Origin of the sequence: Pseudomonas carassii, from assembly GCF_036324045.1 — a bacterium.
GTDB lineage: Bacteria > Pseudomonadota > Gammaproteobacteria > Pseudomonadales > Pseudomonadaceae > Aquipseudomonas > Aquipseudomonas peradeniyensis.
Genome location: NZ_JAZDCT010000017.1, coordinates 53,613 through 105,844 on the forward strand (window position 1 = coordinate 53,613; position 52,232 = coordinate 105,844).

The window sequence follows — 52,232 nt, forward strand, 5'->3', positions numbered from 1 at the left end:
CCCAGCACCCCTATGAACAGCAAGGAGCTGACCGAGTACCTGTTCGAAGGGCAGGGCATCAGCGTCAGCCCGGCTTCGGCCATGCGTCTGACGGCGGTGTATGCATGCATCTACGTGCTGTCCAGCTCCATGGCCCAGTTGCCGCTGAGCGTGTTGCGCAAGGTCAACGGGCGGATCGAGGTGGCCACCGACCACCCGGCCCATTACCTGCTGCACGATGAGCCGAATACCTGGCAGACCTCTTACCGCTGGCGGGAAACCAAGCAGGCCCATGTGCTCGGCTGGGGCAACGGCTACACCCGAGCGGTGCGCAGTCGTCGCGGTGAATTGCTGTCGCTGGAAATGCACGAACCGCAACACACCGAGCTGGTGAAGAACGGCAATCGCTGGGTGTACTCGACCCAAGACGAAGACGGCGCGCCGCTGGCGGTGTCGCCTGAGGACATGATTCACCTGCGCGCCATCGGCTCGCACCGGCGCATGGGGATCAGCCCCATCCGGCAGAACGCCGACACCATTGGCCTGGGTATGGCTACGGTGCGCTACGGCAAGGAGTTTTTCGAGGGTGGCGGCCGGCCTACGGGCCTGGTCACCGTCAAGGACGGGAAGCTGGACAACACCAGCTGGGAGCGCCTGAAAACGGTCTGGCGTGCCGCCGTGGAACGGCTCAAGCGTTCGGACAACAAGACCCTGCTATTGCCTGCCGACCTCGATTACAAGGCGCTGACCATCGCGCCCGAGGATGCGCAATTTCTCGAGACTCGCAAGCTGACCCGCAGCGAGATTGCCAGCATCTTCAACGTGCCGGCGCACATGATCAACGACCTGGAAAAGGCCACGTTTTCCAACATCAGCGAACAGGCCATCCAGTTCGTGCGCCACACAGTCATGCCGTGGGTGAAGAATTGGGAGGAAGAAGTTAACCGCCGCGTCTTCACCCGCGCCGAGCGCATGGCCGGCTACTACGTCAAGTTCAACCTGGCTGGCCTGTTGCGCGGCACCCCAAAAGAGCGCGCCGAGTTCTACCGCATCGCCATTCAAGACGGTTGGATGAGCCGCAACGAAGTGCGCGTGCTGGAAGACCTCAACCAGCTGGAAGGCCTCGACTCGATGCTGCTCAACGTCAACACGCAGCTGCTCGGCGCCGACGGCAAGCCGTTACCCGTAACGAAGCAGGAATAACCCATGAGTGAATTCGAACAACGCATGCTGCAGGCGCAGCATTGCGAGCTTCGTGCTGTCCAGCCGGATGAGCAGGGCAGCGCGCCGAAGATCGCCGGCTATGCCGCTGTCTTCAACCAGCGTAGCGACCTGCTGGGCGGCACCTTCGTGGAGATCATCGCCCCGGGCGCGTTCGATGACGTGCTGAATCAGGACACCCGGGCGCTGTTCAACCACGACCCTACCTACCTGCTGGGCCGCACGGCCAGCGGCACGTTGCGCCTGACCGTGGATGAGCGCGGCCTGGCCTACGAAATCGATACGCCCAATACGCAGACCATCCGCGACCTGGTGGTCGAGCCGCTGCGCCGTGGCGACATGAGCGGCAGCAGCTTCGCCATGCGCGTGGCCAAGGGCGGCGATACCTGGCACGAGGAGAAAGACGGCCTGATCGTGCGCACGATCTTCAAGATCGCCGAGCTGCGCGACGTAGGGCCGGTGGCGTTCCCGGCTTACCCCGACTCCAGCGCTGCCCAGCGCTCCCTGACTGCCTGGAAGCAGGCGCAAACCGAAGGCGACGAAGCCCGCGCACATTTCGAGCGCGAGGCCCGCGAGCGCCTGCTTGACCTAACTGAACTGTGATCCCAAGGGGGAGCTATGACCCTGCAACAAATGAAAGAAGCCTATAACAAGCTGTCGGCCGAAATGCGCTCGCTGCATGACACCACCCCGGACGACGGTTGGACTGGCGAAGTCCGCAGCAAGTGGGAAGGCATGAAAGCCGACCTCAAGGGGCTGCGCGAGAAGATCGAGCGCGAGGAAGAACTGCGCGCCCAGGATCAGAGCTTTGTCGAAGGTCTGGACCGTGATCGTCCGGCCGGCGCGCCGAAGAACGAGGCGGAGGCCGAGCAGCGCAGCGCCTGGGATAACTGGGTGCGTCGCGGCCTGGAGTACCTGACCCCCGAGCAGCGTTCCGTGGTTCTGGAAATGCGTGCTCAAGGTACCAATCCGAACGAGGCGGGTGGTTTCACCGTGCCGACCACCCTGCAGGCCAAGGTGATCGAATCGCTGGTGACCTACGGCGGTATTGCTTCGGTGTGCCAACTGCTGCAGACCGACAACGGCGCGCCCATCGCCTGGGCCACCAGCAACGGCGGCGAGGAAGAAGGCGAGCTGATCGGCGAGAACAAGCCCGCCGGCGAAAAGGATGTCGAGTTCGGGATGGGCACCATGGGGTCGCACACCATCAGCTCTAAGATCATCCGCGTCTCTGAACAGCTGCTGCAGGACTCGGGCATTGACATGGAAGGCTACCTGGCCGGCCGCATCGGTAAGCGCGTGTCGCGTACCCGTAACCGCCTGATCGTCCAGGGCACCGGTAACGGCGAAACCGCCGATGCGCCGGCGCAGCCGAAGGGCCTGGAATACTCGACCCCTCAAGGTGCCATGACCGCCAAGGCCACCGCCTTTACCTGGCAGGAGGTCAACAGCCTGATTCACTCCGTTGACCCGGCGTATCGTGCGGCTGCCAAGTTCCGCTTGGCGTTCAACGACAAGACGCTTCAGGCGATGGAAGAAATGGTGGACGCCAACAATCGCCCGCTGTGGCTGCCTGGCATCGACAGCGACCGTCCGGCCACCATCCTCAAGCATCAGTACGTGATCGATCAGGCCGTCGCCGATATCGGCGCCGGCAAGAAATTCATGTACGCCGGCGACTTCAACGAACTGGTGCTGCGCGCGGTCCGTAGCCTGACCCTCAAGCGCCTGGTGGAGCGTTACGCCGAGTACGGCCAGGTCGGTTTCCTGGCGTTCGTGCGCTTCGGCCTGGTGCTGCAGGACACGGCCGCCATCAAGCACCTGGTGGGCAAGACCGCCTGACGGGAGGGTGGCCCATGCTGACGCTTGAGCAGATCAAGAGCCATTGCAAGCTGGAGCTGGACGAAACCGAGGAAGACACGCTGCTGCAGGCCTACGCCCGCGCAGCGCGTCGCCAGGTCGAGAAGGACAGCGGCCGGCGGTTGTACTGGGTCACGCTGCCGGCCGACGCGCCGGCAGATGCGACCGGCGATGAAGCCTACCTGCGTGGGCTGCTGCCGATCGATGCGCCAGAAAACGCGTTACCCGTAACGGATGACGTGGCACTGGCCATGCTGCTGTTGGTTGCCCACTGGCACCGCAACCGCGAGCCGGTCACCGAGTCGACCAGCAACGGCACCAAGGCGATGCCGCTGGCCTATGACGCCCTGGTGCAACCTTACCGCTGGTTCACGCTGTGAGGGAGCCGGAAGCGGGCGAACTGCGCACCCGGGCGGTGGTGCGCATCCGCAACGACACGCCCAGCGGTCCCGGCCTGGACTCGCATTTTGAAGAAGTGGCCAAGCGGTGGTGCAAGATCGAGCCGTTAGGCACGGCCACCTACACCGGTTCGGTGCAGACCGGTACGACCATCACGCATCGCATCTATTGCCGGTTCGTGCGTGACCTGGACACGCGGCATGAACTGGTCGCCGGTGGCCGGGTATTCCGCGTCAAGCGGGCTACCGGCATGCGTGGGCGACAGGTGTGGTCGGTGATCGAGGTCGAGGAACTGCAGGCGGTGAATGCGCCGGCGGGAGGTGGTCGTGGCCAACTCCGTTTCGATTGACGGCTATTTGCATGTCGAGGGTTTCGACAAGTTCGACCAAGAGGCCTTCAACAAGCGAAAGATCCGCGCCGGCATGCGCAAGGTTGGCCAGCTGATAGCCGGCCGAGCGCAGATGAATTTGGCGCTCGGCGGTGGCCAGGAGGGTTACCCCGTCAACCGGACCGGGGCCACCACCGAGTCGATCAACTTCAAGCTGTCCAGGTCGGGCTTTTTGGTGCGGATTGCGCCCAACAAGACCGCGAGCATGAAGGAGTATTACCCGGCTTACCTGCACTACGGCGTTCGCCGCAAGACGGGGGGCGGGTGGCGGATCAGGCCCCGCGACAACTACATGACCGACGCCCTGGTCGACAGCCGCGACGAGGTGCGGCGCATCCTGCAGCAGGCCTTTGCCGCCGCGCTGCTCAACTGAGTACCTGACATGAAAATCACGCCTGTGATCGAGCAGCTGCGCGCCTATGCGTCTGGCTTCGAAGGGCGCGTGGCCGGCGGACTGGATTGGGACCCGACCGCCGACAGCGCCAAGATGCCCCCGCCGGCGGCCTATGTGATCGCCGTTGGCGACTCGGCCGACGAGCCGCAAGCGCAGAACGTTTACACCCAGGCCGTGCGCGACGTCATCGACGTGTGTGTCGTGCTGCCGACCGATGATGAGCGCGGCCAGTCGGTAGCCGACGTGCTGCACGACGTGCGCGCCCAGCTGTGGCGTGCCCTGGTGGGCTTCGAGCCGGACGACGAATCGGGGCCGCTGCTGTACGACGGCGGTCAACTGTTGCTGCTCGACCGCGACCGCATGGTCTACCGCTATCGCTTCTATGCCGATTTCCAGCTCGGCCGCTGGGAGCAAACCGGCGAGGGCAAGCCGCAGACCTGGCAGGAATGGCAGCTGGCCGGCCTGCCGGCCCTGGAAGGCATCGACACCCGTTTGGACTTCCTCAACCCCTTAAAAGACCCCAACGTCGACGCCCCCGGGCCAGACGGGCGGGTCGAGTTCATTACCCGTGAGGACTTGAACCCATGACCACCATTCACTTGAAACCGGCCCCGGGGCGCGATTGCCCGCTGCCGGATCAGCCGGGCAAGTACCTGCCCTCCGAGGGCGCCGTAGTGCCCCGTGATGCCTATTGGGAGCGCCGTATCATCGACGGCGACGCCCTGGAACAGAAGACCACCACCCGGGGGAGCAAAGCGCGATGAGCGTCAGTTTCAGCAACATCCCCAGCGACATTCGTGTGCCGCTGTTCTATGCCGAAGTCGACAACTCCATGGCCAACAGCGGCGGGTCCAGCCTGCGTCGGCTGATCGTCGGCCAGGTCAACGACGACGCCGACAGCGAGGAAATCGGCCGCTTGGTGCTGGTGTCGAAGACCAGCGACGCCAAGGACATTGGCGGCACCGGCTCGATGCTGGCCGCCATGCATGCGCGTTGGCGGGCCATCGACGTGGCCGGCGAGGTCTGGTGCCTGCCACTCAAGGTGGCCACCGGCGCGGCTGCTACGGCCACCGTTACCGTAACGGGCAGCGTCGCTACGGCCGGCCTGGTCAATCTGTACGTGGCTGGCCAGCGTGTGCGCGCCGATGCCGTCGTCGGGGCCTCGGCCGAGGCCGTGGCGGCCAGCTTGGCGGCGGCCATCAATGCCGCCATCGACCTGCCGGTGACGGCCACGGCTGCCACCGGCGTGGTCACCCTGCAGGCCAAGTTCAAGGGCGAGCTGGGCAACGATATCCAGGTGCAGCTGAACCGCCTGGGGCGGGCCAATGGTGAGACTACGCCGGCCGGCCTGACGCTGGTGGCCACGGCCATGACCAACGGTGCCGGCACCCCGGCTGTATCGGCGGCGTTGGCCGCGCTGGGCGACGAAGAATTCGAGTTCATCGCCCAGCCCTGGACCGATGCCGACACGCTGGGCGCCTGGAAAACCGCCATGGACGACAGCGCCGGCCGCTGGTCCTGGGCGAAGCAGCTCTATGGCCATGTGTACAGCGCGCAGCGCGGCACGTTGGGCCAGCTGGTTGCTGCCGGTCGCCTGCGCAATGACCCGCACGTCTCCGTGCATGGCTTCGAGCGCGGTGTGCCGCAGCCGGCGTGGGAAGTCGCGGCGGCCTGGGCGGCGCGCACTGCCGTGTTCATCAGCGCCGACCCGGCGCGGCCGACGCAGACCGGCGCGCTGACCGGTATCGACCCGGCGCAGGCCAGCGACCGCTTCACCCTGACCGAGCGGCAATCGCTGCTGACCAGTGGGGTGGCCACTGCCGTCTACAACGGCGGCAGCTACCGCATCGAGCGGGCCGTTACGACCTACCAGCGTAACGCCTATGGCCAGCCGGATGACTCCTATCTGGACAGCGAGACACTGCACCAGTCGGCCTATGTGATCCGCTACCTGCGCAGCATCATCACCAGCAAGTACGGCCGCCACAAGCTGGCCAACGACGGCACGCGCTTTGGCCCCGGCCAGGCCGTCGTCACGCCGAAGGTGATTCGCGGCGAGCTGATCGCCGCTTATGGCGCGCTTGAGCGTGAGGGCATTGTCGAGAACGCCGAGGCGTTCAATCAGTACCTGATCGTCGAGCGCGATCCGAAGAACCCGAACCGCCTGAGTGTGCTGTTCCCGCCGGACCTGGTGAACCAGCTGCGCGTGTTTGCGCTGCTGTACCAGTTCCGCCTGCAGTACCCGGATGCGGCGTAACCCTCATCGTTCAACCCCAGCCCGCCCAGTGCGGGCTTTTTTATGGGAGTGCCCTTCATGGGTCAGAAAGTCGCGGGCACCTGTTTTATCAAGGTCGACGGCGATCAGCTGGTGATCACTGGCGGCGTGGAATGTCCGCTGTCGGATAAAAAACGCGAAACCATCGTACTGGGCCATTTCAAGGAAGAGGACTTGATCCCCTATGTGGTGGTCGACGCGGTGAAAACCGCCAACTTCCCCCGGGCCAAGCTGGCCAATGGGATCAGCATGACCATCACCGCCGAGCTGGCCGACGGCTCGGTGTACGTGCTGAGCGGCGCGTACCTGGTGGACGAAACCAAAGTGACCGGCGATGACGCCAAGGTCTCGCTCAAATTCGAAGGCATCCAAGGAGACTGGCAGTAATGAGCACCACAACCCACGAACTCGCAACCCCGATCCAGGCCCACGGTGAAGAGGTCAAGGAACTGAATCTGCGCCGCCCGACCGTGCAGGAATGTCGGGCCATCAAGGTGCTGCCGTACAACATCGGCGGCGATGGTTACCCGGTGGTCGACCTCGAAGCAGCGGCCAAGTACATCGCCGTATGCGCCGCGATCCCGGCCAGCTCGGTCAACCAGCTGGACCTGCCGGACCTGAACACCCTGGCCTGGATCATCGTCGGTTTTTTCATGCCCCAAGATTCGAAGCAGTCGGCGGCCTGACCGAGCTGGCCTACGACCTCGCCTGGTGGTGGAAAGCCACCCCGGGCGAGGTGCTGGGCTGGACCCTCGACACGCTGTTCGAGAGTGAGGAAAACGCGTGGCGCATCAACGCGCTGAAAGGGGGAGGCGGTGGCGGATAAATTCCAACTCAAGGCGCTGATTACCGGCGTCGACAAGCTGTCCCCGGTGCTGAGCGGGGTACGCAAGAACGCCGCGGTACTGCGCAAGCAGCTGAACAGCTCGGGCTTGGGCAAGATCACCTTCGGCGAGGCCCTGCAGGGCGGGGCGATTGCTGCCCCGTTCGTCATGGGCGTGAAGGCGGCCATCGGCTTTGAAAGCGCCATGGCCGACGTCAAGAAGGTGGTCAACTTCGAGTCGCCGGCGCAGTTCAAGGCGATGAGCGATGACGTGCTGAACTTGTCCGAGCGGCTGCCCATGGCGGCCGAGGGGATTGCCAAAATCGTCGCCGCCGGCGGCCAATCGGGCATTGCCCGGGAGGAGTTGGCCAGGTTCGCCGAAGACGCTGTGAAAATGGGCGTCGCCTTCGACCAGACCGCTGAGGAGTCCGGCAGCATGATGGCGACATGGCGGACAGCTTTCCGCATGACCCAAGATGGCGTGGTGGAGCTCGCAGATCAAATCAACTACTTGGGGAACACGGGGCCAGTCAACACCAAGCAGCTCTCCTCGATCGTGACCGAAGTGGGTGCATTGGGCGAGGTGGCGGGCTTTTCGTCGGCGCAGATCGCGGCAATCGGCGCCACTATGGTCGGTGTGAAGCAGGATGTTGCTGCTACGGGCATCAAGAATTTCATGCTTGCCATGACCAAGGGCACGGCGGCGACCAAGTCGCAGGCCGAGGCCTTTAAGTCGCTGCGCCTGGACTCCAAGAAAGTCGCAGAGGGGATGCAGAAGGATTCGCAAGGCACCATGCTGGACTTGCTCAAGCGGATCTCTGAGGTGGACGCGGCCAAGCGTCCGGCGCTGCTGACTAATCTGTTTGGCAGTGAGTCGGTGGCGGCTATCACCCCGCTCTTAACCAACTTGAAGCTGCTGAAAAGCAACCTGGCCAGTGTCGGGGATTCGACAAAGTATGCCGGCTCCATGGAAGGGGAGTACACGTCGCGGGCGGCGACGACGGCTAACGCTTTGCAGCAGTTGCAGAACCGGGTCACGCGCCTGGGCATCACGGTCGGCAGCATGTTGCTACCACCGCTCAATGACTTCATGGCGACGGTGGGACCGATCATCAGCAGCGTGACCAGCTTGGCCGGGGCGCATCCCTGGCTGATCAAGGGCCTGCTGGGTGCGGCCGTGGGCTTCACCGTGCTGCGTTTGGCCACGGCCGGGGCCACGGCGGCCCTGGCCATGATGAACGGTGTCGCGAGCATGAGCCCGGTGGGCATGATCGTGCGCGGCATCGCCATTGCCGCCGGCATCCTGATCGCCAATTGGTCGACCGTGGCGCCGTACTTCCAAGCGGTGTGGGCCAAGATCAAGGCCCCGGCGCTGGCTGTGTGGGAGTGGATGAAAGCCGCTTTCGCCTGGTCGCCGCTGGGCCAAATCGTGGCCAACTGGGGACCGCTGACGCAGTTCTTCAGCGCGTTATGGGGGCTGGTGAAAGCGCTGTCGGTGCCGTTCTTGGGCTTCCTCAAGACAGTGTTTGCCTGGTCGCCACTGGGCCTGATCGTGGCGAACTGGGGGCCGCTGACGGCATTCTTCGGCGCGCTGTGGGAGGGGGTCAAGGCGCTGTCGGTGCCGTTTCTCGACTTCCTCAAGACGGTTTTCGAGTGGTCGCCACTGGGTCTGATCGTCAAGCACTGGGAGCCCATCACGGGCTTTTTCAAGGGGCTGTGGGACAAGCTTCGGCCCATCGTTGAGCCGATGATGAAGTTCCTGGGCTTTGACGGCGAGTCGAGCGGCGACGGCGTGATCAGCGCGGCGACGGCCAAGGTCAACGACTGGACTGAACAGCAGAAGGCGCGCAACGCCGCCGGCGAGCCGGTGCCGGGCGCATTGGTCAAGCCGATGGTGCAGCCGGTGCAGTTGATGCCGGAGGCCACCAGCGTGGCCAGCTTGATGCGTGCGCCGGATCAGCCGGGACCGTGGGCGTCGATGCCGCTGTCGGCCTCGCAGATGGCCGAGCATGCGCAGGAAAGCCTAGCCAAAGGGCTGACCCCGCAGGAGGCGGCGAAACGCGCTGAAATGGGCCTCCTGTCGCGTCCTGGGCAAACCAGTCTGTCGGCGCCGGCACCCGGTGCCCTGGCCGCGTCGCGGGGTTCCCTGGTGCAGCAGGCGACCCAGGCCAGCAAAGCCCAGCTGGAAGGGCAAATGGTCGTGCGCTTCGACAATGCCCCGCCCGGCATGCGGGTGGAGCAGGCCGACACCAACCAACCCGGGCTGCAGGTCAGCCCACAAGTGGGCTACCGATCCTTGGGGAGGGCGTCATGAGTACCTGGCGTGATCAGCTGCACCCGGCCTCATTCCGGGGCGTGCCGTTCCACGTCGACAGCGACAGCATGCCGGCGGGACGGCGTACACAGACGCATGAATACCCGCAGCGGGACAAGCCCCTGGTGGAAGACCTGGGCCGCGTCACGCGGGAAATCAAGCTGGCGGCGTTTGTGATCGGGGAGGACTGCTATTTTCAGCGTGACAACCTGCTCAACGCCCTGGACAAGCCCGGGGCGGGGGAACTGGTCCACCCCTGGTATGGCCGGCTGACAGCCACCGCGACAGTCTGCAGTGTCAGCCATGAGCGCCGCGAGGGCGGCATGGTCCGCTTTGACCTGGTGTTCGTGGAGGACGGCGAGAAGGGTTTTCCTGCCGGCGTGCCGAACACGGCGCGGCAGCTGGAGGACTCATCGGAAAGCCTGCTTGAGTCGGCGATTGCCCGGTACAAGGCCGCGATGGCGGTGGTCAACCGGGCGCGCCTGGCGGTGGTCGCGCTGCAGAATGGCATTGCCGGGGTGCAGATGGCCATTGCCTCGGAGCTTCGCCAACTGACTGGCCTGGTCAGCTCGGTCGAGGCGCTAGCCGACATGCTGATCAACGCCCCGGGCAACTTCGCGGCGATGATCCGGGGGCAGTTCGCCAGTGTCGGCGGCAGTTCGCGGTCGTCCGGCTATCGCTGGGGGGCGTCGAGCGGCGGCGAGTCAGCCAGTCTGGAGGCCGACCCGGAGTTTGCCCGTACCGTCGCGGCGCTGCCCGAGGCTACGCCGGAATTTTCAACCTTCGCCGAGTCCAGCCGGGCCATCACCGGCCAGGTGGAGCAAGCCCGCCAGTTGGCCAACGCTCCGCCGCCGGCCGGTGGAACAGACACCGTCGCCGTGGTCACCGCTGCCCGCGAGCTGATGCGCGATGCGCTGATCGTACTGGCCGTGCGCGAAGCGGTGGCCATGCCGGTGGTACAGGCGCCCGAGCCGTTGACCGGATTCGCCACCCTGGAGCAGCAGGTGGTGACCCCGATCCAGCGCCCTGAGGTGCCGGTGACGGCCGACGTGGTTGCGCTGCGTGACGCCATCAGTGACGCGCTGTGGATGGCCGCCCTGGCGTCGCCGGTCGAGCACGTCGAGCGGCTGGAGGTGGTGCGCAACCAGGTACGGGCACATCTGACCGAGGTGGCCCGCGCCGGCGTGCGGCTGAGCGAGGTCACCACACGGGAAAGCCTGCCGGCGGTGGTGCTGGCGTACCAGCGCTACGGCGATGCGACCCGCGCCGAGGAAATCGTTACGCGTAACAAGGTGCAGCACCCGGGGTTCCTACCCGTAGGGGCGTTGACCATCGCTCGAGAGTGAAACCATGGACCATCAAAACGCTGTCACGCTGAGCGTGAACGGCCTGGATTATCGAGGCTGGAAGAAAGTCAGCATCAGTGCCGGCATCGAACGCCAGGCTCGGGATTTTCGCCTGGGTGTGACGTGGAGCTGGCCGGGCCAGGTGCAGGAAATCCCGGTGCGCCAGGGCGACCACTGCGAAGTGCGGATCGGCGCCGACCTGGTGCTGACGGGCTGGGTGTTCGGCACGCCGATCAGCTACGACGCCCGCAGCGTCGAACGGTCGGTCGCCGGCCGCTCGCTGACTGCCGACCTGGTGGACTGCTCGGCGGTGAACAAGCCCGGCCAGTGGCGCGGGCAGAGTGTGCAGAAGATCGTGCAGGCGCTGGCCGAGCCCTACGGGGTGCGGGTGCTGAGCGAGGTGGCGGAAACCACCAAGCTGGCCGACCACCAGATAGAGCCCGGCGAAACCGCCTTCGAGTCCATCGACCGCCTGCTGACGCTGTCGCGGCTGCTGTCGACCGATGACGCCCGGGGGCGGGTGGTGATCATCAAGCCGGGCAGCGCCGGCCGCGCCGTCGACCGCCTGGAACTGGGGCAGAACCTGTTGACCGGCAGCGCCGAGCTGGATTTCTCGGGGGTGTTTTCCGAGTACCGCGTCACTGGCCAGCGCTCGGGCACCGACACTGACTACGGCGCGGCGGCTAGCGAAGTGAAGGCCGGCGTCACCGATCCGCGTGCCTCACGGCGCCGGGTGCTGCTGATCCACGAAAGCGGCCAGATGACCCCGGAGCTGGCCCAGGCGCGGGCCAACTGGGAGCGCGGCAGCCGGATGGGTAAGGCGCTGACCCTGCGTTACAAGATCCAGGGCTGGCGGCAGTCCACCGGCGCCCTGTGGGTGCCGAACATGATCGTGCGCGTGGTCGATCCGCTGATCGGTATCGACCGCGACATGCTCATCAGCGAAATCGAGTACGTGCTCGATGACGCCGGCACCGTGGCCAACATCGTGGTAGGCCCGCCGGATGGCTTCGACCCCGAGCCGAAAGACCCGCACAAGTCGCGCAAGCTCAAGAAGGGCGGCAAGGCCGACAACTTCGAATACCTCATCCCCGCCGACTGGAAGCCTGGCCAATGAAACCCATGAGAAATTTTCTCGCCCGGGGTGTGGTCGCCCTGGTCGATGCCAGCCGCAAGCTGCAGGGCCTGCAGATGCGCCTGACCGCCGACGAAGTGAAAGACGGTATGGAGCACTTCGAGCCCTACGGCTTTACGTCCAACCCGCTGCCCGGCGCCGAGGCCCTGGCAGCGTTCCTGGGCGGCGACCGCTCCCATGGGGTGGTCGTCTGCGTCGCCGATCGGCGCTTTCGCCTGCAGGCGCTCAAGAGCGGTGAGGTGGCTATTTACACCGACGAGGGCGACTGCCTGCACTTCAAGCGTGGCCGCTTGATCGAGATCCAGACGCTGACGCTCAAGGTCAAGGCCGATACGGCCGTGGAGTTCGACACGCCAGTGATTCGCACCACGGGCCAGATCGTGTCGCAGGGCGACCAAGTCGCCGCCGGCGTTAGCCAGGTCAACCACCCGCATGAGGGCGTGGCGAAGGGCAACCAGCAGAGCGGTAAGCCGGTGGTGACGGTATGACGCTGCTCGCTGCCGAGTCCGAACGCGCCTGGCAGCGCGCCGTGGTGATCAGCCTGTTGACCTGGCGCCGCGCCGACGACGGCGACCTGCTGGACGACGACCAGCGTTACGGCTGGTGGGGCGACACGTTCCCGACCCTGGCCAATGACCGCATCGGGTCACGCCTGTGGCAGCTACGCCGGCGCACGCTGACCTACGACACGGTGCGCACGGCCGAGGCGTTCGCCCGCGAGGCGCTGCAGTGGGCGGTGGATGACGACCGGGTGAGCGCCGTTACGGTAACGGCGTCGCGCAAGGTCGACCGCCTCGACATGCAGGTGCGGGTCGGCCTGCGCGATGGCCCGGTGATCGATGTTCAACTAGACAACCTGTGGCAGGTGATCAATGCCGTTTGAAATCCCAACATTGCCCGCCCTGGTGGCCAGGGCACAGGCCGATTTGGCCGGTGGCAGCGCCCTGGTCCGTTCTGACGCCGAAGTGCTGGCCCGCGTGCTGGGCGCGGCGTCGTCCGGCCGCTACGGTCACCAGCGCTACATTGCCGACCAGATCCTGCCGGACACTGCCGACGACGAAACCCTGCTGCGCATGGCCCAGGCGCGGCTTAAACGCGGCCGCCTGGAGGCCGTGAAGGCGAGCGGGGCGGCAACCTTCACCGGCGCCGCCTCGGCGCTGCTCGATGCCGGCACGCTGCTGCAGCGCGATGACCAGGTGCTGTTCAGGGTGCGGGCTTCGGTCAAGTTGACCAGCACCGAAGGCGTCGCCCAGGTTGAGGCCCTGGAGCCGGGCGAGCTGGGCAACACGCCCGCCGGCACGCAGCTGCGCCTAGTGTCGCCGGTACTGGGCGTCAATGACACGTTCACTGTGACGGCGCCGGGCCTGACCGGCGGCACCGAGCAGGAGAGTATCGAGGCCCTGCGCGCTCGGGTGATCCGTTCGCACCGGGTCATTGCCCACGGCGGCAGCAAGAGCGATTACGAGACCTGGGCGCTGGAGGTCGCCGGGGTGACCCGGGCCTGGGTGGTGCGGCGCTGGGTAGGACCGGGCACGGTGGGGGTGTTCTTCGTGCGCGATGGCGATATCGACATCATCCCGAACGCCGAAGCTATCGCCGCAGTGGCCGCCTACATCGAGCAGGAGCGGCCCGTCACGGCCGAGGTGTACGTGCTACCGCCGGCAGAGAAACCGGTGCAATACCAGCTGTCAGTCACCCCGGACAGCAGTGCGGTACGCCGCGCCGTGGAAGCCGCCCTGGTAGACCTGCACAACCGTGAATCGGAGTTGGGCGCCACGTTGCTGGCCACCCACATCGCCGAGGCTATCAGCGGCGCGGCGGGTGAGCGCGATCACAAGGTCATCAGCCCTGCCGGCGACGTGCAGGCCGCCGCTAATGAGCTGCTGACCTATGGGGGTGTGCTGTGGTCGTGAGGACGGTGGAGGACTACTACGCCCAGTTGTGCGCGCTGCTGCCGCCGGGGCCAGCCTGGGATCGCGAGCTCAACCCCGGCGTCGACCAGGTGCTGCAGGCCGCGGCCCAGGAGCTGGCCACCGAGGACCGCCGCGCTGCCGACCTGCTGGCCGAGAGCGAGCCCGCCACGGTGCGCGAACTGGTACCCGATTGGGAGCGGGTCATGCAGCTACCCGACCCTTGCATGGGCGATTCGCCGGCGTTTGCTGATCGGCAATTGGCCGTGCGCCGTCGGCTGCTGGAGGTCGGTGGGCAGACGCCGGCCTACTTCGTGGAGCTGGCCTTTTCGCTGGGCTACCGCAATGCCCGCGTGATCGAGCACCGGGCGCCGCGCTTCGGCCGGTCGCGCTTCGGCTCGGCCCGCTTCGGTACCTGGGGCGCACAGTTCATGTGGACCCTGGAGACGGGGCCACGTCTGGCTCAGGGCAGCCGCTTCGGATTCAGTAATTGGGGCCAAACCTTCGGCGGTGCTGCCAACGGCGCGCTGGAATGCCTGGTTAGCCGCGCCGCCCCCGCGCACACCCTTGAAACCATTACCTACGGATAACGCGATATGGACTACCCGAAACGCATTCCCAACGTCGGCCTGGTCGGCGGCAAATTCGTTGACGAAAACGTCAGCACGGGCCTGCCTGGCTCGCTGATCCCGTCCGCATGGGGTAACGCGGTCACTGACGAGCTGTTGGCCGTGATCAAGGCCGCCGGCCTTGCGCCAAGCGAAGACAACAACGCCCAGCTGCTGCAGGCGATCCAAGGCCTTGCCGCAAGTGACATTAAACGCGCCGTGCGCGTGGCTACCACGGGACCTATTGCTCTGTCTGGCCTGCAGACGATTGACGGCGTGGCCTTGGCCGATGGTGACCGGGTGTTGGTGAAAAATCAGGCCAATGCCGCGCAGAACTGGATTTACACGGCATCTGCTAACGCATGGGCGCGGTCGCTGGATGCGAACGAGAACGCGGAATGCACCCCGGGTCACCTGATCATCGTGCAGGCTGGCACGGCCTACGCCGGTACCATGTGGCAACTGACCAACACGCTGCCGCCGCAGGTCGGTACCACGCCGCTGACCTTTGCCATCCTGTATGGCAAAACGGGCGTAGCGGCGGGCGACTACCGGAAGGTTAGCGTCGATGCACTGGGCCGTGTGACGGCGGGAGCCAATCCGACCACGCTGGCCGGGTACGGCATCGTTGATGCTGCGCCCCTTGATAGCCCGGTCTTGACCGGTACGCCCACGGCGCCGACGCCAGCCCCGCTGGATGTCAGTCAGAAGCACGCAACGACGGCATTTGTTTATGCGGCTCTGCACGGCTTGGCCGGTGTTGATGTGGCGGGTGCCGGTGAGTTTGTGCTGACTGATGACCAAGCGGGCAAGGGGATGATTTACCTGACGGGCGCCCTGACCGGCGACCGTACGATCATCCTGCCGCGAGGGGTGAGGCGCTACACGATCCGCAATGCCACGTCGTACCCCTTCAAACTCACGGTGAAGATGAGCATCGGGGCGGGCGTAGTGATTACCCAAGGCAGGATCTCGAGTGTCTTTACAGACAACGCGAACACCTTCCTCGCGCAGACCGATTTTGCCGGGGCGGCACTGACCGATACGCCGACCGCTCCCACAGCGGCTGTGGGCACGAATACCGACCAAATCGCGACGACGAAGCACCTTCGCGACACGCTGGGCGCGCATGGCCTGGGCGTCTCCAAGGTTCTAAAAGGGGATATCGATGCGCTAGGGGCGCCCAGTGGTTTCTACTCGTTCAGTGCCGGAACAACGGGGTTTGCCGAGTATTCGTCGCTGATCAAGCTGCCATATGTCGACGACCGCTTCAGCGCTCAGATCGGCCTTGTGCTCAGTGGCGCAGAGCCGAAACTGGCGTTTCGTACTTGTTATCAGCCCAACGAGTGGGGGCCGACTCGGTACGCCTGGCATGACGGCAACTTTAACCCGGCAACCAAGTCAGACCGGGCCACCACGTACAGCAAGCTGGAAGCCGACGCCGCAGTGCGGAACACGTTAAACGCCTATGGCCTTGGCGCTACTAACACTGGCTCTGTGAGCGCTGCTAACCAGTTGCCGACCCTGTCGTCGGGGCATTACTACTACCCTGCCGAACTCTCGCCTTACGGTGCATATGCGTTCGTGCAGCGCACAACATACGCTGGCAATCGTGGTTTCGAGGTCGCGAACATTCCCTACACGGACCGTTTCATGGGGCGTAGCAGCAATGCCGATGGTTCATGGCGTGCGCCTGTTGAGCTCGCGACAGTACCGGCTTTGCAAGCCGGGGTTGAAGGTATTTTGGCTGGCTTGTCGATCAACAAAGCGCCTAATGGATACATCAAATTTCCGGCCTCTATGGGCGGGCTGATCTTGCAATGGGGCAACGTAGCGCCAGTCCCTGCCGCTGGCACTACGATTACATTCCCGATGGCGTTCCCTAACACCGTGTTTGGGGTCTACCCCAGCATCATTACCCCGACGACGGACGACTACGAAATCATGGTCTCGAATGTGGGCCTGCAGAACTTCGTGCTTCGCTCCCATGCGGTGCAAATCCCCAATGCCTATTGGTTTGCAATCGGCTGCTGATCAGGAGTTGAAATGAAAAAGTTTTACAGTGCCGGCACCGGCGGCTTTTACGGTGAAGATGTGCACGGTCCGCGTCTGGTTGAGGGAGAGGGTGGCGAGCTGATCGCAAACCCTGATTGCGGAATCCCGGTGGATGCTGTCGAGATCAGCAGCGAGGAGCACGCCGAGCTATTGGCTGGGCAGAGCAGTGGCAAGCGGATCACGGCAGACAAGACCGGTTTTCCTGTACTGACTGACCCGCTCCCGCCCACGCAGGAAGAGGCGGCTGCAATGGAGCGGCAATGGCGCGACGGCGAGCTGCAGGCCGCTATCTGGCTGCGTGAGCGTCACCGGGATCAGCAGGAGATTGGCGCCGGTACATCGCTGGCGGCGGATCAGTTCAAGGCGTTGCTGGTGTACATGCAGGCCCTGCGTGACTGGCCCCAGTCGGAACAATTCCCCGAGATCGAGCACCGGCCTGTCGCGCCGCCCTGGATCGCCGAACAAACCCAATGAAGCCCCGCACAGTCGGGGCTTTTTCTTGCCTGGAGAAAACCATGACTCACTTGCTTCCTCGCGGCGTGCGCAATCGCAACCCGGGAAACATCGATTTCAACCCCGCCAACGACTGGGTTGGCCAGATCGGTAAAGAGCCCGGCGGCCGATTCTGCATCTTCGACACGCCGGAGAATGGCATTCGTGCGCTCGGCAAGCTGTTGCAGACCTACTACAACAAGCACGGCCTGCGCACTGTGGCGGCGATCATCAAACGCTGGGCGCCGGAGATAGAGAACGACACCGATGCCTATATCCGCACCGTAGCGCAGCGCTGTGGCCTTGCCCCGAGCGATCCGATCAAGGACATCAAGAACCAGCAGGTCCTGGGCGGCCTGGTGCACGCGATCATCAAGCACGAAAACGCGAATTACGAGTACCCACCGGACGTATTCGCGGCAGGCCTGCGGAGGGCGTTAGCGTGAAGATCTGGGGCGTGCGGGTGGTCGCACTGCTAGGGGTAGTCGGGTCGTATTGGCTCGTCTACCAGCACGGTCGATCTGTGGAGCGTGCCGAGGCTACAGCGGCATCAGCGCAGCGGGACAGTGGCGACCGCCTGGCTGAAGTGCGGGGCGAGCGCGGGGAGCGGATAAAGGAGCAACAGCGCGTCGACGCGCAAGAGGAGGTGAGGGCACATGCTCAGAAACAACGAACGATCGCTGAAGGCGCTGCTGCTGGGGCTAATGCTGCTGGCCAGCGGCTGCGCGACGAAGCCGGCAAGCTTGCTGCCAACGTCGGTTGCCCCAGCACGGATCCCGCCATTGCCGTTCGAGGCGAAGCAGCCCGCCGCGCCGCTATGGTGCTCTCCGACTTGCTCGCACGGGCTGATGCGCGAGCGGGAGAGCTGGCGGCAGCGCTTGACCGCGCCCGAGTAGCGGGCCTGGCGTGTGAGCAGGCCTATGACAGCCTCAAATGAGGGGGTGTGTAGGCTTTAAAGCGAAGTTGCGATCGCAAGAGCCAACTGCTCATCAGTCATGTACGGTTGGTTAAAAGCCGAGTGATAGTAACGAACGGCTTGTTCGAACTGGGCACCTCGGATCTCTCCGCCTGATCCGATGTAAGCCAGCGCGTCGAGCTTTGCCGACTTCAAAGTTGAGGGCCCCCAGACCGTTAGCGCTGTGGTTCCGCCAATGATAATGAAGGGGAAAATTGTCGTGCCAAAGGTTGCACTTTCGAAAGGATTATTCGTTTCGTGGGCCATTGCAGGAGCGCAAGCATAGGCCAGAAAAAGCATGCCTAGAGTTCTCAAGAGTTCCATTCCTAACTTGCTTCCTGCTGCCCTGTCGAAGGAGGCCACCATAGCAGAGAAACAAGTTTCAGGTGTTAGGTACTGAGCGAGATAAGGCATCAGCGACCGGTGGTGGCAACGCTCTACCGCGCTCGAGTAGCTGGCCTGGCGTGCGAGGCGTCCTATAATGCCCTGACCAAGCCAGTAGAGTTGTGCCGTGAAGCGAACCATCGAAGGAATGATAGAGGCGGGCGAACCGCTTATTCGCGAGGCTATTGAGGCTCTGCGCACCTACCACAATGCTCAGGACACAGGAGCCCCGGCTGAAGAGGTTGAGCGCCTGCGTCAGATTGCAGAGTCGAGCTTTCAAGCGGTGACTGATTATCAGCTTTATGCTTTGGGTCATCAGCCGCTATCCCGCCATTGAGCTTTGTTTCGATCAACAGGGAATTGGGCTGTTATGGCCCGCAGGTCATTCACACGCAGCGATGGGTTGGACTGCTCGCTTGAGCCTGCCGAAGGCTTTAGGCAGCTCAAGCAGTAATGCTGCGAATCGTTCCGATTTGGGTCGTTTTCTGTGCTTGAAATGATTTCTTACAACTAGACCTTGGTATTATTTCTTTTTGCAGGAAGATCCGGATGAGCGGTAGTAAGCCCCAATTTCTTGCTCGGCGGACATTATGTAATCTCGCCGACATTTAGCGCTAGGCTTCGCGGGGGCTTTGGGGTGGTAGAGCAAGAGCAAAATCTGGTCATTGCTGACTGGACGGGTAGGTACCTTGGTGCGGGTGTGCTAAGAGAGTCAGAATATGATCAAGCCCTAGCAGTAGCCCAGCGTCTTCAGCATTCCGGCTTGGTAAGCTCAACAGAGTGGATTGCAATGGTTCGCCAGGCCAATGCAGCGCTGCTGATGTGCGCTGAAGGCGACTGGACTTAGCCGGTTTTGTCTTATCCAGAAAAGAAAAGCCCGCAGGGGAGCGCGGGCGAACGTAGGTGATCGGATGAGCCTTCACTGTGCAGGATTTGACGTGAAAAAAGCGTGAAGGCAAAAAGGCCAGAATCTCCCCTGGTTTCCTAGAGCTTCTAAAATCGGTTCCAAAACTGAAATTACGACCCTTGGGCTATGCGGCCTGTAGCCGAGCCACCTCGGGTTAGTTTTGGAATCGATTTTTGCGTTGACGCCTTGATAAATGGATGCTTATGGTACGGTCTTGAAAACCGTCGATGGGCAACTATCCTAGAGTTCGAATCTCTACGCTTCCGCCATATTCAAAGCCCTGACATTGTCAGGGCTTTTTGCGTTTTTGGGGTTGGAAAATGCCCGGGAGGGCGTTCTGGGAGGGGCGGGTGAGTGGGTTTTGATCGCATGTGGGCGGGCAGGGGCCTGGCGATAGCCTTACAGTGTTCCTGAGATCGAGCGCCGCCCGCGCGGCGCTCGATCTCTTAGGCGCTGCATCCCTTTCGGTGAGCACCTCGAAAGGCAGGCTTTTGGCGAGGTCTACGGTCACTTTCCTTGGAGTACCAGCGTCAGCTCGCTTCGAATTTTTCCATGTCTCTCCTCTGCGTAGAGGGGCGCCGATGTCCAGTCGTAAAACCATGCGGGCATTCTACGTTTTTCGTCCGGCTCGTTGGCATAGCGAGGAAATAGGTGGCAATGCAGTTCGGGCTCGGAGTTCCCAAGGATTTCATAGTTGATCCGCAGGGCTCCAGTAACCTGTAGCAGCGCATCTCCAAGTCGAGCCATGTCGAGGAGGTAAGCCGCCCTGGATTCTGAGTCCAGATCGTTCAGGCTGGGTACCACAGGGTCAGGCAGCAAGAGGCAATAGCCTTCAAGAAATTGCACATCGCCCATCACCGCCCAGCCTGATTGCATTCTGCAGATTACTTTGTCGTTAGCGCCGTTACGCGCCAGTTCCACACGCTGTGTAATCAGAGACATTTGGTCAGTCCACAATAAAGAGTTTGGCTCCAGTAGGCGTCGACGACCGGTGCGCCTGCGCATTGTCCCCCACTTGATAGCTCATGCCCGGCTGCAGTGTGAACGTCCGACCGTCCTCCAGTTCGGTGTCCAGTCGACCTTCCAGGCAGAACAGGATATGACCCTTCCGGCACCAAGGATCGGCCACATATCCTGGGGTGTACTCAACCCATCGAACCCGAACTTCCCCAAGCAGACAGGTACGCCAATACGCAGTACCGTTTTCGCCCGGATAAGCGACCGGATCGATCTTTGACCAGTTCGTTGTGCCAAACGGGATTGCTGTCAGCTCCATGACAACCTCGCAGAAACAGAGAGGCCTGAACCGTACCGATGAAATCGCTCTGCCGATAGGGACAGACCGCTGGGAATTTGGACATACAGACTGGTCAGCGAACCTGCCTCAGGGGCCAAGCTGCTTCAACACCGCCGCCACAATCGCTTCCGGCCTGTCTTCCTGCATCAGGTGGCCTGAATTCTCTACTCGGACGCAGGGCTGTCGGGAGATAAGCCCAGCAAGACGCTCCCCTTGGGGATAGGGAATCCAGGCGTCCTCCGAGCCCCAAAGTACCGATACGGGGCAGTCCAGCTTCCCGTAAAGCGGCTCGATTTCGTCGGTGTAGCGCTGATTCATCTGTGCGATCTGCCTGTAGAAGGCCGCCTGGCCAATCGGCCCCAGCCATGGAGCGCTGTACGCTTGCAGGGCTTCGTCACTGAGGGGGTTGGCCGCAGCGGTTTGCAGATAGGCTGCCAGCAGCGCTCGGTGCATGTAGTCGGGCATCCCGGAAAAGGCGGCCTCATATTGACGGACATGCTGAACGAAAGGAGAGCCCCAGGGTGCCAGGGCGACCGCATCAAAAATGGTGAGTGACGCATAGCGCAGGCCGTTAAGGTAGTACGCGCGCAGCGCTGTCGCGCCTCCAAAGTCATGGGCCAGGACATCAGGGCGCTCGATGCCCCATTCCTCGAAAAGCGAAGCCAAGACGTTGTTCTGGATCGCCAATGAAACGTCCTGGCCCTCTCTCATTTCAGACAGGCCATAGCCAACCAGGTCGAAGTAATACACGGTTCTGCGGTCAGCGAGATGAGGTATGACGCGCCTCCATACCTGCGAAGAGAAGGGGGTGCCATGGATGGCAACCAGCGGCGCGCCGGTCCCCATTTTCCCCCATCTGACGGTGTTGCCTTCGATGCTCGATGCGTAGGGTAGATCCAACATGGGCTCACCTCACATTGTCATTTAGCTAAATGACTATATGATGCAGGCATGGACAGATCAATACAGATGAAAGCGATGAGCAGTGAGGTCCGCATGGCGATACTTCGCTTGCTCGCAGCACCTCGTGACCACTTCGCTGAACAATGGTCGGCAGACCCCGTCGAGTTCGGCGTCTGCATGACTCTTATCGCGAGTGCGCTGGGTATTGCCCAGCCAACAGCGAGCCGTCACCTTGAGATTCTCAAGCAGGCGAGGTTCATCTCGGTTTCAAAGCAGCAAAAATGGTCGTACTGCAAGCGTAATGATGCCGAGATTCTCGAGTACCTAGAGTGGCTCAGGCTTGAGTTGTCGCCAGGTAGCAGTGTCTAGCCATTTGGATTCGCTGGTGTCTCGCAGTACAGCAGGCGATCCGCTTCACCGCAGGCCAACAAGGAGAGTGAGTGCCAATGGGCAAAAGGTTGGAAAGGGTCCGAGAGTGGCTCACGCCACCTCGACGTATCTGGGCAGGCGTAGGTCTGTTAGTCGCGTATTTTTTGATTCCAGCAGTCAGTCCAGGGGCGACGGTGGATTGGCTGATAGGGCCAGCAGCCGTTTTTCTCATGGGCGGCATCATGCCCGAGTCGACCAGAAAACAATAAGGCACTGATGTGCATCACGCAGGATCGGTGAACAAGCTCAGTTGATCTGCAGACTTCCTTTGGTGATGGCATGTTGCTACATTGCGCGCCGCCCATTTCCAAGGATTGAAGCTCAACATGAAACCAATGCTTTTTCTGGCAATTATTGCGACTAGCGCTGCTTTGAGCGGCTGCGTTGTCCAAAGCTCCTACAGTAAGACCATTGCTGTCACGAAGGATGCCGAGGGAAAAGTCGTGCAGACCGTTGAAACCGAGACTGTCGTTCAGCCTGGCCAGGGCTATCCAATGCGCCTTCAGTTGATCAAAGGCATTCAACCAAACTGATCAGTGTCTGTGGGTAGAACCCATCATCCGGCGGTTTCTTGTCCGGGTTGATCAGGGGCAGTTGTCCACAACTGCCCCTGGGCTCAAGCCGGTGGCTGATTCAGCAGGCTTGCTGGCTGGGACTGGTTGGACGTAGGTGCCTGTTTAAGTACAGGCCCGCCTGAAAGCTCAGCAAGGTGCGGTAGCCGGCGTACGCGACCAGAACGCATGACATGATGACCAGCAGGCGCGCATTGAAGATGCCCCCTCTGGCCACCAGCATGAATCCAAGGCCACAGAACAGCATGGTGAAGCCGACAAGGCCAGGCGCGCGGGTCCGCCTGGCGATACCGAAGATCATGAGTGTCTGGACGAGCGCCACAACGATCCAGTCTGCATAGAACGCCCATTCCCCCAAATGCATAAGCACATTTGCCTTGAGCGGGAAGGTGATGTTCGTGCCCCGTTTAGCAACGTGGGGATAGACTTCCCGGGTTTCAGCCGTGGATACAGGCTTGCCCGGCATCAGTTGGCGAGGGACGAAAAGCGTCATCGCATCTTCGAGGGCATACGCCCTGGGTTTGACTTCGTGATTCCTGATAACCCTGAGGACGTCCTCCGAGATGAAGGCGGCGTTATAGTTCAGGTCTTCGAAGCTTTCCGTGGGCGCAACTTTTTCGCGGGAAAGCTTAGGTTCGTTTGCAGGCTTCCCTGCATGGGTTACCGACTCGGTGGGGGTGTCCGGTGCACGCATCTCGGTAACGGCGAGGAAGGATGCCCCCATGGAGGCGACGGCGAGTGTGGCTGCGATCAGGAATTTCCAGAAGCCCACCCGCTGAAACATCAGCATGACAATGAACATGAGCGCGAACAGGATCAGGATCCCGCGCCCACCGCTGAATGACACGATCAGCAGGCCCAACAAGAGGAAGGTGCCGTTTTTCTTGGCCACACCGCCAAAGTACATATCCATCAACTGAAGAAACAAGGCCGAATACATGGCGAGGACCATCCAGGCTCCACCGTCAGTGGCTTTGTAACTGTACAGCGGGTAGTTCTCGACTACGTAGTGGAGGGAGAGTGTTCCCAATGAGCTGTAGATGTTCAGTGCCAAGAGGCCAAGGGTGCCAGTTGTAATAAGCAAGAGCACCAGCGTTGACAAGCGTTCACGGGTGGGTTGGAAATCGTCGAGCAGGCCGGCGCGTCGAGATACCCGATAGCCCAGGAAGGCGACGACGAGTGCGCAAACGATGTCGATGAATGCACCACCATTCAAATAGGTGGAAGTCAGGAGCGGATATTTTTCGGCGTCAAGATAACGACCGATGAACAAAATCTGGTAAGCCGTATAGCATCCAAGCGGTCCAACCAAGATCAGTGCTGCTTTCTTGGTATTGTTATTGAAAATTTTCATCCGTTAGGTTGTCCCATTTTTGAACACTCCATCATCAGTTGGCCCCTTTGATTGTAGTTGAGGATTGAGGGGGTAACGGCGGCTAGTTCGAGGGCTGCTGCGGTAGCAGCACCATCGGGGCAGAACAGAGAATCAGGAACAGAGCTTACGTAATCCAGCACGGGCTCGGAATGATGTCACATTCATTACGTCAGCATGCAGCCGTTCGTCATGGGCCATGGTGCTGGAGTCGTCAGGGTCTCTGGCGGAGCTCGTCGGGCGGTCATCTGGCAGGGCGCGGGGAGCGGACTCACTGCGGTGCTCGCGGTCTAAGCGTCGTCGACGCCCCTTCAGCCCTTCCCTGCACCCCGTTCAGGTAAGCCAGCATTGTTGTTCCTCCGTTGATGTTGCTCCCCGGTACTATTCTGCTCATGTAGCAATTCGTGCATGTGCGGAAGTTCCCGCGGCAATAAAAGAATGATCTTGCCTATTTGCTAATGAGAATACTTTCTCCTGACGTTTACTGACGCAGCTCAAAGTCTTGAATGTAAATGATGTGGCGAGCGGCTCAAGAGCAAGTTCGGAGTCACGGCTGATAAGCCAGTATGAGGTGCAAATGTTTCAATTGTTTGGTTTGCGTTAGCCGCTGCTGATTGGATATCGAGTGGGGCATGCGCTCAATCTTCCGGGACCCCTTTTTCCCAAGTCGCCCAGTTCTTCAGGATCTCCTGTACCAGTGGATTGGCGGTCCGATAGAGATTCTCCAGCGCCGGAACAAAACCGCCCTGGTCGGCATACTTGAGCAGATTCTCAACTTCGCTGCCCCCAGGCTCAGGCCGGTCGAAGTCAGAGCCCGCCCGCACCACCGCCACCCGCTGCACATCCACCAACCCTTCACGACTGGCCCGCAGCAACGCTTCATAGGTGGAGTTATCCTCCTGCTGGGTAGTGCAGTACGCCCCCTTGTTATCCGTCAGCAGCCGAGTCCAGACCTCGGCCCGCTCGCTCAAGCGCGTCCCGGAAAACCAGGTGTTGCCTGCCACGGTGTCACACCGCGTCACGACCGGCGGCTGGTTGGCCGGCGCCATCGGATATTTGAGACGCCAGGCCGCCGATTCCTTGCTTTCGCTCAGGCTCGCTCCGCGCGACAGGGCATAGGCCTTGGCCTGAAGCTTCGGATTGAGCTCGAAGACCTCGGTCTTGTAATCCAGCGGCGGTTTCTCGTTCGGCCCCTTGGTGTTGATCCCCAGGTAGCCCGTCGGCCAGTCCTTGGGCGCATCTCGCGAGTCCAGCTCCCACTGGGTGCCGAACTCCACCAGGTAATGGGCCCAGGCGGTGGTGCCGAGGGTTCCGTATTTCGGATTGATCCCGGCAATCCCCGCGACCAGGAAGTAGCTCTTGCGCAGGTCGAACTTCGGCGACAGCGTCAGTGCCAGGGTCGAGGCCGCAGCGTTGGTTTGGCCCATGCCGGTGACCAGCAGGCAGACGTCCTGGCTGTTGCAACGGATCAGCGGATACTCCGCCGACAGGCCCGGCACACGCACCTCCTGCTTCAGCTCCAGGCGCTCGATCCAGTGCTGGGCCTCGGGGGCGAACATGGTGATCAACATCACCTTGGGCTTGATCGGCGGCGCAGCCGTCTCGCCGGCCTGGGCCAGCGAGGTGAGCAGGATGCCGCAGGTCAGGCCCACGGCGAGGGAAAGACGGTGCATCGGGTGCATGCGAGCCTCCATGGCGCAAGTGATCAGAACTGGTAGCCGACCCCGGCGTAATACCCCCAACCATTGGACCGACCGCGGAAATCGCCGTCGCCGAAATTCAGCTGGCTGCCGTCCTGCCAGTTGCCGCCATTGTGGAAATGGCGGCCCACCAGGGTGAAGCGCAGGTGGGTGAAGGCGTACAGCAACACGTTGGTGGATACCGTGGCATTGGCCGTGCGGTTGGGGTTGTCCTTGTGCAGGTCTGAGCCGAAATCGAAGTTGGTGAAGCCGATATAGGTCAGCGAGGCGCCGTTGTCGAACTTGCCGAGGGGCACGATGTACTTGAGCTGGGCCCGGTAGCCGTCCCAGGAGTACTCGTTACTGGCACCATAGTTTTCCCACTGGTAGCGGCCGTAGAAGTTGGCCGACAGGTTGACCCGCGAATGGGTGTCGATGTCGGTGCCCAGGCCGCTGTACAGGGTGTTGGCGCGGTTGGCGCTGTTGCTGCCGTGGTCGTAGATCCAGTCGAAGGCTACGTACCACTCCTTGAACGGGCCGACCGCCAGGCTGCGTCCGGCCAGGTAGTCGATGGAGATCCGCGGCTCGTGTTCCATGAACAGCGGTGAGCCGTGATCCCACGCGCCTTTGTCATGGCTGTTGCCGATGTCGAGGATCTTCGGGATGTCGATGTAGCCGTACAGCTCGAACGGCCCCTTGCGGCCGAAGTACTCGTATTCGAGGTAGATATCGTCGACAGGGCGGGGGCCGAAACTGATGTCCTTGGTGCCGATCAGGGTGAAGTTCTGGTTGTACCAGTCCGACAGGTAGGGGCCGGATTTGGCGGGCGCGGCGGCGGGGCTCAGGGCCTCGCCCTGGGCCGACTCGTTGGGGGCGGTGTCCTGGGCGTGGGTGGTGACGCTGAGTAGTCCCGTAACAGCGCCCAGTAGCAGGGAGACAGCCAGGGGGGAGCGAGCCGCTGTGCGGAGGGAAGCAGGTTGACGCATTGAAAGTCCTTGTTCATGCGGTGTTAGCCCCAAGAGGCTGGGGTGAGCGACAGATGTGGCGATTGTTCGCTTAATTGTTTTGAGCAAACGTTTGCATACTCTGTACCAACCTGCCAGAGGTCTTGGAAATTAAAGCTGAATTCGGGGTTTTAGTTGACCTTACGGTTAGAAAATTGCCCTGAAATCGGGCGCGGGATGGGGGCAGGGTCGAGCATGAGGCGGTCATGCTGAGGGTGAGGATGAAAGAGTCGTGGGCTCATCACGGGTGGGCTGGGCGATGGGCCTGCGGCGGCTCATGAGGACGAGCCACAAATCCATCGCCATCTACTTGGCATCACTTCACTGCAGGGTCTTGGGCTTCCTCCCTTGGGAAGCTTCCTTCAATCCCTGCTCCATCCGCCCGATCACTTGCGCCAGTATCGCCGCTCTTTCCAGCTCTCCCGACGCCTTCATCCGTGCATGATCCCGGCGCAGGTTCAGCAGGCATTTCTGCAGTCCAAGCGCCGAGCTGTCGTAGTTGTCCATGTTGTTCTCACTGGCCGTGGGCATCCCTGCCGTTGTAGGAAAGCCTCGACGGTATCAGGTCAATTCCCCCGCCAATACTGATTATTCATACACCGGCTCACAAACCCGTAGAAACGTCCTACAGCGATAAAAGAGGCGTCTTACAGGATGGCTGGGATGAATGTTTCGGCATGCTTCGGCTCATTTTGCGGCAGGCCCCGGAGTACAAGGCCTGCCATGGAACAGACGGGTTGCAGAGACAATCCGTGCATCCTGGCACCCGGCACGCACCACTGAAACGATATGTTGCAATTGCCCTTAAAGATGATCCGCATCCACCACCGCCTTGACGAACGCCTCGGGCGCCTCCTGCGGCAGGTTGTGGCCGACGCCGCCGCTCACCAGGCGGTAGGCGTACTTGCCGGTGAAGCGCTTGGCGTAGGCCTCGGCCGGTGGATGCGGCGCGCCGTTGGCATCGCCTTCGAGGGCGATGGTGGGCACGCCGATGGCGGGGAAGGTGGCCAGCTTCGCCTCCAGCGGGTCGTAGCGGGTCTCGCCCTGGGCCAGGCCGAGCCGCCAGCGGTAGTTGTGCACGGTGATGGCGACCTGGTCGGGGTTGTCCAGGGCCTTGGCGCTGCGCTCGAAAGTGGCGTCGTCGAAGGCCCACTGTGGCGAGGCGGTCTGCCAGATCAGCCGGGCGAAGGCGTGGCGGTTGCTGTCGTAGCCGGCACGGCCGCGCTCGGTGGCGAAGTAGTACTGGTACCACCACTGCAGTTCGGCGCTGGGCCGCAGCGGGGCCTTGGCGGCTTCCTGGCTGCTGATCAGGTAGCCGCTGACCGACACCAGCGCCTTGACCCGCTCGGGCCACAGGGCCGAGACGATATCGGCGGTGCGCGCGCCCCAGTCGAAGCCGCCGAGTACGGCGCGCTTGATCTGCAGGGCGTCCATGAAGGCGATGACGTCACTGGCCAGGGCGGCGGGCTGGGCGTTGCGCGGGGAGTTCGCGGAGAGGAAGCGGGTGTCGCCGTAGCCGCGGGCGTAGGGCACCAGCACCCGGTAGCCTTGGGCGGCCAGTTGTGGCGCCACCTGCTCGTAGCTGTGGATGTCGTACGGCCAGCCGTGCAGGAGGATCACTACCGGGCCGTCGGCGGGGCCTTGTTCCACGTAGGCGACGTCCAGTACGCCTGCCTGGACATGCTTGAGCGGGCCGAAGGGGGTGGACTGGCGGGTTGCGGCAGGCGAGCTGGTTTCCTCGGCCTGGCCGGGGGTGGCGGTCAGCAGGGCCAGGGGCAGCAGGGTGCAGGCGAGCAGGGCTGAGCGGTTGAGGCGGTTGGCGGTGGCGAACATGGTGCATCTCCTTGGCGGGCCATCGGTGTGGGCTGGATGGCGTGTAGTTAAGGAGGTGGCTGTGTCCGGGGTGTGTCGGGTGGTGGTGGGGTGGACGTTTGTGTGTATCGGGAGGCGGTTGGTACACAGAAAGCTACAAAAGGGCAGGGCTTCGTGAGCAGTTTCAGCTATCGGCGTGGGAGCGGGCTTGCCCCGCGATGCAGTGGATGGCACCGGCCATGCCGGTGATCGCGGGGCAAGCCCGCTCCCACGCAGACCTCGCTAGCCCGCTAAATCAGAACGTTGTGATTTGGGCGTTCTTGGGTTTCATCGTTCGCCTGGGCCTGCAACCAGCGCACCACCTGCTCGGCGGCTGAGCCTGCCTGCGGAGCATGCCCGGCGAGCAGGTGGAAGCCGGCATTGCTGTGCAGCTCATGGCCCTCCAGGGCCAGCACCAAGGTGCCGGCCTTGAGGGCATTTTCCACCAGCAGGCGGGGCACCAGGGCGATGCCCATACCTTGCTCGGCGGCCTCGATGGCGAGGATGGTCTGGGAGAACACTGGGCCGTTGAAGCGCACGCCGGGCAGCGCGTAGTGATCGAACCAGCGCTTCCAGTTGTTGTGGCTGTCGGAGATCAGCGGCTGCTGCGCCAGATCCCCGGCTTGCCGCCAAGGGCGCTCGCCGCGCAGTGCCGGCGCACACACCGGCACCGCCACGCCGGGCAGCAGGGGCAGGGCGTAGGCGTCGGCGAAGGGCGGCGCTCCCCAGCGCACGGCCAGGTCGACGGCGCCCTTGCCGTTCAGAGGGCGGGTACTGTCGGAGGCGTCGATCATCAGCGCCACCTGCGGGTGGGCCTGGGCCAGCAGGCCCAGGCGCGGGATCAGCCAGCGGCTGGCGAAGGCGGGAGTGGTGCTGAGCAGGATCTGCCGGGGATCGCGCTGGCTGTCGCGCTCCAGCAGTTCGCCGGTGGCGTCCTCGATGATGTCCAGCGCCAGGCGCACGCGGGTCAGGTAGTCGGCGCCGTCCCGGTTGGGCCGCAGCCCCCGGGGCAGGCGCTCGAACAGTGGGCGGCCGAGCTTGTCCTCGAGGGTGCGCACCTGCTGGGCGACGGCGCCGGGGGTGACGTGCAGTTCGTCGGCGGCGGCGCGGAAGCTGCCCAGGCGGGCGGCGGCCTCGAAGGCCACCAGGTGGTTGACGATGGCGGGGGCGTTGCGTCGCTTGGGCGCGCTCATCCAGTAGATTTCCTGCAGGCTGCTGCCAGTATTTGTGATTGGTGCGGTCAGCCGGATTCTGGCTTCATGGGCCTACTTGATCAACTCCCCGAAGGAGCAGCGTATGTCTTCGCAGAAAGTCGCAATTATTACCGCAGGTGGCAGTGGCATGGGTGCCGAGGCCGCGCGGCGGCTGGCCGCCGATGGCTTCAGGGTGGCCATTTTGTCGTCGTCCGGCAAGGGCGAGGCGCTGGCGGCCGAGCTGGGCGGCATCGGCGTGACCGGCTCCAACCAGTCGGTAGAAGACCTGCAGCGTCTGGTGGATACCGTGATGCAGCAATGGAGGCGGGTCGATGTGCTGGTCAACAGCGCAGGCCATGGCCCGCGTGCGCCGGTTCTCGAGCTGAGCGACGACGACTGGCACCGTGGCATGGAGGTGTACTTCCTCAACGTGGTGCGCCCGACCCGCCTGGTGACGCCGATCATGCAGCGCCAGGGCGGCGGCGCCATCATTAACATCTCGACCTTCGCCACCTTCGAACCGGATCCTGCGTTCCCCACCTCCGGGGTGTTCCGTGCCGGGCTCGCGGCCTTCACCAAGCTGTTCGCCGACCGTTACGCGGCCGAGAACATCCGCATGAACAACGTGCTGCCGGGCTTTATCGACAGCTTGCCGGAGAAAGAGGAGTTCCGTAGCCGGATTCCCATGGAGCGGTACGGCAAGGCCGAGGAAATTGCGGCCACTGTCGCCTTCCTGGCCTCCGAGGGCGCGGGCTACATCACCGGGCAGAACCTGCGGGTCGATGGCGGCATCACCCGTTCGGTGTAACTGGCGTGGCGGGCATACAGCTGGGCGGCGACTTCCGTTAGCATGTCGCCCCTGTTTCCCGCTATCCGGATCCTCCCATGAGCACCCCGATGTTCCGCCAGGCCACGGCAACCGACGTGGACCGTTGCTACCAGATCGAGACCAGCGCCTACGAAGGCGACGAGGCCGCCACCCGGGAGAAGATCGCCACGCGTATCGCCCAGTACCCGGAGGGCTTCCTGGTGCTGGAGGCCGATGGCCAGGTGATCGGCTTCATCAACAGCGGTTGCGCCGAGCAGGTGGTGATGTCGGACGAGGCCTTCAAGGAGCTGGTCGGGCATGATCCGCTGGCGGCCAACGTGGTGATCATGTCGGTGGTGCTCGACCCTGCGTACCAGGGCCTGGGCCATGCCAGCCGGCTGATGGCGCGCTTCGTCGAGCAGATGCGCGAGCGCGGCAAGGCGACCATTCACCTGATGTGCAAGGAGCGGCATGTCGGGCTGTACGAGAAGATGGGCTACGCCTATGTACGCCCATCGGCCTCCGATCATGGGGGCATGGCCTGGCACGAAATGATCATGGTGCTCTGAAGGGCCTTCGACTAGCATCGACGCTTTTCGCAGCCAGGGAGAGGCCTGTGAATTACGTCGTGATTGCCGCACACCGCAGTGAGTATCCTGCGCCCATCACCTTCGCCCGAGGCACGTTGCTGGATATCGGCCAGCGTTACGAGGGTGACGAGCACTGGGAGGACTGGTACCTGTGCAGTTGCCAGGGTCAGGAACCGGGCTGGGTGCCCGGCCAGCTCATCGAGCGGCTGGGCGTCGGTCGGGGCAGGGCGGTGGAAGCCTATTCGGCCCATGAGCTGGACGTCGACCCCGGCCAGTCGCTGGAGGGCCTGCGGCCCCTGAATGGCTGGCTCTGGTGCCGTCGGGCAGGCAATGGGGAGCTGGGCTGGGTGCCGCTGGCGAAGCTGCGCCTGCAGGACTGAGCTCAGGCCATGGCCAGCACTGCCGCGCTGTCGAGAATCCGCGCATAGTCCATGGCCAGGTTGCCCAGGGTCAGGGTATGGACGTCCTCCGCCGGCCACAGTCGGCCTTGCAGGTCGTGCTGGTCGAAGGTGTAGCAGGCGTCGGCCACCACCCGCGTATCGAACCCCAGGTTGCCCGCCGAGCGCGCGGTCGATTCCACTGAGTTGTTGGTGATCACGCCGACGATGACCAGTTGGCTGATGCCGCGCTGGTGCAGCCAGCGTTCAAGGCCACTGTTGCAGAAGGCGTCGGGCACGTGTTTTTCGAACACGGTTTCGCTGGCCTGCGGGCTGAAGGCGGGCTGGAACTCGCAACCGGGTTGGCCCGGCCAGAACACCGAATCCGGATCACGGGAGATGTGGCGAACGTGTATCACCGGGCGACGACTTGCGCGCCAGACGGCGAGGAGTTCGCTGATGCGCTGTTCGGCTTCAGGGTTGTTGCGACGGCCCAGGCGTGGGTGGTTGATGCCGTTCTGCATGTCGATGATCAGCAGGGCGGCGTTGCTGGCGAGCGCAGTCATCTCCGGGAGTTCTCCTTGTCTGGGCTTCGGACCGTAGCACAGGTGTGTTGCTGGCGAGGATGTCATCGCGGGGCAAGCCCGCTCCCACGTCGATCGCGTTGGCCTCAAGGTGTGCGCCCCGCGATGGGGGGAATCACCATCTGATCCGCTTTTTTTCCACGAACCTGAATCTGTAACCGTATCAGCCGCTGCCGGAAAATACGTCCAGGCCCAGCCTTCCAACCCGGTGTGCGCTGGGCAGGCTGCCCCGCTGCACTGCCGCAGCGGCCAGCCCCGCCGTTACGTCATCACACTGTAGAGGTTCCGATGGGCAAGCTCGCGCTGTTTCTGGGTGGTTTTCTGCTGCTGACTATCATGATTGGCCTGCTGGGCACCATTCCGCCAAGCTGAGCCGTAAAATTTTCCTGTCCTGGCCCGCCTGGCGCAATGGCGGGCCAGACACATCCCCAGGTATTACCCCGCCCCCTGGCCGCAGTCGTCTAGACAAGCGGTAGCTGCAAGTCGTTCTCAAGTACAAGTCGCTCGTGTAATCTCGCGCCCCCAATCCCAGGGCCCGGGTACACGGGCCGTTTACTTGCCTTGGAGACAATACACACTATGGAATGCAAGAAAGGCACTGCAGCGATGCTGGAGTGGCGCGGTCGTTTTCTCGGTGAGGGCATCCTCCACGAAGCGGACTACGATCAGGCACTGCGCCGTGCCGAAGAGTTGGAGCGTTCCGGTGTGATCAGCGCAAGCGAATGGATCGAATTGGTCAAGCTGGCCAATGCGGCCTTGCTGCGCTTGTAAAAATTCCTTCAAGGCTTGCTGAAACTGTCCACAAAAATCGTGGGTAGGTCTGTGGATAAAGCGCTACAGGCCACTGTTTTCAAGGTCTCTGTCAGATTGAGCAGAAAGTGAGCAGCTCGGATCAGGGCTGTTCCCCACCCCGCGAGCCGGCCTCGCGCAGGGCCTGCAGCAGTTCGCGGACCTTCGCCGGCAGGTCGCCGGCCGGGTACACGGCATGCATCTGTGGGTCCTGCCCGGTGCTGGATGTCAGATGGTAGTCGGGGCAGACCCGCACCAGGCGTCCGGCGCGCACTTCTGGCTCCCCCAGCCAATCCGCCAGCCGGGCGATACCCGCTCCCGCCAGGGTGCTCTGCAGCACCGCCACCCCAGAGCCCAGGCGCAGGCGTGGTCGTGGGCGCAGGCTGACGATGCGTCCGTCCTTGTTGAAATGCCAGGCCTTCAGGATGCGCGGCGCGGTATGCAGGATCAGCGCATGCTGCTCCAGGTCCTCAAGCGCCTGGGGCGTGCCCGCCTGTGCCAGGTACTGCGGGCTGGCATAAAGATGGCGGCGGTAGCGCCACAGGGGGTAGCCGATCAGCTCGCTGGATTGCGGGAAGGCGCCGCGGATCACGAAATCCAGCTTGCCCTGCAACGGGTCGAAGGCCTGGTCGCTGTACTGCACGTCGAGGGTGACGTGGGGGTGGCGGCGGGAAAACTCGGCCAGTACCGTCGGCAGTATCTGCTGGGCCAGCACCTCGGGCGCGGCCAAGCGAATCCAGCCCTGGGCGTCGCCGGTCAGCGCCGCCAGTTCGTCGGCGGCGTCCCGTTGCACATCCAGCAAGCGTTCGGCGTGAGGCAGTAGCCGTTCGCCGGCTTCGGTAAGGGATACCGAGCTGGCGCTGCGGTTGAACAGCTTGGCACCGCAGTTATCCTCCAGGGTCTGGACGGCCCGAGTTACCGCGCTGGGTGAGCGACCCAGGGCGCGGGCGGCGCTGACGAAGCTGCGCTTGTGCGCGACGCTGACGAACGCCTGTATTTCACGCAGCATGTCCAGTGCCATCGCGGGGTTCCTTGTTGCAGTTTTCGCAATATGGCATTTCAACACAAGCGCGCCGCTTTGATTAGTCTGGCAGCCTGTTTTGTGCCGCCCGGACCCCCGAGATGATGGATATCGCCCTGCTTTCGCTGTTCGCCTTCGCCGCTGGCCTGATCGACGCCGCCGTGGGAGGCGGCGGGTTGATCCAGATCCCGGCGCTGTTCAACGTGCTGCCCAACGCCCAGCCGGCGGCGTTGCTGGGCAGCAACAAGTTGGCCTCGGTGTGCGGCACCACCTTTGCGGCGCGTTCGTTCATCCGCAAGGTCAAGCTGGACTGGGGGCTGATCGTGCCGGCGGCGCTGAGCGCCTTTGTCATGTCGTTCTTCGGCGCGGCCACCGTGTCGCTGGTGCCGGCCAGCGTGATGCGGCCGATGGTCCTGGTGCTGATCGTGCTGATGGCCATCTACACCTTTTGCAAGAAGGACTTCGGCACCTTGCACAAACCCAGGGTGATCGGCCGCAAGGAACAGTGCCTGGCGGTGCTGATCGGCGGCGCCATCGGCTTCTATGACGGATTGTTCGGGCCAGGCACCGGCAGCTTCCTGATCTTCCTGTTCATCCGCTTCTTTGCCCTGGATTTCCTGCATGCCTCGGCTTCGGCCAAGCTGGTCAACATCGCCACCAACCTGGCCGCGCTGGTGTTCTTCATTCCGTCGGGCAATGTGCTGTGGGCCATCGCGCTGCCGATGGCGCTGTTCAACATTCTCGGCGCGCTGACCGGCACCTGGCTGGCGGTGCGCAAGGGTGCCGGGTTCGTGCGCGGTCTGTTCCTGGTGTTGCTGTGCGTGCTGATCGCCAAGCTGAGCTGGGACCTGCTGGCCGGCTGAGTCACACCACCTGGCGCTGCCCCTCGGCCTGCTCGACCCGGTTGCGGCCCTGGGCCTTGGCCCGGTAGAGCGCCTGGTCGGCGCTGGCCAGCAGTTCGTCGAGACTCGGCGCCGGAGTGTCGGCGGCGCAGCCGGTCAGACCGATGCTGACGGTGATCCGCAGCGGCTGTTCGGGTTGCGCGATGCGCAGGTCCTGCACTGCCCGGCGCAGGCGCTCGGCGGTGAACCTGGCCAGCTCCGGCGCCAGCCCCGGCACGACGATGACGAACTCTTCGCCGCCCAGGCGGGCGAACAGTTCGCCGTCGTGCAGCTGGTCCTGCAGGGTCATGGCAAACTGGCGCAGCACCTGGTCGCCGACCCCGTGGCCGTGGCGGTCGTTGATGGTCTTGAAGTGATCGATGTCGAGCATCATCAGGGTCAGCGGTGTTTGCGGCGCTTGCTGGCGGCTGTCCAGCAGGGCGTTGGCGCGGCGGGTGAAGGCGCTGCGGGTGAGGGTGCCGGTGAGGTGGTCGACGGTCGCCTGATGGGCCAGGCGCGCCATCAGGCTGCGGTTGGCGCTGCTGACGCAGGCCAGCACCAGCGGGCCGAGCACCAGCATGGCGATGCCCAGGCGCGCCGACATCAGGGTGGTGACCCCCGATTCGCTTTGCGGAATGCTGAAGTGCATGAGGTTCTGCGCCACGGCGATGATCAGCGTGCTGCCGGCGGTGAGGGCCAGCAGCGCCACCAGGAACGGCGAGTAGCTGAGCGCGCACCACAGCAGCGCGGCGATCGGGAAGGCGATGGCCCCGGGGCCGCCGAAGACGATGCTGACCGCCAGCGAGGCCAGCAGCACCAGCAGCGGCGCCAGGCGGATCGGCTGGCTGGCGCTGCCGTGGCCGCTCAGGGCGCGTGGCGAGGGGGCGGTGAGCAGCACGGGCAGAACCAGCACGCTGGTCGAGAACTGTTCGCTGAACCAGGCAAGCCAGGTGGCGCGCAGCGATTGTTCGAACCAGGGCGTGGCCATCACGCAGGCCAGGCTGGCGGCGACCATGGCACCGACCGTGCAGGCGCCGAACAGGCACAGGGTGCCGTGGGGCGTGCGCAGGCGTCGATGCACGCGTGGCAGGCGGGCCATCAGATACCAGATGCTGACGATGGCGCCGAGGTTGCACAGGTTGAACCACAGGGCCGGTTTCCAGGCACTGCCGCAGGCCAGGTCGGCGACCACCATGGCCAGGTAGATGACAGCGAAGCCGGAGGGGCTGGCCTGGCGGGGATTGCGCAGCAGCACCCCGGCGAGCACCGCGTTCACCGGCCAGAACAGCGACAGCGACTCGATGGGGCGGGCGAGGATGCCGGCCAGGGTCAAGGCCAGGGTCAGGCCGAACAGAATCAGCAGGGGCAGCAGGCGCGACGGGGCTGGTGACACCATGGGCTCGACCGACAAGCGAAGACGGAATCCAGGAAAACGGCCGTAGGCACCTGGGACGATTGTCTGTGAGTGTCTTTCAACTGCCCAATTGATGTCAATTCGCCGCAAATCGCCAGGATCGTGTTGCCGACTACAGGCCGAACACCCACGGCACCATCAGCACGGTGACCAGCATCACCAGCAGGGTGAAGGGCACCCCGATCTTGACGAAGTCGGCGAACTGGTACTGGCCGGGGCCCAGCACCAGGGTGTTGACCGGCGATGACACCGGTGTCATGAACGCCGCCGACGCCGCCAGGGCCACGGTCATGGCGAAGGGATAGGGCGACATGCCCAACTGCTGCGCGGTGCTGACCGCCACCGGGGCCATCAGCACCGCCGTCGCGGTGTTGGAGATGAACAGACCGATCAGCGCGGTGAGGGCGAACAGGCAGGCGAGGATCACGCTCGGCCCGGCGCCGCCGAGGGTGCTGACCAAGGCGCCGACGGCCAGGTCGATGCCGCCGGTCTTCTGCAGGGCCAGGGCGAAGGGCAGCATGCCGACAATCAGCACCAGGCTCTGCCAGTGGATGGCGCGGTAGGCGCTGTTCATGTCGATGCAGCGGCCGGCGCCCATCAGCAGGCAGCCGATCAGGGCGGCGATGACGTTGGGCACCAGGCCGCTGACCATCAGCCCGACCATCACCGCCAGGCTGATCAGCGCGTAGGGCGCGCGGGCGCGGGCCGGGGCGACCTGGTCGATTTCCGCCGGCAGGCTCAGTACCAGGAAGTCGCGGGGCTTGCCCTGCAGTTGGCGCACCGCCTTCCACGGGCCGACCACCAGCAGGGTGTCGCCCAGGCGCAGTTTTTCTTCCACCAGTTGCCCTTCGATCGCCTGCTGGTCGCGGCGCAGGCCGACCACGTTGAGGTCGTAGCGGGTGCGGAACGTCAGCTCGAGGAGGGTCTTGCCGATCAGTTGCGAGCCCGGAGGCAGAGAGATTTCGGCCATGCCCACTTCCTGGGACTGGTCGATGAAATAGGCCGCCTTGAAGTGCAGGGGTTCGAGCAGCATCGACTGGCACAGGCTGCGCAGGTCGTCACGATTGGCGAAAAGGTCCAGCAGCAGCACGTCGTCCTGTTGCAGCAGGGTGCCGGAGTCGGCGGGGATCACCCGGGTGGTGAATTTGTGCTGGCGCTCGATGCCGATCACGTTGGCGCCGTGGCGAGTGCGCAGTTCCAGCTCGCCCAGGGTGTGGCCGATCAGCGGCGAATGGGGGCGGATGCGCAGGCGCCGCTCGCGGCCGCTGAGCTTGTAGTCCAGCACCAGGTCGAGCAGGGTGCGGCGGCTCTCGACGCGGCCGTCCTTGCGCACCTCGCCGTTGAGCCAGTGGCGGGTCAGCAGCATGTAGCCGATGCCCAGCACCAGTACCACCAGGCCGAAAGGGGTGAAGCTGAAAAAGCCGAAGCCGCTTTCGCCATGGCGCACCAGCTCGCTGTGCACCACCACGTTCGGCGGGGTCGCCACCAGGCTGAGCATGCCGCTGATCAGGCCGGCGAAGCTCAGCGGCATCATCAGCCGGCTGGGCGAAAGCTGCAGGCGCGCGGCGATGCTCAGCACCACCGGGATGAAGATCGCCACCACGCCGGTAGAGCTCATCACCGAGCCCAGGCCGGCCACCGCCACCATCAGCAGCACCAGCAGACGCGCCTCGCTGTTGCCGGCGCGCTCGCTCATCCATTCGCCGATGCGGTAGGCGATGCCGGTGCGCACCAGCCCTTCGCCGATCACGAACAGCGCGGCGATCAGCACCACGTTGGGATCGCTGAAACCGGCCAGGGCCTGCTCGACGGTGAGGATGCCGGACAGCGGCAGCGCGAGGATCACCAGCAGGGCGACCACGTCCATGCGCGGACGGTTGATGATGAACAGGACGACGACGACGGCCAGCAGGCCTAGGACCCAGAGCAGCTCATGGTTCATGGGGAGGGGATGTTCCTTCACACAGGGGCACGAAAGGCGATGGCCCTAGTGTGGCAGCTTGACGCGAATGCGTCGTTGACGTGCTGCAGTGTTTTGCCGGGGATTGCCCAGCCCTATGGGAGCGTAAAGCCGCTCGCAGGGCTGGGCGATCGCCTGCAGGATCAGTGGCGATGCTTGTGTTTGCGGTTGTTGTCGCCCATGTGGTTGCCGATCGCGCCGCCCGCCGCGCCGCCCAGGCCTGCGCCGATGGTCGAACCGGTGGAACCGCCGAGCTTGCCGCCGATCAGCGAGCCACCGGCCGAACCCAGGCCACCGCCGATGGCGGCTTCGGCCCGGTTGCCCTTGCGTGCGCCCACCGCGCTGCCGGCCGCGCCGCCCAGGCCCGCGCCGATGGCCGCGCCAGTGCTGCCGCCGATCTGTTTGCCGACAACGTTGCCCAGGGCGCCGCCCAGGCCGCCGCCAATGGCTGCGGTGCCGTCACCGGCGAAGGCGCCCTGGCAGAGCAGCAGGCCGAGGGCGAGGGAAGGCAGAGTCAGACGCATGTTATGAACCTCAGGGGAATCATCAGGGGTAGGGTGCCGCGTGGTTGGCGGCGAGTCAGGGTTTGAAAGACGCTTCAGCGGTAGTAGCGGTCACGGTACTGGCGGTCGTCATCGTCACGGTCGTGGCGATGGTGATGACGGTGGCCGCGGTCACGGTCGCGCCAGCCGTCGTCATCGTCGTGGTAGTGGTTGCTGTAGCAGCCACCGAGCAGCAGCAGGGTGGCGACCATCGAAAGGCTTGCAAGGCGTTTCATCACGTTATAGGTCCTTGATCCGCAACGGTTTACGCGGTACCTCCTGTGACCTGTGGCGATCGATTTGGTTCTTTGCCGCGCAAACTTTTATCGCGACGGCGATGAGCGGCATGAGCGATTCCCCGGCCGGCCCGGCAGTGCTAGAGTCAGCTTCTTTTTTTGTCCCGAGGATGGAACATGCGAGCAATTCTGCCGATCACCGTGGCGCTGCTGCTGGCAGGCTGTGCATCGTCGACCATGGAAGCGGCGCGCAACGGCTCGCCCACCGCACGCCTGGATTCGCACAAGACGCCGGACCTGGTCGCCCAGTGCATCCAGTTCAGCTGGCAGGAAGAGAAGACCTTCGGGGTCGATGCCAGCGGCTACCTGGAGGCACGCAAGCAGGGCGGGTTCACGGTCTATACCCGGGAGGCGGAGTCGTTCGTCGATGTCTACGCCCAAGCGGGGGGCACGCGGGTGGACTATTACGCGCTGAAGAATGACGGCGTGGCCTTGCAGCGCCGGGCGGCGGCGGCCACCTGCCTGTAATGCCTGGGCGCGGGTCGACTAGTTAGCCTGGTTGTGCCTCGCGCTCGGCGGTGATGTCCTCGAACACGCTGATCAGATGCTCCGGCTGCCCGTCGGCGCGCCGTTCCAGCGAGGTGCGCGCCCGTACCCAGATATAGCGCCCGCTCTTGTGGCGCACGCGTTTTTGCACCTCGTAACGCTCGATCTCGCCGGCCAGCATGCGCTGCAGCAACGCCAGGTTGCCCGGCAGGTCGTCGGGATGAGTGATCTGCTGGAAGGTCGTGCCGTACAGCTCGTCCTCGCGATAGCCCAGCAGCTCGCAGAAGCTGCCGTTGACCCGCTGCCAGCTGCCATCCGGGTCGATGTAGGCCAGCGCGCCCCAGGCCAGTTCGAAGATGGTGCGAAAACGCGCCTCGCTCTGGCGCAGTTCTTCTTCGGCCACCTTGCGCTCGGTGTTGTCCATGCTGATGCCGACCATCTTCACCGGGCGCCCGACGCTGTCACGCAGCACCGTGGCGCGCGAGGCGATCCAGCGCTGGCCACCGTCTGGGCGGGTGATGCGAAAATCGCATTCGCAGCCGGTGCCGTCGGCCACCGCCTGGGCATACATGCCCTGCATGTGGCGGGCGTCATCGGCGTGGATGTGTTCCCAGAAGTCCTCGTTGCGGCGCAACGGCCAGCCATACACCGCCTCGACGTTGGGCGAGTAGGTCACTTCGTCGGTGACCAGGTTCCACTCCCAGGTGACGATGCGCGCGCCTTCCTGGGCCAGCTTCATGCGTGTCTCGCTTTCCATGATTTCGGCGGTGTAGCGGCGGCGCACGTCGGTCATCGGTAGCTCGACCACCTCGGCCTGCTGCACGCTGTGCAGGGCTTCCTCGCCGTAGCGCAGCCAGATCCAGTTGACCTTGAGCAGGTCGGCCAGGCGGCGCAGGTTGTCGTAGTCGATCTCGCCGCCGCGGGTCCACTTGTGCACCGCCGTGCGCGAGATTCCCAGCGCCGTGCCCACGGCCTGCAGGGTCAGCTTGTGGTGTTCGAGCAGTTCCTTGAGGCGAAAGGCGAAGCTGTTTTCGGTCATGGGCGCTGGATCCTTGGGCGGGCACGAAGCGGGCAGTATACCCGAGCCGTCAACTTCTGGTTGACGGGGTGGTTGCCGGGTTGGCCAGGGCCGGTTAACGTGGCGCCTGACTCACTCAGGACAGGGAAGCACCGCTATGAGCCGATCACTGGAACTCAACCGCGCCAGCTGGGACGAGCGCGCACCAATACACGCCGCCTCCGGGGATTACGAAGTCGAGCGCTTCGTCGCCGAGCCCGGGCACCTGTCCGAGGTGGTGCGCTTCGACCTGCCGCGCCTGGGTGATATCCACGGCCTGCGCGCGGTGCACCTGCAATGCCATATCGGCACCGACACCCTGTCGCTGGCGCGCCTGGGCGCCGAGGTCTGCGGCCTGGATTTCTCCGCGGCGTCCCTTGCTCAGGCGCGCCAGTTGGCCGAGCGCTGTGGCGCGGGCATCGCCTATGTCGAATCGGACGTCTATCAGGCCGCGCAGGTACTGCCTGCTGGGGCTTTCGACCTGGTCTACACCGGCATCGGCGCGCTGTGCTGGCTGCCGAGCATCGAGCGCTGGGCGCAGACCGTGGCGGCTTTGCTCAAGCCGGGCGGGCGGCTGTTCCTGCGCGACGGCCACCCGATGCTGATGGCCGTGAACGAGGACCACCAGGACCGCCTGCAACTGGAGTACCCGTACTTCGAGCGCGAGGCGCCGACGGTGTGGCACAGCGACGAGACCTACGTCGAGACCGACCAGGCCCTGACCCAGACCGAAACCCATGAGTGGAACCATGGCCTGGGCGAGGTGATCACCGCGTTGCTGAACAATGGCCTGCGCATTACCGGCCTGGAAGAGCACCAGAGCATCCCCTGGGAGGCGCTGCCGGGGCAGATGACGCTGGGCGATGACGGCGAGTGGCGCCTGAACGAGGCGCCGTGGCGGTTGCCGCTGAGCTATACGTTGCAGGCGGTCAAGGGATAGATCCGCGGGTTGCGCCGTCCCTGTAGGAGCGGCCTTGTGTCGCGAAAGGGGCGCGCAGCGGCCCCAGGATTTCAGCGCTGATGCAAAGATCGCGGGGCTGCTTTGCAGCCCTTTCGCGACACAAGGCCGCTCCTACACAGGGCGTGCATGAATCCGGATCAGGACAGGAACCCACCATCGACATTGAGCGCGGTGCCGGTGGTATAGCTGGAGGCATCGCTGGCCAGATACAGCACCGCGCCGGCCATCTCGCTCGGGTCGGCCACGCGCTTGAGCGGGATCTGCTGCAGCGCGGCGTTGCGGATGCTGTCGTTCTTCACCAGCGCCGAGGCGAACTTGGTGTCGGTCAGCCCCGGCAGCAGAGCGTTGCAGCGGATGCCGAACTGCGCGCACTCCTTGGCGAAGACCTTGGTCATGTTGATCACCGCTGCCTTGGTCACCGAGTAGATGCCCTGGAACAGCCCGGGCGAGACGCCATTGATCGAGGCCACGTTGATGATGCTGCCGCCGCCGTGCTCGCGCATCAGCTTGCCGGCTTCCACCGACATGAAGAAGTAGCCGCGGATGTTGACGTCGACGGTCTTCTGGAATGCTCCCAGGTCGGTGTCCAGGACGTTGCAGAACTGCGGGTTGGTGGCGGCGTTGTTGACCAGGATGTCGAGGCGGCCGAACTGTTCGCGGATGCCGGCGAACACCTGCTGGATCTGCTCCATCTCGCCGATGTGGCAGGCCACCGCGGTGGCCTTGCCGCCGGCGGCGACGATCGCCTCGGCCACCTGCTGGCAGCCGTCGAGCTTGCGGCTGGAGACGATCACATGGGCACCCTGCTGGGCCAGCAGTTGAGCGATGGCTTCGCCGATGCCACGGCTGGCGCCGGAAACGAAGGCGATCTTGCCGTCGAGGTCGAACAGGTGGGTCTTGGACATGCGCGTATTCCTTGTTGTCTGCCGAAGTTACAGGCTGGATTTGCCGATCAGTTGCAGGCTCATCTGCTCCAGCAGCCGGTTCATGTGGATGAACTGGGCGAAGCGCTTGTCCTGGGTCTGGCCGTGGAAGAAGCGGTAGTAGATCTGCTGGACGATGCCGGCCAGGCGGAATAGCCCGTAGCAATAATAGAAGTCGAAGTTGTCGATGCGGATGCCAGCGCGCTCGGCGTAGTAGTCGACGAACTGCTGGCGAGTGAGCATGCCGGGGGCGTTGCTCGGCTGGCGGCGCATCAGTTGCACCGGCGCCGGGTCGCCGGCCTCGATCCAGTAGGCCAGGCTGTTGCCCAGGTCCATCAAAGGGTCGCCGATGGTGGCCATCTCCCAGTCCAGTACGCCGATGATGCGCATCGGGTTGGCGCTGTCGAGGATGACGTTGTCGAAGCGGTAGTCGTTGTGCACGATGCCCGGGCGCGGGTGGTCGGCGGGCATCTTCTCGCGTAGCCAGGCGATCACCTGCTCCCAGCGCGGCGCGTCGGGCGTCAGGGCTTTTTCGTAGCGGCTGACCCAGCCTTCGATCTGGCGCTGCACATAGCCTTCCGGTCTGCCCAGGTCGGCCAGGCCACAGGCCTGGTAGTCCACCTGGTGCAGCTCGACCAGGCGGTCGATGAAGCTCTTGCACAGGGCTTCGGTGCGGCCGGTGTCCAGGTCCAATTCGGCGGGGATGTCCGAACGCAGAATGATGCCGTTGACCCGTTCCATCACATAGAACTCGCCGCCGATCAGCGACTCGTCGGTGCAGTGCACGTAGGCCTTGGGGCAATAGGGGAAGCCGGCGTTGAGCTGGTTGAGGATGCGAAACTCACGGCCCATGTCGTGGGCCGATTTGGCCTTGTGGCCGAACGGCGGGCGGCGCAGCACGAATTCCCGGTTCGGGTAGCTGACCAGGTAGGTCAGGTTGGAGGCGCCGCCGGGGAACTGGCTGATGTTCGGGGTGCCCGCGAGACCGGGAATGTGATCCTTGAGGTACGGATCGATGACGGCCGCGTCGAGTTCTTCGCCGGGGCGTACCTGGGTGGACTGGTCGGTGAGCGTCATGCGATTTCCTTATGATCAGTAGCAAGGACTATTGGCTAATCTAATTTCCTGTCGAAGCTGGTACAAGCGTGCCAGACGCTTATTGGCCTGGGTGTTGCCGGGCGATCAATGGCCCTGATGGGCGGGCCTTGCGGCAGGCGAAAAAAAACCGAAGCCCATCAGGCTTCGGTTCCTTTCATTGGCGATTCGCCGCGCCGATCAGGACGGGAACAGCTCGCTGAGCTTCATCGACAGCATCATGTCGCCTTCGACGCGCAGCTTGCCGCCCATGAAGGCCTGCATGCCGTCGGTGTCACCGCTGACGATGCCCTTGAGGGTTTCGCTGTCCATCACCAGGGTGCAGTTGGCGTCGGCGTTCTCGCCTTCCTGGATCTCGCAGGTGCCATCCTTGACCAGCAGGGCGTAGTGCTTGTCTTCGTCGGTGATGTTGAAGCCGAACACCAGGTCCAGGCCGGCGGCAGCGGATGGGTTGAATTTTGCCTTCATCGCCTCGACGGCTTTAGCTACATCGCTCATGGTGTATTCCTTGTTAAGTGATATTCGCGTCCGCGAGGACACAACAGACCGGGCTCATCGGTAGGTGACGAGCTCCGGCAACCGCAACAGCCGCACATGGGCTTGGCTGTTGAAGGAAGCCAGGGTGACGTCGCGGCCACGGAACTTCAGGTGGCTGAGCGACGTGTTGATGATCTGCCAGTTCAGGGTGAACGCCTGAGCCGGCGTGATTCCGCTTACCAGGTGGAGCAGGGCGGCGATGGTGCCGCCGGAGGTGAACAGGGCGATGTTGTCGCCGCTGGCGGCGCTGTCGAGCAGGCGGCGCAGGCCATCGCCGACCCGGCCGGTGAAGGCCTGCCAGGTTTCCAGGTGTTCGTCGTGGGCATGCTCGCCGTCGTGCCAGCGCTGCACCATCAGGGCGAACAGGCGCTGGAACTCGGCGCGGTGCTGGGTGCAGTTGCGCAGCACATGCAGGGCCTCGGGCTCTTCGGGCAACAGGGCGGGGAGCAGGGCACGGATCACTCCGTCGGCGTCGAACTCATTGAAGGCAGCGTCGGTCTCTATGGCCGGGACTGCTTCGCCATGAGCCTGCAGCGCGTCCAGGGCCAGGCGGGCGGTATCCTGTTGGCGACGCAGGGTGCCGGCCACGCAACGGTCCAGGCGCAGGCCCAGCTGGGCCAGGTGCTCGCCCAGTGCCTGGCTCTGACGCTCGCCCACCGGCGAGAGGACGTCGTAGTCGGCGGCACCGAAGGAGGCTTGGCCATGTCGGATCAGGTAGAGATTGCCCACGTTGAAGTCCGGCCCGGTTGGAGGTTGCTGCGAGGTTAGGTTGCCCCAGGCGGGCTGTCAACGAAAAAACATACAAGCGTTTGAAAAGGTCGTTTGAACTGTGTTGCCAGCATTTTCACTGGCTGGCAGCGGGCCTGGCGCCCCGGTATGCTTGCATCCAGTTCGCGCCCTTGCGGCGCTGGTTTATCAAGGAGTCAATGTGGAGTTTCTTGCCGAATACGCAAGCTTTCTCGCCAAAACCGCCACCCTGGTGATCGCCATCCTGGTGGTGCTGTCGGCCATCGCCGGCCTGCGTGGCAAAGGGCGGCGCAAGCCGGGCGGGCAATTGCAGGTTACCCGTCTCAACGAGTTCTACAAGGAGCTGCGCGAGCGTCTGGAGTCGGGCCTGCTCGACAAGGCCCAGCTCAAGGCCCTGCGCAAGCAGCAGGCCAAGGCGGAAAAACAGCAGAAGAAAAAACCCGAGGAAAAGCGCCGGGTGTTCGTTCTCGACTTCGACGGTGACATCAAGGCCTCGGCCACCGAGAGCCTGCGCAACGAGATCACCGCGCTGCTGACCCTGGCCACCCCGCGTGATGAAGTGGTGCTGCGCCTGGAGAGCGGCGGCGGTATGGTGCACAGCTACGGCCTGGCGGCTTCGCAGCTGGCGCGTATCCGCGAGGCCGGCATCCCGCTGACCATCTGCATCGACAAGGTCGCCGCCAGCGGCGGCTACATGATGGCCTGCATCGGCGAGAAGATCGTCAGTGCGCCGTTCGCGATACTGGGCTCGATTGGTGTGGTGGCGCAGATGCCCAACGTCAATCGCCTGTTGAAGAAGCACGACATCGATTTCGAAGTGCTCACCGCCGGTGAATACAAGCGCACCCTTACCGTGTTCGGCGAGAACACCGACAAGGGCCGGGAGAAGTTCCAGGAAGACCTGGACATCACCCACCAGCTGTTCAAGGACTTCGTTGCCCGCTACCGCCCGCAGCTTCATATAGACGAGGTGGCTACCGGCGAGGTCTGGCTCGGCATCGCCGCGCTCAATCGCCAACTGGTCGACGAACTGGGCACCAGCGACGAGTACCTGAGCCGCAGTGCTCGCGAGGCCAATGTGTTCCTCCTGCGCTTCGCCGAGCGCAAGAGCCTGCAGGAGCGCATTGGCGTGGCCGCCAGCGGGGCGGTGGAGAACACCCTGGTCGGCTTGTGGAGCAAACTCGGGCGTCTGCGCTAACACCTTGAACCCCTTGAAGATTTTTTTCTTCAAGGGGGTTGCAAGGTGCTTCGAATGCCGACATAATGGCGTCCATCGAAACGCAGCTGACTTGAAAAAGCCCAGCGGTTTCAAGGAGATAGCGAAAGCTGACTCCGACTTTGAGGCCGAGTAGCAAAGTGGTTATGCTCCGGATTGCAAATCCGTCTACGCCGGTTCGATTCCGACCTCGGCCTCCACCATTCGAAACCCCGCAGACCGCAGGTCTGCGGGGTTTTTTAATGCCTGCGAATTGTTCGTCGCCCCACCATCAGGGACAAATCGTGGGACACGAAGGAAAGTGTGTGATCACCGGTAAGTCCGCGGTGAACTTCTACTGGTTATTCAAGGATGAAACGCAATGAAGAAGCTCAAAGAACTGGACGCAGCCGCCACCCGTTACCTGAGCAGGTACTCCCGCAAGCAGTTTTTCTCGATTTTCGTTGTGATTACGGCGATCAACTATTGGTGCGCCTACAACGTAGAGGGATACAAATCGATCTGGCTGGCAATGATCGGCGGCTGGTTCTTCGGTATGACCTTCGCGCCGTTCCACGCTAAAAAGGGCCAATCCTGAAGGCAGCTATTGGGTAGCGGTCTTGGGTGGTAGCAAGGGCGGCCAACGTTGGACAGCGAACCGCCTTGATCAGCCGCGTCTGCGCAGCCACTCATCCGCGACGTCCCCCATGGTGGCAGGCGCAGCGCTCTTGATCCAGGCCATGAAGGCGCGGTCGAACTTGAAGGCCTCGCCACATTCATTAACCAGGAACTGTCGGACCTTCTGCGTATTCCGGTAGTGCCTGTCCAGCGGGGTGGTGCGGGTGATCGGTCCAGCGTGCCAGTCGAAGCTCATCTTCATTCCCTTGGATGGCCATGATCCTCGGAGCGTAGCACTGTCTGCGGCTGTGCGGGCGTGCGCTCACCTGATGGTCTGAGCCGTCTCATTGAGCCAGGCGGCTTGCCAGAAGCTCGACAAACGCCCGCACCTTGACCGGTCGAAAGCGAGCCGTTGGAAAGACTGCATGGATCTCGCCTCGGGGTAGCGACCATTGCGGCAGCACCTCGATCAGCCGGCCTGCTTGCAGGTCAGGTTCCGCCACATAGTCCGGAAGGACCGATAGCCCGGCCCCGAGCAGCGTGGCTTCGCGCACTGCCAAGGTGGCGTTGAGCGACAGGCTGGCTCTCATCTCTACCGTTTCGCGCTGTGTGGCGTCCTTGGCAAATACCCACCGGGTCGGCTCTCGCAGCGCGAGGTTCGCCACGATCGGCAACTCGGCCAGCTCCGTTGGGGTCTGCAGTTTGTCCACTCGCGCTTGCCATTGAGGGCCGGCCACCAACCGTTGCGCAAACTGGCCGATACGCCGGGCCTGCAGATGTTGCTCGGTAATCCAGCCAACGCGAATGGAAAGGTCCAGATCGTTGGCGCCCAGATCCAAGGTCTGGTCGCTGAAATGAGCCTCGACCTTGCACTGCGGATATCGCTGCGAGAATGCGGTGATGGCCGGCACCACGACACCGATGCCGTAATCGAAAGGGGCGGTCAGGCGTAGGGTACCCGTCGGCTCGCTGGCGGCCTCGGACAATTCTTCGAAAGCCTCTTCAGCCTCTTTGAGGATCAGGGCGCAGCGGTGGTAGAACTGTTGGCCCGCCTCGGTGGTGCGGACTTTCCGCGTACTGCGAACCAGCAATGTGGTACGACAGTCGCTTTCCAGTCGCGCCACCTGTTGGCTGACCACGGCCTTGGTGATGCCGAGGCGCTCTGCTGCTGCGGTGAAGGAACCGGTTTCGACCACTGCGGTGAAGTACGCAAGCCTGTTCAGGCTGGAAGCGCCGGTCATTGATATACCCTTTAATGTCTGCATTTAACATACAGTGTGTTTATTTTGTATGCGTTTAAATGTCAATTCGCGCGCTATAAGATTCGAGGCATTCCATTCAAGGCGTTTCACTATGAACAAGACCCTGGTTTACCTTTTCGATCCACTGTGCGGCTGGTGCTACGGTGCAGGTGGACCGCTGCCTCAGGTTCTCGAATCCACCGGCCTTGCGTTGCGCCTGATACCGACGGGGCTGTTTTCCGGCAGCGGTGCTCGCGCCATGGATGATGACTTTGCGGCCTACGCCTGGAGCAACGACCAGCGTATCGAGCGCCTGACTGGGCAGGTCTTCAGTGAACGCTATCGTGACCAGGTGCTCGCCGACCGTCTTCAGGGGTTCGACAGTGGTCCGTCTACCCTGGCGCTCAGCGCAGTGAACCTGACGTCGCCTGAGCGCGAGTTCGAAGCACTCAAGGCGATCCAGGCGGCGCGCTATGTCGATGGCCAGGACGTGACTCGACTGGAGACGTTGACTGCAGTGCTGGTGAATCTGGGCTTGGATACCGCCGCCGAGCGGCTGACGCGCCCGGATTCGGCCTTGCTGCAGGCCAACGACGATCGTGTGGGGCAGGGGCGTGCCTTGTTGCGTCGCGTGGGTGGCCAAGGCGTGCCGACATTCGTTCTGCATCAAGCGGACGACGCCCTGCAGTTGTTACCTGCCAGCGCTATCTTTTCAGATCCTGAGGCCTTCATTCGCGAGCTGAACGCGGGGGTAAAACCATGAGCAAGAGCAACCTGGACATCATCCGAGCCTCGTACGAAGGCTCAGCCGAGCAGAATGGTCAGAATCTATTGGCGGCGCTGGCTGCGGACGTGACCTGGACCGAAGCGGCCGGCTTCCCTTATGCCGGTACCTATGTCGGCCCCCAGGCGATCATGGAGGGTGTGTTCCATCGCCTCGCTACCGAATGGGATGGCTACCAGGCCAAGGTGCATACCTATGTGGCCGAGGACGACCGAGTTGCCGCCTTTGGCGTCTACTCGGGGACCTATCGCAAGACCGGGAAGGCGATGACCGCTACCTTTGCCCACCTGTACCGGTTGAAGAACGGCAAGATTGTCAGCATGGAGCAATACGTCGACAGTGCGCAGGTCAACGTGGCGCTCAGCTGAGCCGTTTCAAGGTCGCTGTCGGTTCAGGGCGCAGGCCGCCGCAGAGCGGCCTGCGCCGAGTGGCAATTACTTGCCCGAAGCGTCCTGCTCGACCATCAGGTCCAGCACATAGACCTGCGACGAGGCGTCGGCCGGCGGGTTCTTCCATTCGTATTGTTTCACGCGCAGCACGGTGCGTACGCCGTCGCGGTGCTCGTAGCCTTCGATGGACTGGTACAGCGGGTGCCAGCTGTCCTGGGTCGCCAGCTGCAGGCCGGCGTCGTCATAGCGACGCTCGCGCACTTGCAGGCACTGGTAGTTGGGGATCAGTGGATGGCTGCACTTGACGGTCTTGGCGGCCACTTCCAGGAACTTGATCTCGCCCTTGCTGCCATAGCGGGTCTCCGGGGTGGCTTCACCCTGGAACTTCAGCACCGAGCCGTCCTGGGTGGTCAGTTGCAGTACTGGCTCCCCGGCATCGTCGGAGAGGGTGGTACGCAGGTCGCCCTTGAACAGGCGGCCAACCTGGGCATCCAGTTCCATCAGGGGCTTGTCGCAGGCCTTCAGGGTCGAGGCCAGTGATTGCACCTTCAGTACGCCGTCCTGGTAGGCATAGCCGCCGAACTGGTTGTTGCAGCCGCCGCTGATGTTCAGGTTGCGTTCGGCGAAGTTCAACCGCAGTTTGCCCTCGACGCCTGGGGCCATGGCGGTGATGGGTTTGCCCGAGGCATCGTTGGCCGCTACCAGGTTCCAGTAGTAGGCCGAGAGTTTTGGCTGGGTTGCGGCAGACGCGGCAGTGGCAGGCATGGAAGGCGCTCCTTCATGGGAAGTGGACGCCGGGGTGCAGGCCTGGAGCAGGGCGGCGCAGACGGCAACGAGGAGAAGGTTCTGTTTCATGGTTCGCTCTTTCAGCCTTGAAAAATGGGGGCGGCATCCTCGACAGGTGGGATGCGCGCGCCGGTAAACCGGGATATCGAGGCCGTATCAGGATCGCTTCGCGATGTGGACCTTGCCACGTCTGTAAGCGCTATCGGACGGCCTCGGCAGTAACCGATGGCAATGGGACAGCATCGATCCCATTGAGTTTCATCGACGGGGTGGCCGACAAGTGTTGCCAGATTTTGCAGGACAGCCAGCGCCCTCTAGACCTGCGGACCTTTGCAGGGATATCCACTCATTTTCGCGGCCTGCAGCGCCCGCTCGCTGGTCAAGGGCTTGAGCGCCCCCGCTGCGTAGCCGTTCTTGATGTAAAGAAAATAGTTGCCCTTCAGATCGTGGAAGATCCGGTACACATCGGCAGCTCTATGGGGGGTGGGCAGCGTGACTTTGTCGACCACCAGTTCATAGCCGTCGATACCCAGGCTGCCCAGCCTGGTCGTGAAGTCTGCTTCGAAGGCTGCGCGCCAGCGATTGCGCTCGTAGGTGCATGCCCAGAAGAGGGCGATCAGTAGCAATAGCCCCGCGCACAGGAAGGCTATGTCGGTGAGCAGTTTCAGCATGTCGTTCCTTTGACCTGTGGTCCTTCAATACCGGCTGGATGCCACTTTACCAAGTCGCAACGGTAGTATGCGCGCCCGCCGTGGTGCCGATATGCCTGATTGCTCAAGCAGGGTCATGGCGAAGCCCCATGTCGTTGTCATGGGCTAGGATTGCACAGACCCCAATCTGCAGAGGCAAGCAGCAATGAGCAAACGCCGCACCGTTATTGCCACACTGACATCCATCGCACTGGTACTGGGGCCCTGCATATCCTTCGCCGACCCGGGGAATGGCAAGGGGCACGGCAAGGGACAATCCCAGCAGAACCATGGCAACCCAGGGGCGGGCAAGCACGATGGTGGTCATGGCGGCCCCGTGATAGACCGTGGCGATGTGCTCGGTATCCTGGGTGGGCACCGTGACTACTGGAGTCCTGGGCCAGCGCTGCCTCCAGGTATCCAGAAGAACCTGGCGCGCGGCAAGCCGCTGCCCCCTGGCATTGCCAAGAAGCTTGATGGCCGGCTGCTGGGCCAACTGCCGCGTTATGAGGGTTACGAATGGATGCAGGCGGGTGTCGACCTGATTCTGGTGGCAGTCGCCACGGGGGTGATCTACGAAGTACTCAACGGTGCTTTCGACTAGCGCGCAGGCAAAGAAAAGGCCCGCTGGGGAGGGCGGGCCAAGTGTTTCACGGATGAGTCACTACCTTGGCACGGCAGACGTGAAAATGTTGTCAATTGCCGTGGCTTTCTCGTGATCGGAGCGCCCAAAAAAGAAAACCCGCCTAAAGAGGCGGGTTGAACAGAACGTATCGAAGCCAGGTCAGTCTGCCTACGCGAATGTCAGAATTTCGTGAAGGCCATGCTGAAAGGGGCTCAGTAACCGTTACTGAATTTTTCCTCGATCTTGCGCTTCTCCATCGCGTACTGCCTCGGATCGATCTCTTCTGCGATCAGCTTGTTGTCGAGCGTATCCATCTGGCTTTTCTTCATGCGCGAGACATGGGCGCGGGTGGCCTGGTAGTTGATCGACTCGGCGGCGCTGTAGCCACTGACCGGGTCCCAGAGAATCGAGAGCGGCCACAGCAGCAGGTTGGCAACGCCATAACCATAGGCTCGGCCATAGAACGAGCCCCCGCCGGGCAGCAGGCCGAGTGCCGCGGCAGCGCCCGGGCTCTTTTCCCTGACTTCGAGGTTTTGCGCGCGGTAGTAGCCGAGCTCCTGTTCCTGCACGGAGTTCAGGCCGCTGGCGCACCCCGTGGTCAGGACGACAAGGGCGGCGGCGATCAGGTGACGAGCGAATGGCATTGCGGATTCCTTGGAATTTCAGTGAATTACCTCGCAATCCAGGGCGAGGCGGTGGAATCCTACCTGACATGATGGCACTTTGCCTCGAAATGTTACATTCAGATGAATGGGGCGACCCTGCAGGGGCGTCATGCTTGTCTGTTCATCACCGATGATGCAGTTCGAGCTGGCTGATGACACAGACCGAGGCGTCCTCCGGTGCTGTGCTGTCGCTGAAGTCCACCTGGTTGTAGACACCACCGTGGAAGTTGAAGGTGCGGCTGTTCCAGGTACTGGCCATTTGCAGCAGCCCTGTACTGCCTGTGCGGCCGTTGCAGGTGGCTGAAATCATCGCGGCCCCTGCTGCAGAAACCTCCAGGGTAATGTCGAAGGGGGTGTGCAGGGGCACGTTGGCGAGGATTTCGCTGTTGGTCGGTGTCGCCTGATCGAAGTCCCGGCGAAAGCCGAG

At 63.3% G+C, this 52,232-nt stretch carries 64 protein-coding genes and 1 tRNA gene (2 of these 65 cut by a window edge); 38 read left to right on the forward strand and 27 right to left on the reverse strand.

Annotated elements, in window-relative coordinates; translation table 11 throughout:
* From V0R62_RS14405 to V0R62_RS14510, 22 genes are all read left to right on the forward strand, one after another.
* Positions 1-1,182, forward strand: partial view of a phage portal protein gene (locus V0R62_RS14405; protein WP_220689896.1) — the 3' portion only. Its footprint begins 45 nt before the window's first position; only the last 1,182 of its 1,227 coding nucleotides appear in the window; the start codon falls outside the window, past its left edge; the stop codon is at positions 1,180-1,182.
* 3 nt (positions 1,183-1,185) lie between these two features.
* The gene (locus tag V0R62_RS14410) at positions 1,186-1,803 is read left to right on the forward strand and encodes an HK97 family phage prohead protease (RefSeq protein ID WP_050706323.1); all 618 of its coding nucleotides are present in this window, start codon (positions 1,186-1,188) and stop codon (positions 1,801-1,803) included.
* Between the two features lie 15 nt (positions 1,804-1,818).
* Positions 1,819-3,042 carry a phage major capsid protein gene (locus V0R62_RS14415; RefSeq protein WP_330104201.1) on the forward strand — a complete coding sequence of 408 codons (1,224 nt, stop codon included), beginning with the start codon at positions 1,819-1,821 and terminating at the stop codon, positions 3,040-3,042.
* Between the two features lie 14 nt (positions 3,043-3,056).
* On the forward strand, positions 3,057-3,440 hold the full coding sequence (locus V0R62_RS14420) for a head-tail connector protein (protein ID WP_214501398.1): 384 nt from the start codon (positions 3,057-3,059) through the stop codon (positions 3,438-3,440).
* Entirely contained in the window at positions 3,437-3,808 is a 372-nt protein-coding gene (locus V0R62_RS14425) for a head-tail adaptor protein (RefSeq protein ID WP_330104202.1), read from the forward strand. The genes V0R62_RS14420 and V0R62_RS14425 overlap by 4 nt, the downstream gene beginning before the upstream one ends.
* Positions 3,786-4,220 (forward strand): hypothetical protein, encoded by a 435-nt coding sequence (locus tag V0R62_RS14430; protein ID WP_330104203.1) that lies wholly within the window; start codon positions 3,786-3,788, stop codon positions 4,218-4,220. The genes V0R62_RS14425 and V0R62_RS14430 overlap by 23 nt, the downstream gene beginning before the upstream one ends.
* Positions 4,221-4,229: 9 nt before the next feature.
* On the forward strand, positions 4,230-4,829 hold the full coding sequence (locus tag V0R62_RS14435) for a phage tail terminator protein (protein WP_330104204.1): 600 nt from the start codon (positions 4,230-4,232) through the stop codon (positions 4,827-4,829).
* Positions 4,826-5,005, forward strand: coding sequence for a DUF2635 domain-containing protein (locus V0R62_RS14440; RefSeq protein ID WP_330104205.1), 180 nt, complete (start codon positions 4,826-4,828; stop codon positions 5,003-5,005). The genes V0R62_RS14435 and V0R62_RS14440 overlap by 4 nt, the downstream gene beginning before the upstream one ends.
* Positions 5,002-6,498, forward strand: a complete 1,497-nt coding sequence (locus tag V0R62_RS14445) for a phage tail sheath subtilisin-like domain-containing protein (RefSeq protein WP_330104206.1) — start codon at positions 5,002-5,004, stop codon at positions 6,496-6,498. Before V0R62_RS14440 ends, V0R62_RS14445 begins: the two co-directional genes overlap by 4 nt.
* Before the next feature lie 57 nt (positions 6,499-6,555).
* Positions 6,556-6,903 (forward strand): phage tail tube protein, encoded by a 348-nt coding sequence (locus tag V0R62_RS14450; RefSeq protein ID WP_330104207.1) that lies wholly within the window; start codon positions 6,556-6,558, stop codon positions 6,901-6,903.
* The gene (locus V0R62_RS14455; protein ID WP_330104208.1) at positions 6,903-7,202 is read left to right on the forward strand and encodes a phage tail assembly protein; all 300 of its coding nucleotides are present in this window, start codon (positions 6,903-6,905) and stop codon (positions 7,200-7,202) included. The genes V0R62_RS14450 and V0R62_RS14455 overlap by 1 nt, the downstream gene beginning before the upstream one ends.
* A gap of 129 nt (positions 7,203-7,331) precedes the next feature.
* A complete protein-coding gene (locus V0R62_RS14460; protein WP_330104209.1) occupies positions 7,332-9,653 on the forward strand; it encodes a phage tail tape measure protein in 2,322 nt (773 codons plus the stop codon).
* Entirely contained in the window at positions 9,650-10,999 is a 1,350-nt protein-coding gene (locus V0R62_RS14465) for a DNA circularization protein (RefSeq protein ID WP_330104210.1), read from the forward strand. The genes V0R62_RS14460 and V0R62_RS14465 overlap by 4 nt, the downstream gene beginning before the upstream one ends.
* 4 nt (positions 11,000-11,003) lie before the next feature.
* The gene (locus tag V0R62_RS14470) at positions 11,004-12,116 is read left to right on the forward strand and encodes a phage baseplate assembly protein (RefSeq protein WP_330104211.1); all 1,113 of its coding nucleotides are present in this window, start codon (positions 11,004-11,006) and stop codon (positions 12,114-12,116) included.
* Complete coding sequence (locus tag V0R62_RS14475) at positions 12,113-12,622, forward strand: phage baseplate assembly protein V (protein ID WP_408005687.1); 510 nt, start codon at positions 12,113-12,115, stop codon at positions 12,620-12,622. The genes V0R62_RS14470 and V0R62_RS14475 overlap by 4 nt, the downstream gene beginning before the upstream one ends.
* The gene (locus tag V0R62_RS14480; protein WP_330104213.1) at positions 12,619-13,017 is read left to right on the forward strand and encodes a phage GP46 family protein; all 399 of its coding nucleotides are present in this window, start codon (positions 12,619-12,621) and stop codon (positions 13,015-13,017) included. The genes V0R62_RS14475 and V0R62_RS14480 overlap by 4 nt, the downstream gene beginning before the upstream one ends.
* On the forward strand, positions 13,007-14,047 hold the full coding sequence (locus tag V0R62_RS14485; RefSeq protein WP_330104214.1) for a baseplate J/gp47 family protein: 1,041 nt from the start codon (positions 13,007-13,009) through the stop codon (positions 14,045-14,047). Before V0R62_RS14480 ends, V0R62_RS14485 begins: the two co-directional genes overlap by 11 nt.
* Positions 14,038-14,634 (forward strand): YmfQ family protein, encoded by a 597-nt coding sequence (locus tag V0R62_RS14490; RefSeq protein WP_330104215.1) that lies wholly within the window; start codon positions 14,038-14,040, stop codon positions 14,632-14,634. The genes V0R62_RS14485 and V0R62_RS14490 overlap by 10 nt, the downstream gene beginning before the upstream one ends.
* 6 nt (positions 14,635-14,640) lie before the next feature.
* Entirely contained in the window at positions 14,641-16,686 is a 2,046-nt protein-coding gene (locus V0R62_RS14495) for a gp53-like domain-containing protein (protein WP_330104216.1), read from the forward strand.
* A gap of 12 nt (positions 16,687-16,698) precedes the next feature.
* Positions 16,699-17,181: a phage tail assembly chaperone gene (locus tag V0R62_RS14500; RefSeq protein ID WP_330104217.1), complete on the forward strand. Its 483-nt coding sequence runs from the start codon at positions 16,699-16,701 to the stop codon at positions 17,179-17,181.
* A 41-nt stretch (positions 17,182-17,222) separates the two neighbouring features.
* Positions 17,223-17,645 (forward strand): structural protein, encoded by a 423-nt coding sequence (locus V0R62_RS14505; protein WP_330104218.1) that lies wholly within the window; start codon positions 17,223-17,225, stop codon positions 17,643-17,645.
* Between the two features lie 17 nt (positions 17,646-17,662).
* A complete protein-coding gene (locus tag V0R62_RS14510; protein ID WP_330104265.1) occupies positions 17,663-18,136 on the forward strand; it encodes a DUF2514 domain-containing protein in 474 nt (157 codons plus the stop codon).
* A gap of 15 nt (positions 18,137-18,151) precedes the next feature.
* Here V0R62_RS14510 and V0R62_RS14515 read toward each other — a convergent pair whose 3' ends face one another.
* Positions 18,152-18,478, reverse strand: coding sequence for a DUF2388 domain-containing protein (locus V0R62_RS14515; RefSeq protein ID WP_236180523.1), 327 nt, complete (start codon positions 18,476-18,478; stop codon positions 18,152-18,154).
* Positions 18,479-18,686: 208 nt separating this feature from the next.
* Between V0R62_RS14515 and V0R62_RS14520 the strand changes: the two genes are divergently transcribed.
* Positions 18,687-18,875 carry a hypothetical protein gene (locus V0R62_RS14520; protein WP_139673144.1) on the forward strand — a complete coding sequence of 63 codons (189 nt, stop codon included), beginning with the start codon at positions 18,687-18,689 and terminating at the stop codon, positions 18,873-18,875.
* A gap of 1,077 nt (positions 18,876-19,952) precedes the next feature.
* Here the strand turns inward: V0R62_RS14520 and V0R62_RS14525 are convergent.
* The 3 genes from V0R62_RS14525 to V0R62_RS14535 form a co-directional block, all read right to left on the reverse strand.
* The gene (locus V0R62_RS14525) at positions 19,953-20,387 is read right to left on the reverse strand and encodes an HIT family protein (protein WP_330104219.1); all 435 of its coding nucleotides are present in this window, start codon (positions 20,385-20,387) and stop codon (positions 19,953-19,955) included.
* 4 nt (positions 20,388-20,391) lie between these two features.
* A complete protein-coding gene (locus V0R62_RS14530; RefSeq protein ID WP_330104220.1) occupies positions 20,392-20,721 on the reverse strand; it encodes a DHCW motif cupin fold protein in 330 nt (109 codons plus the stop codon).
* Positions 20,722-20,829: 108 nt separating this feature from the next.
* Positions 20,830-21,645 (reverse strand): alpha/beta fold hydrolase, encoded by an 816-nt coding sequence (locus V0R62_RS14535; protein WP_330104221.1) that lies wholly within the window; start codon positions 21,643-21,645, stop codon positions 20,830-20,832.
* Positions 21,646-21,711: 66 nt separating this feature from the next.
* On the opposite strand from V0R62_RS14535, the gene V0R62_RS14540 reads away from it, so the two are divergent.
* The gene (locus V0R62_RS14540) at positions 21,712-22,014 is read left to right on the forward strand and encodes an ArsR/SmtB family transcription factor (RefSeq protein WP_330104222.1); all 303 of its coding nucleotides are present in this window, start codon (positions 21,712-21,714) and stop codon (positions 22,012-22,014) included.
* Between the two features lie 395 nt (positions 22,015-22,409).
* Positions 22,410-22,607, forward strand: coding sequence for a hypothetical protein (locus V0R62_RS14545; protein ID WP_408005688.1), 198 nt, complete (start codon positions 22,410-22,412; stop codon positions 22,605-22,607).
* A 100-nt stretch (positions 22,608-22,707) separates the two neighbouring features.
* Here the strand turns inward: V0R62_RS14545 and V0R62_RS14550 are convergent, their stop codons facing one another.
* The 6 genes from V0R62_RS14550 to V0R62_RS14575 form a co-directional block, all read right to left on the reverse strand.
* Entirely contained in the window at positions 22,708-24,000 is a 1,293-nt protein-coding gene (locus tag V0R62_RS14550; protein WP_330104224.1) for a hypothetical protein, read from the reverse strand.
* A 656-nt stretch (positions 24,001-24,656) separates the two neighbouring features.
* A complete protein-coding gene (locus tag V0R62_RS14555; RefSeq protein WP_330104225.1) occupies positions 24,657-25,700 on the reverse strand; it encodes a purine-nucleoside phosphorylase in 1,044 nt (347 codons plus the stop codon).
* 23 nt (positions 25,701-25,723) lie between these two features.
* On the reverse strand, positions 25,724-26,683 hold the full coding sequence (locus V0R62_RS14560) for a nucleoside-specific channel-forming protein Tsx (protein ID WP_330104226.1): 960 nt from the start codon (positions 26,681-26,683) through the stop codon (positions 25,724-25,726).
* A gap of 339 nt (positions 26,684-27,022) precedes the next feature.
* Complete coding sequence (locus tag V0R62_RS14565; protein WP_330104227.1) at positions 27,023-27,208, reverse strand: hypothetical protein; 186 nt, start codon at positions 27,206-27,208, stop codon at positions 27,023-27,025.
* A 297-nt stretch (positions 27,209-27,505) separates the two neighbouring features.
* Positions 27,506-28,534: an alpha/beta fold hydrolase gene (locus V0R62_RS14570; protein ID WP_330104228.1), complete on the reverse strand. Its 1,029-nt coding sequence runs from the start codon at positions 28,532-28,534 to the stop codon at positions 27,506-27,508.
* 269 nt (positions 28,535-28,803) lie between these two features.
* The gene (locus tag V0R62_RS14575) at positions 28,804-29,745 is read right to left on the reverse strand and encodes a LysR substrate-binding domain-containing protein (RefSeq protein ID WP_330104229.1); all 942 of its coding nucleotides are present in this window, start codon (positions 29,743-29,745) and stop codon (positions 28,804-28,806) included.
* A gap of 103 nt (positions 29,746-29,848) precedes the next feature.
* Here V0R62_RS14575 and V0R62_RS14580 point away from each other — a divergent pair, with 103 nt between their 5' ends.
* The 3 genes from V0R62_RS14580 (at position 29,849) to V0R62_RS14590 (ending at position 31,523) form a co-directional block, all read left to right on the forward strand.
* Positions 29,849-30,553, forward strand: coding sequence for an SDR family oxidoreductase (locus tag V0R62_RS14580; protein WP_330104230.1), 705 nt, complete (start codon positions 29,849-29,851; stop codon positions 30,551-30,553).
* Positions 30,554-30,630: 77 nt separating this feature from the next.
* On the forward strand, positions 30,631-31,122 hold the full coding sequence (locus V0R62_RS14585; RefSeq protein WP_330104231.1) for a GNAT family N-acetyltransferase: 492 nt from the start codon (positions 30,631-30,633) through the stop codon (positions 31,120-31,122).
* Positions 31,123-31,169: 47 nt separating this feature from the next.
* Positions 31,170-31,523: an SH3 domain-containing protein gene (locus tag V0R62_RS14590; RefSeq protein ID WP_186715179.1), complete on the forward strand. Its 354-nt coding sequence runs from the start codon at positions 31,170-31,172 to the stop codon at positions 31,521-31,523.
* A 2-nt stretch (positions 31,524-31,525) separates the two neighbouring features.
* On the opposite strand, the gene V0R62_RS14595 is transcribed toward V0R62_RS14590, so the two are convergent.
* Positions 31,526-32,086, reverse strand: coding sequence for a cysteine hydrolase family protein (locus V0R62_RS14595; RefSeq protein ID WP_330104232.1), 561 nt, complete (start codon positions 32,084-32,086; stop codon positions 31,526-31,528).
* 597 nt (positions 32,087-32,683) lie between these two features.
* Between V0R62_RS14595 and V0R62_RS14600 the strand changes: the two genes are divergently transcribed.
* Positions 32,684-32,875 (forward strand): hypothetical protein, encoded by a 192-nt coding sequence (locus tag V0R62_RS14600; protein ID WP_028691846.1) that lies wholly within the window; start codon positions 32,684-32,686, stop codon positions 32,873-32,875.
* Positions 32,876-32,996: 121 nt separating this feature from the next.
* On the opposite strand, the gene V0R62_RS14605 is transcribed toward V0R62_RS14600, so the two are convergent.
* On the reverse strand, positions 32,997-33,914 hold the full coding sequence (locus V0R62_RS14605) for a LysR family transcriptional regulator (protein WP_330104233.1): 918 nt from the start codon (positions 33,912-33,914) through the stop codon (positions 32,997-32,999).
* Positions 33,915-34,015: 101 nt separating this feature from the next.
* On the opposite strand from V0R62_RS14605, the gene V0R62_RS14610 reads away from it, so the two are divergent.
* Positions 34,016-34,777, forward strand: coding sequence for a sulfite exporter TauE/SafE family protein (locus tag V0R62_RS14610; RefSeq protein WP_330104234.1), 762 nt, complete (start codon positions 34,016-34,018; stop codon positions 34,775-34,777).
* 1 nt (position 34,778) lies between these two features.
* Here V0R62_RS14610 and V0R62_RS14615 read toward each other — a convergent pair whose 3' ends face one another.
* From V0R62_RS14615 to V0R62_RS14630, 4 genes are all read right to left on the reverse strand, one after another.
* A complete protein-coding gene (locus tag V0R62_RS14615; RefSeq protein ID WP_330104235.1) occupies positions 34,779-36,206 on the reverse strand; it encodes a GGDEF domain-containing protein in 1,428 nt (475 codons plus the stop codon).
* Positions 36,207-36,321: 115 nt separating this feature from the next.
* The gene (locus V0R62_RS14620) at positions 36,322-38,151 is read right to left on the reverse strand and encodes an SLC13 family permease (protein WP_330104236.1); all 1,830 of its coding nucleotides are present in this window, start codon (positions 38,149-38,151) and stop codon (positions 36,322-36,324) included.
* Positions 38,152-38,312: 161 nt separating this feature from the next.
* Positions 38,313-38,693 (reverse strand): glycine zipper domain-containing protein, encoded by a 381-nt coding sequence (locus V0R62_RS14625; protein ID WP_186733682.1) that lies wholly within the window; start codon positions 38,691-38,693, stop codon positions 38,313-38,315.
* 74 nt (positions 38,694-38,767) lie between these two features.
* Positions 38,768-38,947, reverse strand: coding sequence for a hypothetical protein (locus V0R62_RS14630; RefSeq protein ID WP_046855050.1), 180 nt, complete (start codon positions 38,945-38,947; stop codon positions 38,768-38,770).
* Positions 38,948-39,124: 177 nt separating this feature from the next.
* Between V0R62_RS14630 and V0R62_RS14635 the strand changes: the two genes are divergently transcribed.
* Complete coding sequence (locus V0R62_RS14635; RefSeq protein ID WP_330104237.1) at positions 39,125-39,475, forward strand: hypothetical protein; 351 nt, start codon at positions 39,125-39,127, stop codon at positions 39,473-39,475.
* A 22-nt stretch (positions 39,476-39,497) separates the two neighbouring features.
* Here the strand turns inward: V0R62_RS14635 and V0R62_RS14640 are convergent, their stop codons facing one another.
* Positions 39,498-40,532, reverse strand: coding sequence for a PAS domain-containing protein (locus V0R62_RS14640; RefSeq protein WP_330104238.1), 1,035 nt, complete (start codon positions 40,530-40,532; stop codon positions 39,498-39,500).
* A gap of 136 nt (positions 40,533-40,668) precedes the next feature.
* Between V0R62_RS14640 and V0R62_RS14645 the strand changes: the two genes are divergently transcribed.
* Positions 40,669-41,490 carry a class I SAM-dependent methyltransferase gene (locus V0R62_RS14645; RefSeq protein ID WP_330104239.1) on the forward strand — a complete coding sequence of 274 codons (822 nt, stop codon included), beginning with the start codon at positions 40,669-40,671 and terminating at the stop codon, positions 41,488-41,490.
* A 158-nt stretch (positions 41,491-41,648) separates the two neighbouring features.
* On the opposite strand, the gene V0R62_RS14650 is transcribed toward V0R62_RS14645, so the two are convergent.
* From V0R62_RS14650 to V0R62_RS14665, 4 genes are all read right to left on the reverse strand, one after another.
* Entirely contained in the window at positions 41,649-42,416 is a 768-nt protein-coding gene (locus V0R62_RS14650) for an SDR family oxidoreductase (RefSeq protein ID WP_330104240.1), read from the reverse strand.
* Positions 42,417-42,443: 27 nt separating this feature from the next.
* Positions 42,444-43,511 carry a phosphotransferase family protein gene (locus tag V0R62_RS14655; protein WP_330104241.1) on the reverse strand — a complete coding sequence of 356 codons (1,068 nt, stop codon included), beginning with the start codon at positions 43,509-43,511 and terminating at the stop codon, positions 42,444-42,446.
* A gap of 198 nt (positions 43,512-43,709) precedes the next feature.
* Positions 43,710-44,027 (reverse strand): SCP2 sterol-binding domain-containing protein, encoded by a 318-nt coding sequence (locus V0R62_RS14660; protein ID WP_203652286.1) that lies wholly within the window; start codon positions 44,025-44,027, stop codon positions 43,710-43,712.
* 54 nt (positions 44,028-44,081) lie between these two features.
* Positions 44,082-44,795: a histidine phosphatase family protein gene (locus V0R62_RS14665; RefSeq protein WP_330104242.1), complete on the reverse strand. Its 714-nt coding sequence runs from the start codon at positions 44,793-44,795 to the stop codon at positions 44,082-44,084.
* 199 nt (positions 44,796-44,994) lie between these two features.
* On the opposite strand from V0R62_RS14665, the gene sohB reads away from it, so the two are divergent.
* From sohB to V0R62_RS14680, 3 genes are all read left to right on the forward strand, one after another.
* Positions 44,995-46,011: a protease SohB gene (gene sohB / locus V0R62_RS14670; RefSeq protein ID WP_330104243.1), complete on the forward strand. Its 1,017-nt coding sequence runs from the start codon at positions 44,995-44,997 to the stop codon at positions 46,009-46,011.
* A gap of 144 nt (positions 46,012-46,155) precedes the next feature.
* Positions 46,156-46,229 (forward strand) — tRNA-Cys (locus V0R62_RS14675).
* Positions 46,230-46,390: 161 nt separating this feature from the next.
* Positions 46,391-46,606, forward strand: a complete 216-nt coding sequence (locus tag V0R62_RS14680) for a hypothetical protein (protein ID WP_028692450.1) — start codon at positions 46,391-46,393, stop codon at positions 46,604-46,606.
* Positions 46,607-46,675: 69 nt separating this feature from the next.
* Here V0R62_RS14680 and V0R62_RS14685 read toward each other — a convergent pair whose 3' ends face one another.
* The gene (locus tag V0R62_RS14685; RefSeq protein WP_028692449.1) at positions 46,676-46,882 is read right to left on the reverse strand and encodes a DUF6434 domain-containing protein; all 207 of its coding nucleotides are present in this window, start codon (positions 46,880-46,882) and stop codon (positions 46,676-46,678) included.
* An 88-nt stretch (positions 46,883-46,970) separates the two neighbouring features.
* A complete protein-coding gene (locus V0R62_RS14690) occupies positions 46,971-47,867 on the reverse strand; it encodes a LysR family transcriptional regulator (RefSeq protein ID WP_330104244.1) in 897 nt (298 codons plus the stop codon).
* Positions 47,868-47,979: 112 nt separating this feature from the next.
* Between V0R62_RS14690 and V0R62_RS14695 the strand changes: the two genes are divergently transcribed.
* Both V0R62_RS14695 and V0R62_RS14700 read left to right on the forward strand, forming a co-directional pair.
* The gene (locus V0R62_RS14695) at positions 47,980-48,630 is read left to right on the forward strand and encodes a DsbA family protein (protein WP_330104245.1); all 651 of its coding nucleotides are present in this window, start codon (positions 47,980-47,982) and stop codon (positions 48,628-48,630) included.
* Positions 48,627-49,019: a nuclear transport factor 2 family protein gene (locus V0R62_RS14700; RefSeq protein WP_330104246.1), complete on the forward strand. Its 393-nt coding sequence runs from the start codon at positions 48,627-48,629 to the stop codon at positions 49,017-49,019. Before V0R62_RS14695 ends, V0R62_RS14700 begins: the two co-directional genes overlap by 4 nt.
* Positions 49,020-49,085: 66 nt before the next feature.
* Here V0R62_RS14700 and V0R62_RS14705 read toward each other — a convergent pair whose 3' ends face one another.
* On the reverse strand, positions 49,086-49,805 hold the full coding sequence (locus tag V0R62_RS14705; protein ID WP_330104247.1) for an META and DUF4377 domain-containing protein: 720 nt from the start codon (positions 49,803-49,805) through the stop codon (positions 49,086-49,088).
* A 335-nt stretch (positions 49,806-50,140) separates the two neighbouring features.
* Positions 50,141-50,497 carry a hypothetical protein gene (locus tag V0R62_RS14710; RefSeq protein WP_330104248.1) on the reverse strand — a complete coding sequence of 119 codons (357 nt, stop codon included), beginning with the start codon at positions 50,495-50,497 and terminating at the stop codon, positions 50,141-50,143.
* A 184-nt stretch (positions 50,498-50,681) separates the two neighbouring features.
* Here V0R62_RS14710 and V0R62_RS14715 point away from each other — a divergent pair, with 184 nt between their 5' ends.
* A complete protein-coding gene (locus V0R62_RS14715) occupies positions 50,682-51,119 on the forward strand; it encodes an anti-virulence regulator CigR family protein (RefSeq protein WP_330104249.1) in 438 nt (145 codons plus the stop codon).
* A gap of 233 nt (positions 51,120-51,352) precedes the next feature.
* On the opposite strand, the gene V0R62_RS14720 is transcribed toward V0R62_RS14715, so the two are convergent.
* Together V0R62_RS14720 and V0R62_RS14725 are read right to left on the reverse strand one after the other, a co-directional pair.
* Positions 51,353-51,784 carry a hypothetical protein gene (locus V0R62_RS14720; protein ID WP_062361166.1) on the reverse strand — a complete coding sequence of 144 codons (432 nt, stop codon included), beginning with the start codon at positions 51,782-51,784 and terminating at the stop codon, positions 51,353-51,355.
* 145 nt (positions 51,785-51,929) lie between these two features.
* Positions 51,930-52,232, reverse strand: partial view of a polysaccharide lyase family 7 protein gene (locus V0R62_RS14725; RefSeq protein WP_330104250.1) — the final stretch only. It continues 372 nt past the right edge of the window; only the last 303 of its 675 coding nucleotides appear in the window; its start codon lies off the right edge, out of view — the gene reads right to left on this strand; it ends in the stop codon at positions 51,930-51,932.

Bases quoted from the DNA above. Each gene is read 5' to 3' on its own strand.
- V0R62_RS14410 (WP_050706323.1), top strand. From the start codon at position 1,186: ATGAGTGAATTCGAACAACGCATGCTGCAGGCGCAGCATTGCGAGCTT.
- V0R62_RS14415 (WP_330104201.1), top strand. From the start codon at position 1,819: ATGACCCTGCAACAAATGAAAGAAGCCTATAACAAGCTGTCGGCCGAA.
- V0R62_RS14420 (WP_214501398.1), top strand. From the start codon at position 3,057: ATGCTGACGCTTGAGCAGATCAAGAGCCATTGCAAGCTGGAGCTGGAC.
- V0R62_RS14435 (WP_330104204.1), top strand. From the start codon at position 4,230: ATGAAAATCACGCCTGTGATCGAGCAGCTGCGCGCCTATGCGTCTGGC.
- V0R62_RS14440 (WP_330104205.1), top strand. From the start codon at position 4,826: ATGACCACCATTCACTTGAAACCGGCCCCGGGGCGCGATTGCCCGCTG.
- V0R62_RS14445 (WP_330104206.1), top strand. From the start codon at position 5,002: ATGAGCGTCAGTTTCAGCAACATCCCCAGCGACATTCGTGTGCCGCTG.
- V0R62_RS14450 (WP_330104207.1), top strand. From the start codon at position 6,556: ATGGGTCAGAAAGTCGCGGGCACCTGTTTTATCAAGGTCGACGGCGAT.
- V0R62_RS14455 (WP_330104208.1), top strand. From the start codon at position 6,903: ATGAGCACCACAACCCACGAACTCGCAACCCCGATCCAGGCCCACGGT.
- V0R62_RS14465 (WP_330104210.1), top strand. From the start codon at position 9,650: ATGAGTACCTGGCGTGATCAGCTGCACCCGGCCTCATTCCGGGGCGTG.
- V0R62_RS14470 (WP_330104211.1), top strand. From the start codon at position 11,004: ATGGACCATCAAAACGCTGTCACGCTGAGCGTGAACGGCCTGGATTAT.
- V0R62_RS14475 (WP_408005687.1), top strand. From the start codon at position 12,113: ATGAAACCCATGAGAAATTTTCTCGCCCGGGGTGTGGTCGCCCTGGTC.
- V0R62_RS14480 (WP_330104213.1), top strand. From the start codon at position 12,619: ATGACGCTGCTCGCTGCCGAGTCCGAACGCGCCTGGCAGCGCGCCGTG.
- V0R62_RS14485 (WP_330104214.1), top strand. From the start codon at position 13,007: ATGCCGTTTGAAATCCCAACATTGCCCGCCCTGGTGGCCAGGGCACAG.
- V0R62_RS14495 (WP_330104216.1), top strand. From the start codon at position 14,641: ATGGACTACCCGAAACGCATTCCCAACGTCGGCCTGGTCGGCGGCAAA.
- V0R62_RS14500 (WP_330104217.1), top strand. From the start codon at position 16,699: ATGAAAAAGTTTTACAGTGCCGGCACCGGCGGCTTTTACGGTGAAGAT.
- V0R62_RS14505 (WP_330104218.1), top strand. From the start codon at position 17,223: ATGACTCACTTGCTTCCTCGCGGCGTGCGCAATCGCAACCCGGGAAAC.
- V0R62_RS14515 (WP_236180523.1), bottom strand. From the start codon at position 18,478: ATGGAACTCTTGAGAACTCTAGGCATGCTTTTTCTGGCCTATGCTTGC.
- V0R62_RS14520 (WP_139673144.1), top strand. From the start codon at position 18,687: ATGATAGAGGCGGGCGAACCGCTTATTCGCGAGGCTATTGAGGCTCTG.
- V0R62_RS14525 (WP_330104219.1), bottom strand. From the start codon at position 20,387: ATGTCTCTGATTACACAGCGTGTGGAACTGGCGCGTAACGGCGCTAAC.
- V0R62_RS14530 (WP_330104220.1), bottom strand. From the start codon at position 20,721: ATGGAGCTGACAGCAATCCCGTTTGGCACAACGAACTGGTCAAAGATC.
- V0R62_RS14535 (WP_330104221.1), bottom strand. From the start codon at position 21,645: ATGTTGGATCTACCCTACGCATCGAGCATCGAAGGCAACACCGTCAGA.
- V0R62_RS14540 (WP_330104222.1), top strand. From the start codon at position 21,712: ATGAAAGCGATGAGCAGTGAGGTCCGCATGGCGATACTTCGCTTGCTC.
- V0R62_RS14545 (WP_408005688.1), top strand. From the start codon at position 22,410: ATGCTTTTTCTGGCAATTATTGCGACTAGCGCTGCTTTGAGCGGCTGC.
- V0R62_RS14550 (WP_330104224.1), bottom strand. From the start codon at position 24,000: ATGAAAATTTTCAATAACAATACCAAGAAAGCAGCACTGATCTTGGTT.
- V0R62_RS14555 (WP_330104225.1), bottom strand. From the start codon at position 25,700: ATGCACCCGATGCACCGTCTTTCCCTCGCCGTGGGCCTGACCTGCGGC.
- V0R62_RS14560 (WP_330104226.1), bottom strand. From the start codon at position 26,683: ATGCGTCAACCTGCTTCCCTCCGCACAGCGGCTCGCTCCCCCCTGGCT.
- V0R62_RS14565 (WP_330104227.1), bottom strand. From the start codon at position 27,208: ATGGACAACTACGACAGCTCGGCGCTTGGACTGCAGAAATGCCTGCTG.
- V0R62_RS14570 (WP_330104228.1), bottom strand. From the start codon at position 28,534: ATGTTCGCCACCGCCAACCGCCTCAACCGCTCAGCCCTGCTCGCCTGC.
- V0R62_RS14575 (WP_330104229.1), bottom strand. From the start codon at position 29,745: ATGAGCGCGCCCAAGCGACGCAACGCCCCCGCCATCGTCAACCACCTG.
- V0R62_RS14580 (WP_330104230.1), top strand. From the start codon at position 29,849: ATGTCTTCGCAGAAAGTCGCAATTATTACCGCAGGTGGCAGTGGCATG.
- V0R62_RS14585 (WP_330104231.1), top strand. From the start codon at position 30,631: ATGAGCACCCCGATGTTCCGCCAGGCCACGGCAACCGACGTGGACCGT.
- V0R62_RS14595 (WP_330104232.1), bottom strand. From the start codon at position 32,086: ATGACTGCGCTCGCCAGCAACGCCGCCCTGCTGATCATCGACATGCAG.
- V0R62_RS14600 (WP_028691846.1), top strand. From the start codon at position 32,684: ATGGAATGCAAGAAAGGCACTGCAGCGATGCTGGAGTGGCGCGGTCGT.
- V0R62_RS14605 (WP_330104233.1), bottom strand. From the start codon at position 33,914: ATGGCACTGGACATGCTGCGTGAAATACAGGCGTTCGTCAGCGTCGCG.
- V0R62_RS14610 (WP_330104234.1), top strand. From the start codon at position 34,016: ATGATGGATATCGCCCTGCTTTCGCTGTTCGCCTTCGCCGCTGGCCTG.
- V0R62_RS14620 (WP_330104236.1), bottom strand. From the start codon at position 38,151: ATGAACCATGAGCTGCTCTGGGTCCTAGGCCTGCTGGCCGTCGTCGTC.
- V0R62_RS14625 (WP_186733682.1), bottom strand. From the start codon at position 38,693: ATGCGTCTGACTCTGCCTTCCCTCGCCCTCGGCCTGCTGCTCTGCCAG.
- V0R62_RS14630 (WP_046855050.1), bottom strand. From the start codon at position 38,947: ATGAAACGCCTTGCAAGCCTTTCGATGGTCGCCACCCTGCTGCTGCTC.
- V0R62_RS14635 (WP_330104237.1), top strand. From the start codon at position 39,125: ATGCGAGCAATTCTGCCGATCACCGTGGCGCTGCTGCTGGCAGGCTGT.
- V0R62_RS14640 (WP_330104238.1), bottom strand. From the start codon at position 40,532: ATGACCGAAAACAGCTTCGCCTTTCGCCTCAAGGAACTGCTCGAACAC.
- V0R62_RS14645 (WP_330104239.1), top strand. From the start codon at position 40,669: ATGAGCCGATCACTGGAACTCAACCGCGCCAGCTGGGACGAGCGCGCA.
- V0R62_RS14650 (WP_330104240.1), bottom strand. From the start codon at position 42,416: ATGTCCAAGACCCACCTGTTCGACCTCGACGGCAAGATCGCCTTCGTT.
- V0R62_RS14655 (WP_330104241.1), bottom strand. From the start codon at position 43,511: ATGACGCTCACCGACCAGTCCACCCAGGTACGCCCCGGCGAAGAACTC.
- V0R62_RS14660 (WP_203652286.1), bottom strand. From the start codon at position 44,027: ATGAGCGATGTAGCTAAAGCCGTCGAGGCGATGAAGGCAAAATTCAAC.
- V0R62_RS14680 (WP_028692450.1), top strand. From the start codon at position 46,391: ATGAAGAAGCTCAAAGAACTGGACGCAGCCGCCACCCGTTACCTGAGC.
- V0R62_RS14685 (WP_028692449.1), bottom strand. From the start codon at position 46,882: ATGAGCTTCGACTGGCACGCTGGACCGATCACCCGCACCACCCCGCTG.
- V0R62_RS14690 (WP_330104244.1), bottom strand. From the start codon at position 47,867: ATGACCGGCGCTTCCAGCCTGAACAGGCTTGCGTACTTCACCGCAGTG.
- V0R62_RS14695 (WP_330104245.1), top strand. From the start codon at position 47,980: ATGAACAAGACCCTGGTTTACCTTTTCGATCCACTGTGCGGCTGGTGC.
- V0R62_RS14700 (WP_330104246.1), top strand. From the start codon at position 48,627: ATGAGCAAGAGCAACCTGGACATCATCCGAGCCTCGTACGAAGGCTCA.
- V0R62_RS14705 (WP_330104247.1), bottom strand. From the start codon at position 49,805: ATGCCTGCCACTGCCGCGTCTGCCGCAACCCAGCCAAAACTCTCGGCC.
- V0R62_RS14710 (WP_330104248.1), bottom strand. From the start codon at position 50,497: ATGCTGAAACTGCTCACCGACATAGCCTTCCTGTGCGCGGGGCTATTG.
- V0R62_RS14715 (WP_330104249.1), top strand. From the start codon at position 50,682: ATGAGCAAACGCCGCACCGTTATTGCCACACTGACATCCATCGCACTG.
- V0R62_RS14720 (WP_062361166.1), bottom strand. From the start codon at position 51,784: ATGCCATTCGCTCGTCACCTGATCGCCGCCGCCCTTGTCGTCCTGACC.